Genomic DNA, 56,290 nt, shown 5'->3' with positions numbered 1-56,290 from the left:
TCCGTGGCAGGTGCCGATGGGATCGACCACGCAGGGCGTGTTCGAGCTCTCCGGCGTCAAGGTGCTGCGCGCCTCCAGTGCGGCCGAGGTGCCGGCGGTGATGGAGGCAGCCGCAGCGCAGGCCTATAACGCGCTCACGCCCACCGCCGTCCTGTTGTCGCAGCGCCTGATCGGCGCCAAGGTCTTCACCAAATGAGCAAGGCCAATCTCCTCGACCGCCGCCAGGTGGTCTCGACGCTGCTTGCGGACCGCAAGGACGTGGTTGCGATCGGCGGCCTCGGGGCCTCCACCAACGACATGTGCGCGGCCGGCGACCACGCCCGCAACTTCTATCTCTGGGGCGGGATGGGCGGCGCCGCGATGATCGGCCTCGGGCTGGCTTTGGCGCAGCCAAAACTGCCGGTGCTGGTCATCACCGGCGACGGCGAGATGCTGATGGGCATGGGCAGCCTTGCCACCATCGGGCTCCAGAAGCCGTCCAACCTCTCGATCGTCGTGCTCGACAACGAGGCTTATGGCGAGACCGGCGGCCAGACCAGCCACACCTCGGCGGCCGCCGACCTCGTCGGCATCGCCCGGGCCTGCGGCATCGGGGACGCGCGCGCGATCTCGACGATGGCTGGCGTCGAGGCCTTTGCCGAAGCCGTCCACGACGTCTCGGCGGGCCCGCGATTTGCCAATGTGAAGATCGACAGCGCCAGCCTTGAGCGGATCTTGCCAAGCCGGGACGGGACCTACATCGTCAACCGGATCCGCGGCGATCTCGGCTTCCAGCCGATCTAGGTCCATTCCCCGCGGCGAACCTCGTCTGCACGTGGGCCGTGCAGGCGGGGCAATTTCCACTGAAACTACAACGCTTCCAGGTTGCGATGCAGCATAATGCTTGACTTTTGCGTGGGTGAGTGCTTACTCACTACCCATGAGCTCACTGCGAATGACGAGCGACCTGAGGCGTCAATTGATCCTCGGCGCCGCAAAGCGCTGCTTTGCCCGACACGGCTATACCGGCACCACGACCAAGAGCGTGGCGGCCGCCGCTGCCATTTCCGAAGCCTTGCTGTTCAAGCATTTCCCGTCCAAGGCGGCGCTCTACGCCGAAATCCTCAGCGACGAATGCGAGGCGGACCCGGCATTGATGGAGCTGCTCGGGCGGGTACCATCGACCGCCACTCTGGTCGAAGTGATCCGCGGCATGATCGAGCATTTCCTCGAGATCGCCGACGGGCCCGACCAGGAAGAGGCGCAGCGCCTGCGACTGATGGCCACGAGCCATTTGGATGATGGCGAATTCGCGCGTTTGCTATATGCCAAGATCGAGACGCTGATCGGGGCGATTTTCGTCGCCTCGCTCGAGCGCGCGGTTGCTGCAGGGGACGCGCGGCCGTGCACCGGCGATCCGCTCAACCTGTTCTGGTTCGCACATCATTCGGTGATGACTGTTGCGCTGACCAGGCTGCCGGCTGCGCCCTGTCTCGCTTACGGCAAGGCGAACGATCTGGAGCGCCAGCTCTGTGAGTTTCTCCTGAGAGGTATTGGACTTAACGACGCCGCAATTGCTTCGCATTTGGGCCGCGATCAGGCCGCGGATGCGGGCAAGACGGCGATTGCAGAAAGCGCATGACATGAACATCGTAACCGAACACAAGATTTCGGGCGAACCGATCGACAAGGCTCCCAAGCGTCCGGTCCGGCCGGTGCTCTGGTTCGTCATTATCGGCACGCTGCTCGGCGCGCTCGTTGGCGGCCTCGTCTGGTTCAATTACTTCCGCGGCCAGATGATCAAGCAGTTCTTCGCCAACAACAAGCCGCCGCCGACCATGGTCAGTGCGGCCGAGGCGAAGTCCGAGGTGGTGCCTAACCTGCTGACTGCGGTCGGCGGGCTTGCCGCCGTGCATCAGGTCGACGTCAGCGCCGACGTCAACGGCCGCGTCACCGAGATCAAGTTCGAGCCGGGTTCGCATGTCGAAGCCGGCATGCCGCTGGTGCAGCTGTTCGACGCGCCCGATCAGGGCGACCTCGCCAACTATAAGGCGCAGGCGACCGTCGCGCAGCTCTCGCTCGATCGTGCCAAGCAGCTCGCCTCGCGCCAGTTCGGCCCGCAGGCGACCGTCGATACCGCGCAGGCCGCCTACGACCAGGCGATGGCCGGCATCGCCAAGACCGAGGCATTGATCTCGCAGAAGCTGGTGCGCGCGCCGTTCTCGGGCGATCTCGGCATGCGCAAGGTCGAGGTCGGCCAGTATCTGACGGCCGGCACGGCGATCGTGTCGCTGACCGATCTGTCGGAGCTGTGGGCCAACTTCACGGTGACGGAAAAGGACTCGGGCAACCTCAAGGTCGGCCAGCCGGTCCGGCTGAAGGTCGACGCCTATCCGGGCCGCACCTTCGACGCCAAGATCACCACGATTGAGCCGCAGATCGCGACCGACACCCGCAACATCCGCGTGCAGGCGACCGTCGCCAATCCGGACAAGATCCTGAAGCCTGGCATGTTCGTGACCACCACGGTTGTGCTGCCGGACAAGCCGGCGGTGATCACCGTGCCGGAAACGGCGGTCGATTACACGCTGTACGGCGATTCGGTGTTCGTGATCACCGAGAAGAAGGAAGAGGATGGCAAGACCAGCCTCTCCGCGGTGCGCACTTTCGTGCAGACCGGTAGCCGGGTCGAAGGCCGCGTCGAAATCATCAAGGGTGTGAAGCCGGGCGACAAGGTCGTCGCCGTTGGCCAGCTCAAGCTGCAATCGGGCGCGCCGGTGTCGATTTCGACCGATCCGGCTCCGCAGATCCCGGCGCAGCCGCCGCGCTACTGACCCCTTGCCGCCCTTAAGTGATCCGGCTCGGCCGGGTCACTTTTCTAAAGAAAAAGAAATCGAGATCGCCGCGATGGCCTTTACCGATATTTTCATCAAGCGTCCGGTTCTGTCGGTCGTCGTCAGCCTGCTGATCCTGCTGATCGGCCTGCGCGCGGCGATGGTGCTGCCGATCCGGCAATATCCGAAGCTGTCGAACACGGTCATCAACATCACGACCGTCTATCCCGGCGCGTCCGCGGACCTGATCCAGGGCTTCATCACCACGCCGATCGAGCAGGCGGTCGCCTCCGCCGAGGGCGTTGACTACATCACCTCGTCCTCCGTGCTCGGCACCTCGACGATCCAGGTCTACATCAAGCTGAACTTCGATCCGAACCAGGCGCTCACCGAGGTGCTGGCCAAGACGAACTCTGTCAAATACCTGATCCCGAAGGAGTCGAACGACCCGATCGTCACCAAGACCACGGGCCAGACCACGGCCGTGATGTATCTCGGCTTCTCCTCCGAGGAGCTGTCAGGCTCGGCGATCTCCGACTATCTGACGCGCGTGGTGCAGCCGGTGCTGTCGACCGTCGACGGCGTGGCCTCGGCCGACATTCTCGGCGGCCAGACCTTTGCGATGCGGCTGTGGCTCGATCCCGTGAAGATGGCCGGCCGCAACGTGTCGCCCGCGGATGTTGCCGCCGCGATCGCCGCCAACAACTTCCAGTCCGCGGCGGGTCAGACCAAGGGCTATCTGATCGTCTCGAACATTTCCACGAACACCGGCCTGACCGACGTCAATCAGTTCAGGAAGATGATCGTCAAGGCCAAGGACGGCGGCTTCGTGCGGATGGAGGACATCGCCACCGTCGAGCTTGCAGCCCAGAGCACGGACGCGAGCGTCGCCTTCAACGGCGAGCATGCGATCTTCATCGGTGTGCAGGCAACGCCGCAAGGCAATCCGCTGACGCTGGTGAAGGGCGTGCGCGCGCTGTTCCCCGAACTGGAACGCAATCTCCCGCCGTCGATGAAGATGAAGGTCGCCTACGACTCGACCAAGTTCATCCAGTCCTCGATCGACGAGGTGGAGAAGACGCTGGGCGAAGCCGTGATCATCGTGATCGTGGTGATCTTCCTGTTCCTGGCCTCGCTCCGCTCGGTCATCATTCCCGTCGTCACCATTCCGCTGTCGATGATCGGCGTCTGCACGCTGATGCTGGCGTTCGGCTTCAGCTTCAACCTCTTGACGCTGCTCGCGATGGTGCTTGCGATCGGCCTCGTGGTCGACGACGCCATCGTGGTGGTGGAGAACATCCATCGCCATCTGGAGGAAGGGAAGACGCCGGTCCAGGCATCGCTGCAAGGCGCGCGTGAAATCGTCGGTCCCGTTGTCTCGATGACGATCACGCTCGCGGCCGTGTACGCGCCGATCGGCTTCCTCGGCGGTCTCACCGGTTCGCTGTTCCGCGAATTCGCCTTCACGCTCGCAGGCTCGGTGATCGTGTCAGGCGTGATCGCGCTGACGCTGTCGCCGATGATGTGCTCGGTGTTGCTCAAGAACACCGAAGAGGGCCGCTTCGCCAAGGCCGTCAACAAGGTGTTCGGCGCCCTGACGCGCTGGTATGGCCGCAGGCTCGATCGCTCGCTCGACTACAAGGCCATCACCGGCCTGTTCGCGGTGACGATCCTCGGGCTGGTCGGCTTCCTCTACATGCACACGTCGAAGGAGCTGGCGCCGGAGGAAGACCAGGGCATCGTGTTCGCGGTGACCAAGGCGCCGAAATACGCCAATATCGACTATGTCGATTTCTACGGCGAAAAGCTCGACGAGAAATTCCAGAAGTTCCCGGAGACCGATCTGCGCTTCGTGCTGAACGGCATCAACGGTCCGCAGGGCGGCATCGCCGGCATGCTGCTGAAGCCGTGGGAGGAGCGCAAGCGTTCGTCGATCCAGTTGAAGTCCTTGGTGCAGGCCGAGCTCTCCAAGATCGAGGGCGTGCAGGCTTTCGCCTTCAACCTGCCGCCGCTGCCCGGCGGACCCGGCGGCCTGCCGGTGCAGATGGTGATCAACTCCACCGCCGGATTCCAGACGGTCTATGAGCAGATGGAGAAGCTGAAGGACGCCGCGCGCAAGAGCGGCATGTTCATCGTCTCCGACAGCGACCTCGCCTATAACCAGCCGAACGTGCAGGTCACGATCGACCGTACCAAGGCCCAGGACCTTGGCATCAACATGCAGAACCTCGGCAGCACGCTCGCGGTGCTGCTTGGCGGCAATTACGTCAACCGCTTCAATCTCGAGGGGCGCTCCTACCAGGTGATTCCGCAGGTGCCCCGGGGCAATCGGCTGTCGCCGGAATCGCTCGGCGGCTACTATGTGACGACCAATACCGGCCAGCAGCTTCCGCTGTCGACCGTGGTCTCGATCAGGACCAAGACCGACCCGAACTCGCTGACCCACTACAACCAGCTCAATTCGGCGACGTTCTCGGCCGTGCCGATGCCTGGCGTGACTGTTGGTGCTGCGGTCGACTTCCTCGAAGGCGAGGCCAAGAAGCTGCCGCAGGGTTTCAGCCACGACTATCTCGCGGACTCCAGGCAGTATGTGCAGGAAGGCAACCAGCTCGCGATCACCTTCGGCTTCGCGCTGATCATCATCTTCCTGGTGCTGGCGGCCCAGTTCGAGAGCTTGCGTGACCCGCTGGTGATCATGATCTCGGTGCCGATGGCGATCGTCGGCGCGCTGATCCCGCTGTTCTTTGGCGTGGCGACCATGAACATCTACACCCAGGTCGGTCTGCTCACCCTGGTCGGCCTGATCACCAAGCACGGCATCCTGATGGTGGAGTTTGCCAACGAGCTCCAGGTCAACGAGCGGCTCGATCGCCGCTCTGCCATCGAGATGTCGGCCCGCATCCGCCTGCGGCCGATCCTGATGACCACGGCCGCGATGGTGACGGGCCTGATCCCGCTCCTGACCGCGACCGGCGCGGGCGCCGCCAGCCGCTTCTCGATCGGTCTGGTCGTCGTTGCCGGCATGTCGATCGGCACGCTGTTCACGCTGTTCGTGTTGCCCGCCGTCTACGTGGTGCTGGCGACCGACCATCGCGCGGCGGCCGATTCCGAGCGGAACAAGCAGGTCAACGAGCTCGACCTCGGTGCCAAGGCGCTGCGGCCGACCTGAGGCCGGAAGCAACGAAGCAAAGGGCGGTAGCGGCCAATCCGCTGCCGCCTTTTTTGTTGTGCCCGGCGACGCTGATGCGGCGGCCACCGCGGCCGTCGGGCGGGCCCTTTGCCGCGCTCGCGAGAGACAACGTCGCGTCTTCTTGCTAGATTCCGCCGGATGAGCCTCTCCCTGCATCCCGACGCCCCGCAAGCCAGGACGTTGCCGAGCGCGGCCCCGGATGGGGCCGTGGCCGGCGAGGCGGTGGGGCGGGGGATCAGGACCCGGCTGTTCACCAAATACGTCGCGCTGTTCGTGGCCGTCGTCGCCGTTGCGCTGCTCGCCAACGGGCTGTTCGAAGTCTTCTTCTATTATCGTGAGCACAAGGCCTCGCTGATCCGGGTCCAGCATGAGCAGGCCGAGGCGGCGGCCGCCAAGATCGGCCAGTTCGTCAAGGAGATCGAGAGCCAGCTCGGCTGGACCACGCAGCTGCCGTGGTCGGCGGGCTCGATCGAGCAGCGCCGGTTCGACGCGCTGCGGCTGCTGCGTCAGGTGCCAGGGATCACCGAGCTCGCCCAGGTGGATTCGAGCGGCAAGGAGCGGTTGCGGGTCTCGCGGTTGGCGATGGACGCGATCGACAGTGGGATCGACCTGTCGGGGGATCCAAAGTTCACCGAGGCGGTCGCGCACAAGGTCTATTACGGGCCGGTCTATTTCCGCAGGGACTCCGAGCCCTACATGACGCTGGCGCTGGCCGGCGCGCGCAAGGATGCCGGCGTCAGCATCGCCGAGGTCAATCTGAAGCTGATCTGGGACGTCGTCTCCCAGATCAAGGTCGGCGAGCACGGAAACGCCTACGTGGTCGGGCCGGAGGGGCGCCTGATCGCGCATCCCGATATCAGCCTGGTCCTGCGCAACACCGATATGTCCGGGCTCGCGCAGGTGCGCGCCGCGCAGGCCGGAGGCGGCACCATGTCCGATCCGCTTCCTGAAGCGCGCAACATCCAGGGGCGGAAGGTGCTGACCGCATCGGCCCCGATCGAGCCGCTGCACTGGACCATGTTCGTGGAGCTGCCGGTCGAGGAGGCCTATGCCGCGCTCTATGCCTCGTTGCAGCGGCTTGCGATCGTGCTGCTCGCGGCGTCGATCTTCGCGGTGCTTGCGGGGATATTCCTCGCGCGCCGCATGGTGGGACCGATCCAGGCGCTGCGCAGCGGCGCCGAGCGGATCGGGGGTGGCGACTTCTCCCAGCGCATCGCGATCCGGACCGGCGACGAACTCGAAGGGCTCGCCGACCAGTTCAACGAGATGGGCGCGCGCTTGCAGGAATCCTATGCCGACCTTGAAAACAAGGTCGAGCAGCGGACCGCGGAATTGAGCGAGTCGTTGCAGCAGCAGACGGCGACCGCCGATGTGCTGAAAGTCATCAGCCGTTCGGCGTTCGACCTGCAAACCGTGTTGAACACCCTTGTGGGCTCGGCGGCGCGCTTGTGTGACGCGGACGAAGGCACGATCTTTCGGCCTAGCGACGGCGTCTTCTATTTGGCGGCAAGCTGCGGGCTTGACGCGGAGCAGGAAAACAAGCTTCGGACATTCGCTTCCGTACCCGAGCGGGGAAGTGTGGTCGGGCGTACGCTGCTCGACGCCAAAACGGTTCATGTCCCGGATGTGCAGGCCGACCCGGAATATGCGCCTTCGTCCGCTCGAAGGCGTTCAAACGTGCGTACGATGCTCGGTGTGCCTCTGCTGCGAGAGGGGACGCCAATCGGCGTGTTTGTCTTGACGCGGCATATGGTGCGGCCGTTCAGCGACAAGCAAATCGAACTCGCCACCACATTTGCAGATCAGGCCCTCATCGCGATCGAGAATGTCCGATTGTTCGAGGAGGTCCAGGAACGCACCAGAGAGCTGTCGCGATCGCTCGATGATCTGCGCGCCGCGCAGGACCGACTGATCCAGACCGAGAAGCTCGCCTCCCTCGGCCAGCTCACCGCCGGCATCGCCCACGAGATCAAGAACCCGCTCAACTTCGTCAACAATTTCTCGTCGGTTTCGACCGAGCTGATCGACGAGCTCAACGAGGTGCTCGAAGCGGCAAAGCTCGACGGCAAGACCAAGGCGGAAGTTGACGAGCTGACCGCCATGCTCAGGGGCAATCTCGAGAAGGTGGTGCAGCACGGCAAGCGCGCCGATTCCATCGTCAGGAACATGCTGGTGCACTCGCGCCAGGGTTCCGGCGAACATCGCCCCGTCGATATCAATGCGGTCATGGAGGAGAGCCTCAATCTCGCCTATCACGGCGCGCGCGCCGAAAGGCCCGCCTTCAACGTCACGCTCCAGCGCGCGTTCGACCCCGCCGCCGGCCTGGTCGACATCTATCCGCAGGAGATCACGCGCGTCTTCCTCAACCTGATCTCGAACGGCTTCTATGCCGCGGCCAAGCGCAAGGAGAGCGTAGCGGACAGTTTTGAGCCGATCCTGAGTGCCGCAACCAGGAGCCTCGGCGACACGGTCGAGATCCGGATCCGCGACAATGGCACCGGGATTCCGCCCGAGGTGAAGGAAAAATTGTTCAATCCGTTCTTCACGACCAAGCCGGCCGGTGAGGGCACCGGGCTCGGCCTGTCCATGAGCCATGACATCGTCGTGAAGCAGCACGGCGGCACGATCGACGTGAAGACCGAGCCCGGTATATTCACCGAATTCATCATCACGCTGCCGCGCACGATGGCAGCGGGCGACACTGCCGGAGGCAAGACTTGAACGTTTATATCCTGGTCGTCGATGACGAGCCCGACGTCGAGCCGCTGTTCAGGCAGCACTTCCGGCGCGACCTGCGCGCCGGCCGCTTCCAGATGGAATTTGCTCCCTCTGCGGCCGATGCGCTGAGGCGTGCCGCCGAAGTTCGCGATCCTTCGCTGATCCTGATTCTGTCGGACGTCAACATGCCCGGCATGAGCGGGCTCGACATGCTGCCGAAGGTGCGCGCCGACTATCCGCACGTTCCCGTCATCATGATCACCGCCTATGGCGACGCCGAGACGCGCAGAAAGGCGATCGAGCGAGGCGCCGACGCGCTCCTGACCAAGCCGATCGACTTTGCGCTGCTGCGCCAGGAGATCGACACGAGGCTCGAGCAAGCCGCATGACCGCGACCATCCTCTTCGTCGACGACGAGCCGGACCTCGAGGCGCTGATCCTGCAAAAGTTTCGCAGGCAGATTCGCGATGGACTGCTCACCCTCATGTTCGCCCGCGACGGCCTCGAGGCGCTGCAGGCACTTGAGCAGAATCCGCATGTCGACATGGTGGTCTCCGACATCAACATGCCGCGGATGGACGGGCTGTCGCTGCTGGCGAAGATTCAGGAGGCAGAGGACAAGAAGTCGACCATCATCGTCTCCGCCTATGGCGACATGAGCAACATCCGCATCGCCATGAACCGCGGCGCGTTTGACTTTCTGACCAAGCCGATCGACTTCGCCGATCTGGAGGCCACGATCCAGAAGACCATCGGCCACGTGGAGATGCTGCGCGAGGTGCGGCGGCGCCAGATGGAAGCCGAGCGCGCCCATGCCTCACTGTCGCGCTTCTTCTCGCCGGAGATCGCAAGGCGCCTGGCGGCGGATGTCGAAGGCAGCATGGAGGTGCAGTGGCGCGATGTCGCCACCCTCTTCACCGACATCACCGGATTCACATCGCTGGTCGAGAGCGCGGCCCCGCAGACGCTCGGCGAGCTCCTCAACGAGTATGTCGGCGGCATGACCGAGATCGTCTTCGCGCATGAGGGGACGGTCGCCAAAATCATCGGCGATGCGATTCAGGTGCTGTTCAACGCGCCTGGCGACCAGCCGGACTATGCGACGCGCGCGGTCGCCTGTGCGCATGATCTCGATGCCTGGGCGGAGGATTTCTCCGCGCGCTGGAAGGCGAGAGGCGTCAATTTCGGGGCGACCCGCATCGGTGCCCATGCGGGCCCGGCGCTGGTCGGCAATTTCGGCGGCAATCGTTTCTTCGATTACACCGCCTATGGCGACTCCATCAATATCGCGGCCCGGCTGGAGGCTGCGAACAAGCACCTGGGAACACGCATCTGCGTCAGTGCCAGCATCGCCGAGGGGGCCGTAAATTTCCATGGCCGTCCCGTGGGTGACCTGATGTTGCGCGGGCGCAGCGAACCCCTGCGCGCGTTCGAACCACTGGCGCCGGCGAAATTCGAGGCGGCGGCGACAACACGGTATTCCGAAGCCTTCGCCAAGATGGAGGCCGGCGACGCAGCCGCCATGCCGGCCTTTGCCGCGCTGGTCGGGATGCACGCCGACGATGCGTTGGCCGGTTTTCACCTGAGGCGCTTGCTCAACGGCGCCAAGGGCATTCGCATGCAACTGGAATAGGAGTTCGTCATGACGCGTGAGTTCTCTGCGGGCAATTATCGTTTCATTCCATCCGTGTTCCAGTATTCGGCCGGCGCGGCCGCGGATGACGGCTATGAGATCGAGCGCGTCCGGTTCGATCGCCTAGTGCCGCTTGCCGAGGGCTTTGCGCTCGCGGCGAAATTCATCCAGGAAGCCGGACGTCCGCTGACGGCGTTCTGCGCCTGCGAGTTGCGCTCACCGGCCGCCTTCAGCGAGGAGGGCTTTCGTGCGTTCAACCTGCACTATGTGAAGACGCTGTCCGAATGGGGCATCTTCGACGGCACCACCAATCCGGTGGCGCGCAGCAATGTCTGTCCCGAGATCGATCCGCCGACCGAGCCATCGTTCTACGCGTTCTCCTTCACGCGCCCGACGCGGTCGAAGGCGCCGAGCTTCGTGATCGCCGGCGGTGCCGAAGCACGCGAGGGCAGCGGAAGCTACGTCGAGCGCACGGTGCGCTACCGCGACCTCAGCCCGGAGGGGCTGCGCGAGAAGGTACGGTTCACCACCACCTCGCAGATGGAAAACCGGATGGCGGCCTTCGGCTTCGGCTGGAAGGACACCACCGGCGTGCAGGCCTATTCCGTGCATGACTTCCACCACGCGCTGGTCGACGAGCTGGTCCGCCGTGGCGCGCTGCGCTCCGGCCTGACCTGGCATTATGCCCGCCCGCCGGTGGTCGATCTCGAATACGAGATGGATTGCCGCCGCGTGATGCGCGAGGCAGTGATCTAGCGCTGGCGGTTGATCTTTACCTCTCCCCGTCGGGGAGAGGTGGAGGGCGGGCCTTGAGCTAGCTTTATCGCTGCCTTGGATCGAGCGCGTCGCGCAGGCCGTCGCCGAGCAGGTTCAGCGACAGCACCACGAGGAAGATCGCAAGCCCCGGCCAGATCGCCATCCAAGGCGCCTGGGTCAGGAAGCGCTGCGCCGCATTGAGCATGCTGCCCCAGGACGGTGCCGGCGGCTGCTGACCAAGGCCAAGGAACGAGAGCGCCGCCTCGGCGATGATGGCGGCGGCGATCGACAGCGTCGCCTGCACCAGCAGCGCCGGCAGGATGTTGGGCAGGATGTGCGAGAACGCGATCCGCCAGCCGGGGTTGCCGAGGGCGCGCGCGGCCTCGACATAATCCTCGGCCTTGACGCTCAGCACCTGGCCGCGGGTCAGGCGGATGAAGATCGGGGTCGCCGAGATGCCGATCGCGATCATCGCATTGCCGAGGCTCGGACCGAGAAACGCGGCCAGCGCGATCGCCAGGATCAGGAACGGGCAGGCCAGCATCGCGTCCGTGATCCGGCTGATCAGCGCATCGACAAATCCGCCGCGATAGCCGGCAAGCAGGCCGAGCGGCACGCCGACGCCGAGCGCGATCGCGACCGAGATCAGGCCCGCGAGCAGGGAGGCGCGCGCGCCGTAGACGACGCGGCTGAGGATGTCGCGGCCGAGCTCGTCGGTGCCGAACCAGTGCGCCGCGGTCGGCGGCTTGCGTACCAGGCTCCAGCTCGTCGCGATGGGATCGTAGGGGACGATGAGAGGAGCAAGCGCCGCAAGCAGGATGAACGCCGTGATCACGACGAGTCCGAATACGGCGGCCTTGCGCTTGAACAACCGCCGCCGTGCGCGGCGCGCCGGGCTGTCTAGTTCGGACGCGTGCGCGGCGGAGGGGGCGGCGGGCAATGCGGCATCGGTCATGGCGCTAGCCCCGCAGCCGCGGATTGACGAGAATATAGGCGACGTCGGCAACGAGGTTGAGGGTGATGTAGACCGTGGCCGTCACCAGCACCACGCCCTGCACGACCGCGTAGTCGCGGTTGAAGACGGCGTCCACGATCAGCTTGCCGAAGCCGGGAATGGAGAAGATCTGCTCCGTCAGCACGGCGCCCGACAACAGCGTGCCAAGCTCGAGCGCGCCGAGCGTGATGATCGGCGTCAGCGCATTGCGCATCGCGTGCTTGAGGATGACGGAGCGCTCCGACAATCCCTTCGCGCGCGCCGTGCGGACATAGTCGCTTTCCAGCACCTGGAGCATGGCGCTGCGGGTGTGCCGCATCAGGATCGCGGAAATCGCGTTGCCGAGCACGAAGGCGGGCATGATGGTGGCGGCCAGGCTCGCACGCCAGTCCTCGGTCAGCGGCACGTAGCCCGAGGCCGGCAGCCAGCCGAGCTTGATCGAGAACAGGAAGATCAGCAGGATCCCGAGCCAGAAATTCGGCGTCGAGATGCCCCACAGCGCAAACAAATTCGCGCCATAGTCCCAGGCCGTGCCCTTCTTCACTGCGGAGATGATGCCGGCGGGAATGCCGATCAAGAACGCGATCAGGATCGCCATCGAGCCGAGCTGGAGCGTCACCGGCAGCTTCTGCGCGATCAGCTCGCGCACCGGCATCTTGTTGCGCAAGGACTCGCCGAAATTGCCGGTGAGGACTCCCTTGAGCCAGTAGGCATATTGCACGGGGATCGGCTGATCGAGCTTGTACTGCTGCCGGATCTGCTCGATCGCGGCGGGATCGCGTTCCTCGCCGGCCATCACCAGCGCCGGATCGCCGGGCAGCAATTGCTGGAGCGAAAAGATCAGCACCGACACGAAGAACAGTGTCGGCACGATCTGCGCGATGCGGTGGGCGAGGAAGTTCAGCATGGCCCCACGCGTTTCCCGGTTAATGCCGCGATCACTTGAACTTCAACCCGACCACGCGCACGAGGCCATCGGGCATCTGCCGGTAGCCCTCGAGCTTCTTCGTATGCGCGATCAGGAGAGTACGGTGATAGATGTAGATGATCGGCAGGTCGTCGAGCAGGATCTTGGTCAGCTTGGCGTAGATCGCCTTGCGCTCCTCGACATTCGATGTGGCCCGTCCCTCTTCCATCAGCTTGTCGGCCTCGGGGTTCGAGTACACGCCGTCGTTCTGCGGCGCCTTGCTGCGCATGAAGATGTAGGAATTGCCGTCCGGGTCGATGCGTCCGCTCCAGTTGATCTGGAACACCTGGAACTCGCCGGCCTGCGCCTGCTTGAAGGTGGTCGCGAATTCGACGACGCGGACCTTGATGTCGAAGCCTGCCTCGGCGGCCATGGACTGCACGACCTGGGCGACGGCCTCGTACTCGGTGCCCTTTGGCACCATGTAGTCGACGGTGACGGGCAGGCTGACACCGGCTTCCTTCAACAGCGCCTTGGCCTTGGCGATGTCGCGACCCGGAATGGGGAAAGCCTTCTGATAGTATGGATGCGTCGGGCTGACCCATTGATTGCCCGGCGTGAACTCGCCGTTGAATACGACCTGGTTGATGGCCTCGCGATCGATCGACAGGCTGAGTGCCTGACGCACCTTCGCGGATTGGCTGAGTGGCCCCTTGGTCTTGTCGTTGCCGATGTTGATGGTCAGGCCCTGATAGCCGAGCTCGGGCGCCGTCGACAGCACCAGCTTGGGATCGGCGCGGACGTCTTTGATGTCGGTGGCGAGCACGCGCTCGATCAGATCGAGTCCGCCGGACTTGAGGTTGGCAAGGCGCACCGTGGCATCGACGATCGGCAGGAACACGACGCGGTCGATATGGATGTTGTCCTTGTTCCAGTAGTCGGCGAACTTCTCGAACACCATGCGATCCTGCTGCACGCGCTCGACGAACTTGTAGGGACCTGCGCAGACCGGATGCAGGCCGAACTTGTCACCGGCCTCCTTCGCCGCCTTGGGCGAGACCATCATGCCGGAGCGGTCGGTGAGCTGGGCGATCAGGGGCGAGTACGGCGTCTTGAGCACCAGCTTGATGGTCAGGGGATCGACGACCTCGACATGGTCGACGCTGGCGAGCTCGGACTTCCGGAACGAGGCCGGCAGCGTCATGTGACGTTCGATCGAGAATTTTGCGGCTTCGGCGTCCAGCGGCTCGCCATCGTGGAATTTGACGCCTGGCCGGAGCTTGATCGTCATCTCCTTGCCGTCGGCCGACGTCTCGTGAGACAGCGCGAGCTGCGGCACGATGTTGAGCTTCTCGTCGATGTCGAACAGCTTGTCGCAGAACGCGGAGAATACGATGCGGCCGACATAGGTGCGGCCGATGCTGGGATCGAGGATGTCGGGGTCTTCGGCGATCCCGATGCGAAGCGTGGTCTGAGCCTGGGCCGTGCCCACGAGCGACGTCAGCAAGGCCGACGCCAGGATTGTCAAACGCATAAAGCTCATCGCTCTCGACCTCTGTTTCACGGCTATGCGGGGTCCGTCCCCAATGAACTAACCCCGCCGCCGCGTGCTGCTTCCGGACCGCCGCTGAAGGCGGCAACCAATTTTTCGAGAACCGGCGAGAAGCCGCCATCCATGGGGACGATGGCCGCGGAGGACGGCAGTTCCGACGTTCGGTGGCAAGCTGTTGCATGTCCGATGCCATCCGAGACAAGCTGAGGCATTTCGCTGCGGCAGCGGTCCACGACATAGGGACAGCGGGTGTGGAAGCGGCATCCCGGCGGCGGATTGAGCGCGCTGGGGATCTCCCCCTGGAGCACAATCCGGCTGCTTTTTGCCTGCGGTTTGGGCACGGGAATCGCGGACAGCAGGGCGCGGCTATAGGGGTGCCGGGGCGCGGCAAACAGCGCGTCCGCCTCCGCGGTTTCGACGATCTGTCCGAGATTCATCACCGCGACGTGGTCGGCGATGTGCTTGACCACGGCGAGGTCATGCGAGACGAAAATGTAGGCAAGGCCGAGCCGGTCCTGGAGCTCGCGCAGGAGGTTCAGGATCTGCGAGCGGATCGAGACGTCGAGCGCCGAGACCGGCTCGTCGCAGATGATCAATTTTGGCTCGACCGCGAGCGCACGGGCAATGGCGATGCGCTGGCGCTGGCCGCCGGAGAATTCGTGCGGATAGCGTCGCTCGAGCCGCGGCTCCAGCCCGACCAGCCGCAGGATTTCCGCGACCCGTTCGCGCCGCCGTGCGGGTGGGACGAGATCGTGCAGCGCCAGCGGCTCCGTCAGGATCTGGCCGACCGTCATGCGCGGATTGAGTGAGGCGTAGGGATCCTGGAAGATGATCTGCGCTTCGCGGCGGAAGGCGCGGAGCGCTCCGGCGTCGAGCGAGAGCAGGTCGCGGCCGTCGAAGCGCACAGTGCCCGCATCAGGCTCGATCAGCCGCAGCACCAGACGGCTGACGGTGGATTTGCCGCAACCGGATTCGCCGACCAGGGCCAGCGTCTTGCCGGCCTCGAGCGAGAAGCTGACGCCATCGACCGCCTTGACATGCGCGAGCGCCCGGCCGAACAGCGAGCGCTCGGCGACGAAATGCTTGACCAGACCTTCGACCTCGAGGAGCGCCATCACGACACCAGAAGTTCGAGCGGTGCGCGGATGCAGCGCGAGAGGTGACCCGGGCCGATTTCCACGAGCGGCGGCGGCGCCCTGGTGCAGGCGTCGAGAACGAAGGGGCACCGTGCGGCGAAGCGGCATCCGGCGGGCGGTTGCGCCATGTTCGGGACCATGCCTTCGATCGTCGCGAGCTGCTCGGCACGGTGGTCGAGCCGCGGGATCGAGCCGAGCAGGCCGACGGTGTAGGGATGCTGCGGGGCGGCGAACAATTCATCCACCGGCGCGCGCTCGACGATCTCGCCGGCATACATCACCGCGACCTCGTCGCAGACCTCGGCGACCACGCCGAGGTCGTGCGTGATCAGGATGATCGCCGCACCGCTCGCCGCCTTCAACTCGCGCATCAGTTCAAGTATCTGCGCCTGCAGGGTGACGTCGAGCGCGGTGGTCGGCTCGTCCGCGATCAGGAGGCGGGGGTCGCAGGCCAGGGCCATCGCGATCATCACGCGCTGGCGCATGCCGCCGGAAAGCTTGTGCGGATATTCGTCGACGCGCCGTTCGGGCGAGGGGATGTGGACGCGGCGCAACAGCTCGATCGCGCGCTCCCGAGCGCTGCGCCGCGAGCCGCCGCGATGGCGCAGGATGGTCTCGATGATCTGGTCGCCGATGGTGAAGCTCGGGTTGAGCGAGGTCATCGGCTCCTGGAAGATCATCGCGAGCCGGTTGCCGCGGAGGTCGCGCAAGGTCTGGTCCGGGGTCTTCAGCAAATCGAAGCCGTCGAAGCGGATCGCGCCCGATATCTCCGTGCTTTGCTTCGGCAGCAATCCCATGATCGCGAGCGACGTCACGCTCTTGCCGCAGCCGGATTCGCCGACGAGGCCGAGCGTCGCGCCATTGGCGACGCTGAGATCTACACTGTCCACCGCATGGGTGACGCGGCCATCGTCGCCGTGGAAGCGGATGCGCAGATCCTTGATCTCGATGAGAGGGCTTGTGCTCATGATTGTCTTGCACGGGCCGCGGCGATGCTCGCGTCGATGACGCTGCGATCGGTGTTGCCGGCCGGGTTCTGCCGCGTCGGCATGGAGTTGCGGAAATGCACCCAGAGCTCGTGGCTGACCCGTTCGAGCCGCTCGAGCTCGCCGAGCGGATCGGAATGGTCGTCGGCGCGAATGTCCAGCGCCGGCCATTCCTCCTCGCCGTGGATCAGGAGCGCAGCAGACTGCTTGCCGCGTTTGTCGCCGCCGGCGGCTTCGCCCGCGCGCATCGCCGCGAGCAGGCGGCGCGGGAAGGGCAGGCTGTCATTGGCGATGTAGGTCTTGGCGGTCTCGTCGAGCACGTCGGCACCCGCGAGCATGTTGCCGGCGATGGAGAAGCCGCTGCCCGCGATGTGGCCGCACCAGTCGACGCAGTCGCGCCCGGTGTGCGCAGCAATCTCGCCGCTCGCGTCCATGATGTGGATCTGGCGGCTTTCGCGCCCGTCGTCGGTCGCGAGCAGGCTGGCGAGTACGTCATGCGCGTTCAAGCCTTCACGCAAGAGCTTGACGCCGTCGATGCCGTAATAGGGATTCACGAAGGCCTGGGTTGCGATCGCGCCGAGGCCGGCGGCGATATAGGGCACGCGCGCGCCGACGGCGAAGAAGCGGGTCGCAACCGCGATGCCGAACTGGCCGGTGGCAGGATCGCGTGCGATGATCGACCAGGTCATATTCTGTCCATCAGCGTCCTGCTGCGTAGCCTTGCATGCCGCGCGGATTGGCGGCGGCGCGGCGGCGCACCCCGACGCGCGAGGCCGCGGTGAGGCGGCCTTCCGACCAGTCGGGCCCGATCTCGACGATATGTCCGCGCTCGCGCAGATTCTCGATCGCTGCCTTCGGTACGCGGTTCTCGACCACGAGCACGCCGGGGCGCGCGGTGCGCGGCCAGAACGAGATCGGGAAATGCTCGGAATGCCAGGCCGGTGCGTCGATCGATTCCTGAAGGTTGAGATTGCAATGGACGTGGCGCAGGAAGAATTGCGTGATCCATTGGTCCTGCTGGTCGCCGCCCGGCGAGCCCCAGGCGAGATACGGCTCGCCGTCGCGCAGCGCCATGGTCGGCGACAGCGTGGTGCGCGGCCGCTTGCCCGGCGCAAGCGCGGCGGGATGGTCTTCCTCCAGCCAGAACATCTGCGCGCGGCTGCCGAGGCAGAAGCCGAGCTCCGGAATGATCGGCGAAGATTGCAGCCAGCCGCCCGATGGCGTCGAGGAGACCATATTGCCGGCCTTGTCGATGATGTCGAAATGCACGGTGTCGCCGCGTACCTCGCCGAAGCGTCCGACCGTCGGCTCGCCGGCGCCGAGCGCGCCGACCGCTTCGCGCTGGCCTTCGGCGCGCCGCAGCTTGACGACACCGCCAAAGCCCTCGACCGAACCGGGGCGGAAGTCGAGCGAGGCCTTGTCGGTGACGAGCTTGCGGCGTTCGTCGTTATAGGCATCCGACAGCAGCGTCGCGATCGGGATCTCGCTGAACTTCGGATCGCCGTAGAACTTTTCGCGGTCGGCGAAGGCGAGCTTGGCGCATTCGATCTGGAGATGGATGAATTCCGGCCCAGTCGGGTCGAGTCCGTCGAGCGCAAAGCCCTTGAGCAGTGCGAGCTGTTGCAGCGTGACCGGGCCCTGGCTCCAGACGCCGGCCTTGCAGACGGTGTAGCGGCCATAGTCGTAGGTAAGCGGCGCCTCGATGGTCGGCTGCCAGCGCGCCATGTCGTCGGCCGAGAGAACGCCGCGATGCGGCGAACCGCTGACGTCCATCACCTCTTGCGTGCGGCAGAATTTGTCGATGGCTTCCGCGACGAAGCCGTGCGACCAGGCCCTTCGCGCACGCTCGATCTCGGCGTCGCGGCCACCGTCGCCGCTCTCGGCCTCGCTGAGAATGCGGGCATAGGTCGCGGCCAGCGTCTTGTTGGTGAAGAGCGTGCCGGGTTTCGGCACCTCGCCATTGGGAAGATACACCGCGGCCGAGGTCGGCCAGTGCTTGCGGAATAGCTGCTCGACGGTCTGGATCGTGGCGCAGGCGCGCTCGACCAGCGGATAGCCGTCGCGCGCGTAGGAGATCGCGGGCTCCAGCACGTCGCGTACGCGCATGGTGCCGTAGTCTCGCAAGAGCATCATCCAGGATTCGAAGGTCCCGGGCACGCAGGCGGCGAGCAGGCCGGTGCCCGGCACCATGTCGAGGCCTTCGCTCCTGTAATGCGCGATGGTGGCGCGCGCCGGCGCCGGGCCCTGGCCACAGATCACCTCGGTGCGGCCGCGCTTCACGTCGTGCACGATGACAGGCACGTCGCCGCCGGGGCCGTTCAGATGCGGCTCGACCACCTGGAGCGTGAAAGCGGTGGCGACGCCGGCATCGAAGGCGTTGCCGCCCTTTTCCAGAATGGCCATGCCGACGGCGGTCGCGATCCAGTGCGTGGTGGCGACGACCCCGAACGTGCCCTCGATCTCGGGGCGCGTCGTGAAGGGATCCGGATTGACGTTGCTGGCCATGGGATTTCGTTACCTTAGTTGTGGCGCGCGCAATTGATCACAGGCGATGCCGTGCCGCCAATGCGCAGGCCGCATGGCACGCGCGCGTCACGCCGGGACCGGCGCGGTGTTAACCGCATGGCAGGCGACGCCGCCGATCAGTTCCGGGGCTTCCTTGCGGCAGAGATCGAACGCCAGCGGACAGCGCGGATTGAAGGCGCAGCCGGGCGGCGGATTGATCGGGTTCGGAATCTCGCCCTTGACCGGAATGCGCTGGCGGCCGCTCATGGCAAGATCGGGCACGGCGCCCAGCAGCATCTTGGTGTAGGGCATGCGCGGCCGGGCAAACAGCTCGCGGCCTTCCGCGATCTCGACGATGCGGCCGAGATACATCACGCCGACGCGGCTCGCCATGTGACGGACCACGGCGAGGTTGTGGCTGATGAACATGTAGGTCAGGCCGAACTTGTCCTGGAGGTCGCGCATCAGGTTCAGGATCTGCGCCTGCACCGAGACGTCGAGCGCCGAGGTCGGCTCGTCGCAGACGATGAACTCGGCATCGGACGCGAGCGCCCGCGCGATCGCGATACGCTGGCGCTGGCCGCCGGAGAACTCGTGCGGAAACTTCAGCCGGTCGTCGGGATGCAGGCCGACGAGGCTGAGCAGCTCGCCGACGCGCGCCTGGATGTCGCGCTCGCCCTGGATCAGGTCGAAGGCGCGGATCGGCTCGGAGATGATGGCATCGACCCGGAAGCGCGGATTCAGGCTCGCATAGGGATCCTGGAAGATCATCTGGATGCGGCGGCGCAGCTTTCGCCGCGCCGGCGCCTGCCGCGGATCCCCCATCGAGACGCCGTCGATCTGGACGTCGCCGGAGCTCGGCGGCAACAGGCCGACCACCATCCGCGCCACCGTGGTCTTGCCGGAGCCGGACTCGCCGACCAGCGCAAAGGTCTCGCCCTTCCTGATGTCGAAGGTGACGTTATCGACAGCCTTGAGATATTCGAGATGCCCGCCTTCCAGCACGCGGTTGAGCCAGGGCTTCGAGACATCGAAGACGCGGCGCAGATTTGTGGCCTGGACGAAAGGGGCGCTCATGCCGCGCTCTCCGCCGGCACATTGTCATAGAGATGGCAGGCGACCGATTGGGCGCCTTGCGGCAGTGGCTCGGGCCGATCGACACGACAGCGGTCGAATGCGAACGCGCAGCGCGGATTGAACGAGCATCCGCGCGGAATCGCCGACAGGCGCGGCATGGAGCCGGGGATCTGCACCAGGCGCTTGTCCTCGCCCGCGAGCGTCGGGATCGCGCCCATCAATCCTTTTGCGTAAGGATGCAGCGGGTTCCTCACGACGTCCTGCACTGGACCGATCTCGGCGACGCGGCCGGCGTACATCACCGCGACGCGGTCCGAGGTCTCCGCGATCACGCCCATGTCGTGGGTCACCAGCATCACCGCGGTGCCGTGGTCGCGCCCGAGCCGCTTGATCAGTGAGATGATCTGCGCCTGGACGGAGACGTCGAGCGCTGTGGTCGGCTCGTCCGCGATGATCAGCTCAGGCTCGGCGCAGATCGCGAGCGCAATCACGACGCGCTGGCGCATGCCGCCGGAGAACTCGTGCGGATAGCCGTCGATGCGCTTTTCCGGCGCGGGGATGCCGACTTCGGCGAGCAGGTCGATGGCGCGGCGGCGGGCCGCCTGTTCGGACAGATTGAGGTGGGTCCGGATGGTTTCCACGATCTGGTCGCCGACCCGGTACAGCGGATTGAGCGAGGTGAGGGGATCCTGGAAGATCATGCCGATGCGTTTGCCGCGGATGCGGCGCATCTCTTCCGGCGGCAGATTGTCGATGCGCAGGCCGGCGAGATGAATCTCGCCGCCGGCGATGCGGCCGGGAGGATCGATCAGGCCGATTACCGCGAGGCCGGTGACGGATTTTCCGGCGCCGGATTCGCCGACTACCCCCAGCACCTCGCCCTTGGCGATGTCGAAGGAGACGTCGTCGATGGCGCGCAGCGTGCCGCGGCGGGAGGCGAACTCCACCTGGAGATTGCGCACGGAGAGAACAGGTTCGGTCATGGGCGACGCACACTCATCGAAGTTTCGGGTTGAGCGCGTCGCGCAGCCAATCGCCGAGCAGGTTGATGGAGAGGATCAGTGCGGCGAGCGCGAGCCCGGGGAAGGCGACGATCCACCATTCGCCCGCGAACAGATAGTTGTTGCCGATGCGGATCAGCGTGCCGAGCGAGGGCATGGTGTCGGGCAGGCCGACGCCGAGGAAGGACAGCGTCGCCTCGGTGATGATGGCGAGCGCGAGGTTGATGGTGGCGATGACCAGGATCGGGCCCATCGTGTTCGGCAGCACATGCCGCAGCATGATCACGGGCGCGGGCAGGCCGATCAGCTGCGCGGCGGCCACGTAGTCCTTGTTCTTCTCGACCATCACGGAACCGCGCACGGTCCGGGCATACCCGACCCAGAAACTCAGACCGATCGAGATCACCAGCACCACCAGCATGCTGGTGGCATCCAGCCGGTTGCCGAGGATCGATTTCGCGATGCCATTGACCAGCAGCGCGATCAGGATGGCGGGGAAGGTGAGCTGGACGTCGGCGATCCGCATGATCACGCCGTCGACCGCGCCGCCGAAATAGCCGGCCATCAGGCCGAGCGCGATGCCGAGCGCACCGGCGAAGATCACGCCGGCCACGCCGACGGCGAGCGAGATGCGCATGCCGTAGAGGATGGCGGAGAACACGTCGCGACCCTGCTCGTCGGTGCCGAGCAGGAACGGGCTCTGGCCGTCGGCGGTCCACAGCGGTGAGATCCGCGAGTTCATCAGCTGAAGTTGCGCCGGATCGAACGGGTTCTGGACCGCAAGCCAGGAGGCAAAGATCGCGAGCAGGAAGAACAAGACCGTGATGGCGGCCGCAACCATGGTGAGCTTGGAGCGGCGGAAGGAATAGAAGACGTCGCTATCGAGCGCGCGGCTGAGCCAGCCGCGGGCAGCGTGGGTCGGCTGCGTGCTCTGCTTGTCGGAATTGGAGACGACTGCGTCTGACATGCAGATTGCCCTATGTCGCGCGGCCGACGGTCGAGCGCAGGCGCGGATCGACCACGGTGTAGAGGATATCGACCACCAGATTGATGGTGACGAAAATCAGCGAGACCATCAGCAGGTAGGCGGCCATAATCGGGATATCGACGTTTTGCACGGCCTGAACGAACAGAAGTCCCATGCCCGGCCACTGGAACACGGTTTCGGTGATGATCGAAAATGCAATAACCGAGCCAAACTGGAGCCCGGCTACCGTGATCACGGGAATGAGCGTGTTCTTCAGCGCGTGGCCGAAATGGATGGCACGGGTGGTGAGCCCCCGGGCGCGGGCGAAGCGGATATAGTCGGTTCGCAGCACTTCCAGCATCTCCGCCCGCACCAGCCGCATGATCAGGGTCATCTGGAATAGGCCGAGCGTGATCGAGGGCATGATCAGCGCCTTCAGGCCCGACAGCGTGAGCAGGCCCGTCGTCCACCAGCCGAGCTTGACCACCTCGCCGCGGCCGAACGAGGGCAGCCAGCCCAGCGTCACCGCGAACAGATAGATCAGGAGGATGCCGATCAGGAACGTCGGCAGCGAGATGCCGATCAATGAGACCGCCTGGAATAATTTGGCGAGCGCGGTGTCGCGCTTGAGCGCCGAATAGACTCCCATCAGGATCCCGAACACCATTGCGAACACGGTCGCGCAGATCGCAAGTTCCAGCGTCGCGGGCATGCGCTCCATCAATAGCGCCGAGACCGGCTGGCGGAACTGGTAGGACACGCCGAACTTGAACTGCGCGGCATCGCCGAAATAGCGCACGAACTGCACCGGCACGGGATCATCGAGGCCGAGCGACTTGCGCACGGCTTCGCGTTCGGCCGCCGACGTGTCGATCGAGACGATCTGGTTGACGGGATCGCCGGCGAATCGGAACATCGAGAACGCGATGATGCCGACGGCAAACATGACGCCGATAGCCTGAACGGCGCGGCGTAGAGTGAAAGCGAGCATTTCTTCCACTGTCCTTGGGTGCGCTTACAGCCGACGACTTTGTCGGCCGGAAAAGGAAAGGTCCCGGAAGCCTGACGCTCCCGGGACCTCGTGTTCAACTGACGCTATTCCTTCTTGGTCGCCCAATGGAACATGACCAGATTGTCGGCGCGCTGCGGCAGGTTGACCTTCTTCGATACGCCCCAGGCCAGCGCCTGCTGGTGCAGCGGGATGTAGGACCAGTCCTTGTTGCCGATTTCGTAGGCCTGCTTGATCAGCTGGTTGCGCTTGGCGGTGTCGGTTTCGACCAGCACCTTGTCGGTGATGGCGTCGAACTCCTTGTTGCAGTAGCCGCCGAGATTGGCCTCGCCCCGTGAGGATTTCGCATCGTCGCGGCAGCCCATGATGTCAAAGAGCACGTTGTGAGAATCCATCGTGCTCGGCGTCCAGCCCAGCATGTAGAACGAGGTCTGGTAGCCGCCTTGCTTCAGCACCTTGGCGAAGTACTGTGCCTTCGGCTGCGCCAGCAGATTGATCTTGACGCCGATGCGGGCAAGCATGCCGACCACGGCCTGGCAGATCGCGGCGTCGTTGACATAACGATCGTTCGGGCAGTCCATGGTGACCTCGAAGCCGTCGGGATAGCCGGCCTCGGTCAGGAGCTTCTTGGCGCCGTCGGGATCGAATTTCGGCCGCGTGAACTCCTTGGACAGTATGAACAGCTCCGGCGCGATCATCAGCGCCGATGGCGTCGCCAGCCCGCGCATCACGCGCGTCTTGATCAGCTCGATGTCGATCGCCTTGTAGAACGCCTCGCGGACCTTGATGTCCTTGAACGGGTTCTTGCCCTTGATGTTGGAGTAGAGCAGCTCATCCCGCATCTGGTCGAAGCCGATGAAGATGGTGCGCAGCTCCGGCCCCTTCAGCACCTGGGCATTCGGGCTGGAATCGACGCGGGAGATGTCCTGGATCGGCACCGGCTCGATGACGTCGACTTCGCCGGAGAGCAGAGCGGCGACGCGGGTAGCGTCGGAGGAGATCGGGGTGAAGATGATCTCCTTCAAATTGCCTTCGACCTTGCCCCAGTAATTGGGATTGGCCTTGAACACCGTCTTCACGCCGGGCTGATGGCTCTCGATGATGAAGGGGCCGGTGCCGTTCTCGTGGAGCGAGGCGTAGCTCGGCGTGGTCGCTGCCACCGGCGTCGGGTCGACGACGTTGTTCTCCTCGGCCCATTTCTTGTCCATGATGTACCAGACATCCCACGCGTTATGCAGGATGGGGTTGGGCGAGGGCAGGACGAAATCGACGGTGTAGTCGTCGACCTTGACCACCTTGACGTCGGGCGCAAGGCGGGTCTGCATGTTGGACCCCTTCTTGCGCACGCGATCGGCCGAGAACACCACGTCGTCGGCGGTGAAGGGGTCGCCGTTGTGGAATTTCACGCCCTTGCGCAGATGGAAGCGCCAGCGGGTCGGTTCCGGGGTTTCCCAGCTTTCCGCCAGCGCCGGAATGATCTTGAGGTCCTTGTCGCGCGCGGTGAGGCCTTGATAGACGTGACCGAGATGAGCGTGGGTGGTGCTCTCGTTGAGCGTATAGGGATCGAGCGACTTCAGGTCACCCTGGTTGGCATAACGTAGCGTCTGGCTCGACGCCGGCGAGACCGCCAACGCAAGCGTACCGGCGAGCGTCGCCGCAAACAGAGTTCGTCCGACTGACATTCTTGACCCTCTCCACTCTGCCGCGCCGTGATTTTTGATTGTTCGGCGGGGCTGATCGATCCATGTTGCCCAGAGTTCACGACCCGTGCAAGCGCCATTCCAGCAAGGAACGCGCCAAGTTGCACCGCTGTGCAGCAATGCTGACCGGCAATCTAGGGGAGGCTGGCGCGCGAACGACATTCGACTTTCGACCTGTGAAGTCCCGGGGTAAAGGGAAATTGGCCCTGTCGGCCGTTGGCGTCTCAGCCGTCCGAGCTGCGGTCGCGGCCGAGCAATTTGATTGACCATACCCGCCGATTGCGGGAGCCGGCGCCCCGCGGCGCGTCTGAGGTCGCTTGCGTTGCACACCGTGTCGCGGCGATACTCCAACAGAGTGCTCGAATCTCATCCGGAGGGGACATGAAAGTTAACATCGAAATCGACTGCACCCCCCTCGAGGCCCGTCAGTTCTTCGGATTGCCGGACGTCTCGCCGATGCAGATTGCCGTCATGGACAAGCTGCAGCAGCAGGTCCTGAGCAATATCGACAAGGTCTCGCCGGAATCGCTGATCCAGAGCTGGTTCACTTTCGATCCGAAGCTTGCCGAGCGGTTTCAGGACATGTTCGTCACCATGGCCGGCCTCGGCGGAACGCGCAGCAGCGATAAGAAGAAATAATGTCGGCCGGGCGGGACGGGCCGCAAACGTCTGACCGGCTTCGTCCGCCGGGCCTTGGTTTGCTGCTCGCCGAAGCCCGCGGCCTGTTCGAGTTGAACGCCAGCCTGCTGTTGTCGCCGTTGCTGATGCGCGCGCCCAGGGGCGACGGCCATCCGGTGCTGACGCTGCCGGGCTTTCTCGCCAGCGATCTTTCGATGGCGCCGATGCGGCGCTATCTGAGCGAGCTCGGCTATGAGGCACATGCCTGGCGGATGGGCCGCAATCTCGGCGGGCTGGGGCGGATGCGGGAGGCCTTGCGCACCCGTCTCGCCGAGATCCACGCCGCGAGGGGGCGCAAGGTCAGCCTGGTCGGATGGAGCCTCGGCGGCGTCTATGCCCGCGATCTCGCGCTCCAGGCGCCCGACATGGTCCGTTACGTCATTACGCTCGGCAGTCCTTTTGCAAACGACGTGCGGGCGACCAACGCCACGCGGCTCTATGAGGCGCTGTCCGGCGAGCGGGTCGAGGATTTTGCCGAACTGCGCGAGGCGATCGCCGGCGATCTGCCGGTGCCGGCGACGTCGATCTATTCCCGCGCCGACGGCGTCGTGAACTGGCGGACCTGTCTGTTGCGCCCCTCGGACCATGCGGAGAACATCGAGGTGCACCTGGCGAGCCATATCGGGCTCGGCGTTAACCCCGCCGCGCTGTGGGCCGTGGCGGACCGGCTGGCGCAACCGGAAGGGGAGTTCTGGCCATTTGACCGGGCAGGGCCGTTTGCCATTGCATATGCCCCGCCGGAGCGGGCAATATCGGCCTGACGAGAAGCGCCGTCCAAGGCGCCCGTCAAATCTTGCGGGAGGGAACCATGGCTGACGGTAAGAAGCTGTCGTCGCTGGATGCGTCGTTTCTCTATCTGGAAACGCCGGAAATGCCGATGCATGTCGGCAGCATGGCGATCTTTCGCCTGCCCGACGATTACAAGGGCGACTTCTTCGAAGACTTCAAGGCGATGATCGTCTCGCGCCTGCACATCGCGCCGATCCTGAAGGCGCGGCTGGAGAAGGCGCCGCTCGACATCGACCATCCCTCCTGGGTCGAGGACGATCAGTTCGACATTGACCGTCACATCTTCCGCGCCAGCCTGCCGCAGCCGCGCGACCGCGCCACGCTGGAACGCATCGTCGGCTGGATGCACGCCAAGCTCTTGAACCGCGCCCGCCCGCTCTGGGAATTCTACGTGTTCGAGGGCATGAAGGACAATGAGGTCGGGCTCTATTCCAAGATGCACCATGCCGCCATCGACGGCGGTGCCGGCGCGGCGCTGACCAACATGATCTACGACATCTCGCCGATCCCGCGGAAGGTCGATCCGCCGGCGGCGGGAGCCAAGCCGGGGCAGGAGCCGCGTGACATCGCCGCCAACCTGCTCGATTCCTATCAGCAGCTCTTCAGCCAGCCGCTCGATGCTTCGGCCGCTGCGAAGAACCTGCAGCTGCCGCGCACCGGCAAGAGCGACATCGGCTCGATCCTGTTCGACAATGCGATGTACCAGATCGAGAGCGCGGTGCGCTTCGCCGGCAACATCCCGACCGTGCTCAAGAGCGTGTCCGACGTGCTCGGCAAGGTCGCCGATCCGAAGTCGCGCGAGAGCCTGGCCAGCATGGTGTCGCCGCCGACCATGCTCAACAAGACCATCTCCTCGGAGCGCAGCTTCGCCGGCGTGTCGATCCCGCTGTCGCGGGCGAAGGCGCTGGCCAAGCAGGCCGGCGGCAAGCTCAACGACGTCGTGCTGGCGCTCGCCTCCGGCGTGGTCCGCCGCTATCTCCAGCAATATGGCACGCTGCCGGCGAAATCCTTGACCGCCGCCGTGCCGATCTCGCTGCGCGAGGAAGGCAACACCGAGGCCAACAACCAGGTTTTCGGCATGATCTGCGCGATCGCGACCGACATCGACGATCCCAAGGCCCGACTGGAGGCGATCATCGCGCAATCGACCAAGTCCAAGGAGATGTCGCATCCGCTGCGCGCCCTGATGCCGCAAGTGTCCAACATCTCGATGCTGGGCGCGCCGATCATGGTGCAGATCCTGGCCTTGCTCTACAGCCGCTCGAACCTGTCGGACGTGCTGCCGCCGGCCGCCAACATCACGGTGTCCAACGTACCCGGGCCGCGGCAGACGCTCTACGCCGCCGGCGCGGAGCTGCTGCATATCTTCCCGGTGTCGATCTCGACGCACGGGCAGGCGCTCAACATCACGGTGCAGAGCTATCGCGACCAGCTCGATTTCGGTTTCATTGTCGGTGCCAACATCATTCCGCATGTGCAGGTGATGTGTGACATGCTGCCCGAGGAGTTTGCTGCGCTGGAGGCGGCCTATGCGCCGCCAGCGGCCGACATCAAGGGCGCTGCTGAGTAGGAATGTCCCGATGATCGAAATGCCGCCGCTCAAGTTCGTGCAGACGAACGGAATCCGCATGGGTTATTACGAGGCGGGTCCGGTCTCCGACACCCCGCCGATGGTGCTGTGCCATGGCTGGCCGGAGCTCGCCTTTTCCTGGCGCCATCAGATCAAGGCGCTGAGCGAGGCCGGAATCCGGGTGATCGCGCCGGACCAGCGCGGTTATGGCGCGACCGACCGGCCCGAGCCGGTCGAGGACTACGATATCGAGCACCTGACCGGCGACCTCGTCGGTCTGCTCGATCATCTCGGGATCGACAAGGCGATCTTCGTCGGCCACGACTGGGGCGGCTTCATCGTCTGGCAGATGCCGCTGCGGCATATCGGCCGCGTCGCCGGCGTGGTCGGCATCAATACCCCCCATACCAACCGGGCCTGGGCCGATCCGATCGAACTCCTGCGCGCACGGTTTGGCGACAAGATGTACATCGTGCAGTTCCAGGACCCGTCGCGTGAGGCCGACAGGATTTTCGGCAGCCGCGTCGAGCAAACCTTCGATGCGTTCATGCGCAAGCCGGCGCCGCGCCCGCCCGATGCACCGGCAGAGGAAGTGATTGCCGGGGTGGGCGCTTCGCCGCGGGTCAATCTGGCGTTTCCGCAGATGATTGCGGCCTATGACGCCAAGCACGATCCGCGCACGCCGATCCTGTTGCCGGAAGAGAAGAAGGTGTTCGTCGACAATTTCACCAGGACCGGCTTTACCGGCGGCATCAACTGGTACCGCAACATGTCGCGCAACTGGGTGCGCGCCGAAGGGCTCGATCATACGGTACGCGTGCCGTCGCTGATGATCATGGCCGAGAACGACGCGGTGCTGCCGCCGTCTTCCGCCGATGGCATGGACAAGCTGATTCCCGATCTCGAAAAATATCTGGTCCGCGACAGCGGCCATTGGACGCAGCAGGAGAAGCCGGACGAGGTCAGCGCCAAGCTGATCGAATGGCGTAGAAGGCGGTTTGGGTGACGATGCCGTCGTCAGTGTAAATGGAACGTCATTCCGGGGCGCCCGAAGGGCGAACCCGGAATCTCGAGATTCCGGGTTCGATGCTGCGCATCGCCCCGGAATGACGCGATCAGGGGGAAGCGCACGTCAATGTCATCCAAGAACCGTCTGGACCCGATCCCGCAGCCGCCGACCAAGCCGGTGGTCGGCAATATGCTGTCGCTGGACTCGGCGGCTCCCGTGCAGCACCTGACGCGGCTCGCCAAGGAGCTCGGCCCGATCTTCTGGCTCGACATGATGGGCTCGCCGATCGTCGTCGTCTCGGGCCACGATCTCGTCGACGAGCTCTCCGACGAGAAGCGCTTCGACAAGACGGTGCGCGGCGCGCTGCGGCGCGTGCGTGCGGTCGGCGGCGACGGCCTGTTCACGGCCGACACCAGGGAGCCGAACTGGAGCAAGGCGCACAACATCCTGCTCCAGCCGTTCGGCAACCGAGCGATGCAGTCCTACCACCCGAGCATGGTCGACATCGCCGAGCAGCTCGTCCAAAAATGGGAGCGGCTCAACGCCGACGACGAGATCGACGTCGTCCACGACATGACCGCCCTGACGCTGGACACGATCGGCCTGTGCGGCTTCGACTACCGATTCAATTCGTTCTACCGGCGCGACTACCATCCCTTCGTCGAGTCGCTGGTGCGCTCGCTCGAAACCATCATGATGACGCGGGGTCTGCCGTTCGAGCAGATCTGGATGCAGAAGCGGCGCAAGACCCTCGCCGAAGACGTCGCCTTCATGAACAAGATGGTCGACGAGATCATCGCAGAGCGCCGCAAGAGTGCAGAGGGGATCGACGACAAGAAGGACATGCTCGCGGCGATGATGACCGGCGTCGACCGCTCGACCGGCGAGCAGCTCGACGACGTGAACATCCGCTACCAGATCAACACGTTCTTGATCGCGGGCCACGAGACCACGAGCGGCCTCTTGTCCTACACGCTCTATGCGCTCCTGAAGCATCCCGACATCCTCAAGAAGGCCTATGACGAGGTCGATCGCGTCTTCGGTCCAGATGTCAACGCGAAGCCGACCTATCAGCAGGTGACGCAGCTCACCTACATCACGCAGATCCTGAAAGAGGCGCTGCGGCTGTGGCCGCCGGCGCCGGCCTACGGCATCTCGCCGCTCGCGGACGAAACCATCGGCGGCGGCAAGTACAAGCTCAGGAAGGGCACGTTCATCACCATTCTGGTGACGGCGCTGCATCGCGATCCCTCCGTCTGGGGGCCGAATCCCGATGCCTTCGATCCCGAAAATTTCAGCCGCGAGGCGGAGGCCAAGCGGCCGATCAATGCCTGGAAGCCGTTCGGCAACGGTCAGCGCGCCTGCATCGGCCGCGGCTTTGCCATGCACGAGGCGGCGCTCGCGCTCGGCATGATCCTCCAGCGTTTCAAGCTGATCGACCACCAGCGCTACCAGATGCACCTGAAGGAAACGCTGACGATGAAGCCGGAGGGCTTCAAGATCAAGGTTCGTCCGCGCGCCGATCGCGAGCGCGGTGCCTATGGCGGGCCTGTCGCGGCTGTGTCCTCGGCGCCGCGAGCACCGCGTCAGCCGACGGCGCGGCCCGGCCACAACACGCCGATGCTGGTGCTGTACGGCTCCAATCTCGGCACCGCCGAAGAACTCGCGACACGCATGGCCGACCTCGCCGAGATCAACGGCTTTGCCGTGCATCTCGGGGCGCTCGACGAATACGTCGGCAAGCTGCCGCAGGAGGGCGGCGTGCTGATCATCTGCGCCTCCTATAACGGAGCGCCGCCGGACAATGCGACGCAATTCGTCAAATGGCTCGGCAGCGACCTGCCCAAGGATGCCTTTGCCAATGTGCGCTACGCCGTGTTCGGCTGCGGCAACAGCGACTGGGCTGCGACCTATCAATCGGTGCCGCGCTTCATCGACGAGCAATTGTCGGGGCATGGCGCGCGCGCGGTCTATCCGCGCGGCGAAGGTGACGCGCGCAGCGATCTCGACGGCCAGTTCCAGAAATGGTTCCCGGCAGCTGCCCAGGTCGCGACCAAGGAGTTCGGCATCGACTGGAACTTCACCCGCACCGCGGAGGACGACCCGCTCTACGCGATCGAGCCTGTCGCGGTGACTGCCGTCAACACCATCGTGGCCCAGGGCGGCGCGGTGGCGATGAAGGTGCTGGTCAATGACGAGCTTCAGAACAAGAGCGGGTCCAATCCGTCGGAGCGCTCGACGCGCCATATCGAGGTGCAGCTGCCGTCCAACATCACCTACCGCGTCGGCGATCATCTGAGCGTCGTTCCGCGCAACGATCCGACGCTGGTGGATTCGGTCGCCCGCCGCTTCGGCTTCCTGCCGGCCGACCAGATCAGGCTTCAGGTGGCCGAAGGCCGCCGTGCCCAATTGCCGGTCGGCGAGGCCGTGTCGGTCGGCCGCCTGCTCAGCGAGTTCGTCGAGCTGCAGCAGGTGGCGACGCGGAAGCAGATCCAGATCATGGCCGAGCACACGCGCTGCCCGGTCACCAAGCCGAAGCTGCTGACCTTCGTCGGCGAGGAGGCCGAGCCGGCCGAGCGCTATCGCACCGAGATTCTGGCGAGGCGCAAATCGGTGTACGATCTACTGCTCGAATATCCGGCCTGCGAATTGCCGTTCCACGTCTATCTGGAGATGCTCTCGCTGTTGGCGCCGCGCTATTACTCGATCTCTTCCTCGCCTTCGGTCGATCCGGCGCGGTGCAGTATCACGGTCGGCGTCGTCGAGGGGCCGGCCGCTTCCGGGCGCGGCGTCTACAAAGGCATCTGCTCGAACTATCTCGCCAACCGGCGCGCGAGCGATGCGATCTACGCCACGGTGCGCGAGACCAAGGCCGGCTTCCGGCTCCCGGACGACTCATCCGTGCCGATCATCATGATCGGGCCGGGCACGGGACTGGCGCCGTTCCGCGGCTTCCTCCAGGAGCGCGCCGCGCGCAAGGCGAAAGGCGCTGCGCTTGGCCCGGCGATGCTGTTCTTCGGCTGCCGCCACCCCGATCAGGATTTTCTCTACGCCGACGAGCTGAAGGCGTTGGCGGCAAGCGGCGTCACCGAGCTCTTCACCGCGTTCTCGCGCGCGGCCGGACCGAAGACCTATGTGCAGCATGTGCTCGCGGCGCAGAAGGACAAGGTCTGGCCGCTGATCGAGCAGGGCGCCATCATCTACGTCTGCGGCGACGGCGGCAAAATGGAGCCCGACGTGAAGGCAGCGCTCGTTGCGATCCGTCGCGAGAAGAGCGGTAGCGATGCCGCCACGGCCGCGCGCTGGATCGAGGAGATGGGCGCGACGAATCGCTATGTGCTCGACGTCTGGGCGGGCGGTTAGGCCGGGCTACGAAGCAAATCGTGCTAAAGCTCTCCCATGATTCCCTGGGAAAAGATCGACACCGCCAAAATCCCCGGCTCCGACGAAGAGCTCCGCCTGATGCGGCGGGGCAAGGAGTTCTCCATCAAGCTCGGCACCAACGAGCTGATGAACAATCGTCTGTCGGGCTCCGAGGCGGCACTTGCGACGCTGGCGGCGAAGCAGATCGAGACGGTCGCAAAGCCCGTTGTCCTGATCGGCGGCCTCGGCATGGGCTTTACGCTGCGTGCGGCGCTGGCCGTGCTCGGAGCTAAGGCGAAGATCGTGGTGTCCGAGCTCGTGCCGGCGGTGGTTGCCTGGGCGCGAGGTCCGATGGCGGAGGTCTTCGGCGACAGTCTCGATGATGTCAGGGTGAGCATTCGGGAGATCGATGTCGCTGAAATCATCCGCGCGCAGCGATCGGCCTTCGACGCCATCCTCCTCGACGTCGACAACGGGCCGGAGGGGCTGACCCGGAAGGGCAATGATGCGCTCTACAACGCGGGCGGGTTGAAGGCGGCCAAGACGGCGCTGCGGCCGGGCGGCGTGCTCGCCGTGTGGTCGTCGGGGCCCAACCCGGCATTCACCAGGCGCCTAAAGAGCGCGGGTTTCGACGTCAACGAAGTCAACATCCGCGCCACCGGCAGGGGCGGCGGCGCGCGCCATGTGATCTGGATGGCGAGAAAGCGCTAGGCAGCCTGTGCTGCCGCTCGACGCGCGTGCTTGTCGATGGCGCCGATGATCTCGGGCCAGAAACGCATCGGCAGCGCGTGGCCCATGCCTTCGACCATCAACAGCTTTGCGCCGGGAATTGATGCCGCCGTGTCCTTGCCGCCTTCGGGATGGACCAGGGGATCAACCGTGCCGTGGATCACCAGCGTCGGCGTCTTCACGCCATGCAGCCGTTCCTTGCGGCTTCCGGAGGCGAGCACGGCGCGGAGCTGCCGCCCGACACCGGCCGGATTGAGCCCGCGCGCGAACACGCGCTCGGCACGATCAGGGTCGAGCGCTTCCTCTTCCGGAAAGGCCCCGGCGCGCAACACCCTCCAGGTCTGGCCGTAGCGGACTATGAACTCCTCCTTGCTGCGCGGAGGCGGCGCCATCAGCATCGCCGCGGCCTCGCGTGTTGGCGGCGGCACGCGCGGATTGCCCGTCGTCGACATGATCGAGGTCAACGAGCGCACGCGCCCGGGAAACGACAGCGTCACCTCCTGCGCGATCATGCCGCCCATGGAGGCGCCGACCAGATGCGCCGACTTGATGCCGAGCGCGTCCATCAGGCCCACGGTGTCCCTGGCCATGTCGATCAGCTTGTAGGTTGCGGCTACGGGAATCCTGAGGAAGCGGAGCTTCAACAGCTCGAGCGGCGTCAGCCGCTTGCCGCCCGCGAGATGGCTCGACTTGCCGATGTCGCGGTTGTCGAAGCGGATCACGCGAAAGCCGTGCACGGCGAGCTGCTCGCAGAACGCATCGTCCCAATGGATCATCTGCGCCCCGAGCCCCATGATCAGCAGCAGCGGCTCGGCGTTGTCGTTGCCAAAAATCTCGTAGCAAATGTCGATGCCGTTGGCGCGGACGGTCTGGGGCGGCTGATGGGCGTTCACGGGCGCGGTCCCTCCTGCTGATCGATGCTGTATCGCACGGTTTCCCGCCGCAAAGAAGCGGCGCGCGCATCAGCGCACCCGCTGCTTGCCGGTTGACCGGCACCGCGCAACGGTGTGGTATGGCGAAAAAAGAAGGGCATCGCAGCTCTCGATTTCAGGAGGACGCCGATGACCGACAAGACCAACGACCCCGTTGCCGTGTGGCAGAAGATGGTTGGCGAGATGGAGAAGGGGTTCAACTCTTTCGCCAATCAAGCCATGTCGTCGCCTGAGTTCTCGCAAGCGATGAATCGGGCCGGCGGCGTTGCTGCAGGTGCTCAGAAGCAGCTCGGCGAGCTCATGGAGAAATACCTCGTCAGCATGAATCTGCCGAGCCGGGAGCAGGTCACGGGTCTTGCGGAACGGCTGCAGTCCATCGAGGTCCAGATCGGCGAGATGAAGTCGATGCTGAGCCAGATGGCGGCAGGTTCCGGACTCTCGCAAGGCTTCGACGGTGCGCCGCGGCCGCCGCGGACGAAACGCCCGCCCTCGGAAGGCGGAGAGCCCAAATGAACGCGCCGACGGGACTTGATTTCGCCTCCATCCCGGAGCGCATCCAGTCCGAGGTGCAGCGCGCAATCCAGCGCAGCATCAAGGGCGTCGAATATTTCTCGACCTCCGGCCCGACGCTAGGCTCGACGCCGAAAGACGTGCTGCATTCACGCGGCACGATGAGCCTCTACCACTATCGGCCGATGTCGGACGAGATCTACCGGGTGCCGGTGCTGATCGTGATGGCGACCACCAATCGAGGCTACATCCTCGACCTCGTGCCCGGCCAGAGCTTCATCGAGTTCCTCCTGAGGCGCGGCTACGACGTCTACATGCTCGACTGGAGCGCGCCGCGTCCGGAAGAGAAGAGCCTGCGCATGGAGGACTACGTCCTCGACTTTATCCCGGATTGCGTCCGCCGCGTGCAGCAGGATTCCGGCGAGCAGGACGTCTCCGTCATCGGCTACTGCTTCGGTGGCGTGCTGTCGCTGCTCTACGGCTCGATCCACAAGGACGGGCCAATGAAGAACTTGATCTGCTTCACTACGCCGATCGACTTCCGCGAGATGAAGCTGTTCTCCAATTTCTCCGACCGCCGCTATTTCGACGTCGATCGCCTTGTCGACAGCATCGGCAACGTGCCGCCGGAGATGATCCTGTCCTCGTTCGAGATGCTGCGCCCGGCCTCGCGCACGGTGAGCCAGATCCAGCTCTGGGAAAACATCTGGAACGACGAGTTCGTCAAGTCCTACCGGATGTTCGATCGCTGGGCGACCGATACGCTGCCGCTGGCGGGCGAGTATTTCCGCACCATCACCAAGGACCTGATGTGGGACAACAAGCTGTTCAACGACACCATGTCGGTCGGTGGCCGTGCGGCGAAGCTCGAGGATATCAAGGTGCCGATCCTGCATGCGGTCGCCGAGCACGACCACATCGTGCCCTATGATGCCGCAAAACATTTGATCGCGAAGATTGGATCGGCGGACAAGGAAGAGGTGATGCTGAAGGGCGGGCACGTCTCGCTGGTCGCCGGCGCCAACGCGGTGAAACGGCTGTGGCCGAAACTGGACTCCTGGCTGGGGAAGAGATCGACATGAGTGAGCAGCGTTCCTATCCGCGTCAGGTCAAGACCGACGCCGGCGAGATCGAGATCCGCTTGATGTCACCTGCGGACGAAGCCGCGGTGCTCGCCTTTGGCAAGGGCCTGCCGACGCACGATCTGCTCTTCCTGCCCCGCAACATCAGCGAGCCAAAAGTGCTCTCGGCCTGGGTCAAGGAGATCGAGCGCGGTGCGATCACGAGCCTGCTCGCCGTGAAGGACGGCAAGGTCGTCGGCTGCGGCACGCTGGTGCGCGATCCGCATTCCTGGTCGCCCCATGTCGGCGAGATTCGCATGGTGGTCTCGCTCGACGTGCGCGGGAAGGGGGTGGGGCGGGCGCTGTCGCAGGAGACCTTTGCGCTCGCGCTCGGCGCCGGCCTGGAAAAGCTCTCGGTCCAGATGACGGTCGACCAGCAGGCGGCGATCGCGGTGTTCGAAAGCCTTGGCTTCAAGGCCGAGGCGCTGCTGCGCGACCACGTCCGCGATGTCGATGGCAAGACCCACGACATTGTCGTGCTCGGCCACAACATCGCGCAGGTCCAGGCCCAGATGGAGGCCTATGGGCTGCCAGGTGCCGTCCAGCTCTAAAGACCGCGATCAGGCACGCGTTCGCCGGGATTGGTGAGGGAGGCATCATATTGCCTCCTGTTAAGGCTGTTCACGATTTCGTGATACTGCAATGCAATATTAATGTTGCATCGCACAATTAACTATGCCATATAAGCCGTGCCCCGGGCCAATGCGGACGGGGTGAGCCCATAGCTCAGACCATTGAGGATGGAGAGAACCCCATGACCACTGAAACCAACACCGCTTTCGAGGGCTTCAAGGACGCTTTCAAGAACATCCAGAACCTGGAAGTTCCCGAGGCCGCCCGCGAATTCGTCAAGAAGACCGCCAACACCGCCAAGGACCGTGCTGCCGAGGTGTTCGCTGGCTCCGAGCGCGTGACCGCCGCCGTCGAGAACGCGGTGACCGAGTCCGTCACCGAGGCCGGCAAGATCAGCCGCAACATCCAGCAGGCGATCTACGAGGACGCTGAAGCGTTCTTCTCGGGCATCGACAAGCTCGCGTCCGCCAAGTCGTTCAGCGAAGCCGTCGAGATCCAGTCGAGCCTGCTCCGCTCCCGCGGCGAAGCGTTCGTCTCGCGCGCCAAGGCGACCACCGACTATCTCGGCAAGCTCGCCGCCAATGGTGCGAAGTCCGCTCAGGACAACTTTGCCAAGGTCTACAACAAGACCGCCTGATTGCGCGTCGCGTTGATAAACTGAATTTTGAGGCCCGCTTCGGCGGGCCTTGTTTTTTGCGCCGCCGTCATCATCGGTCGTCATTCCGGGTCCGGTCCTGCGGATCGTCCCGGAATGACGTAAGCTCGGTGAATCATGACTTCTCCCGCCACCTTCTCCTTCGACACTCCCGGCGACGCCGAGCGGGCGGCCGAGTTGCGCCGCGTGAAAGCAATGGCGACGCTGGTGCTGGCCTCGACGCTGGCCTTGTTCGTCGTCGCGAAATGGCTTCTGCCCGTGCATCCCGCGTTCGGCTTCATCGCGGCCTTCGCAGAAGCCGCGACCATCGGCGGCCTCGCCGACTGGTATGCCGTGGTCGCGCTGTTCAAGCGGCCGCTCGGCCTGCCGATCCCGCATACCGCGATCATCCAGAGCAACCAGGCCCGCATCGCCGACAAGCTCGGCGAGTTCATCCAGGTGCATTTTCTCGAGGCCGGACCCGTCGAGGCCAAGCTGAACGAGATCGATTTCGGCTCCTTCGTTGCCGACTGGCTGCGCGACCGCAAGCGCAGCGAGGATCTCGCGCGCTTCGCGCTGCGTTTGTTGCCGGAGGCCTTCTCCGCGACCGAGACCTCCGGCCTGATGACCTTCATCATCCGCCGCATGTCCTCGCAGCTCCAGGCGATCGACCTCGCGCCGCTCGCCGCCGGCACGCTGCGCGGCTTCGTTGCGGAAGGGCGGCACCAGATCCTGTTCGACGATCTCCTGCGCGTGATGCATGACACGCTGAACCAGAAAGAGACGATGGCGATGATCCGCGAGAAGGTGCGCGCGGAGTTGCCGACCCTGCTCAGGCTCTACCGCGCCGACAAGTTTCTGGTGAACAAGATCGTGGCGTCGGCCACGGCCTTCTTCAACGAGGTGCGCAGCGATCCCAAGCATCCGTTCCGCGGCGAGTTCGATCGCATGGTGCTGACCTTCGTCGACCGGCTCGGCACCGACCAGGCCTACATCGATCGCATCGACGGCCTGAAACGCGATCTGCTGGCGCGGCCCGAGCTTGCAGATCTCGCCCGCACCGTCTGGGCCAACACGCGCTCCTTCATCGAGCGCAGCGCCTCCGGCGAGACACAGGTGCTTCAGCATCATCTCGTCGGCATGTTCGTCGCCGCGGGCGAAGCGCTCGCCGGCGATGCCGAACTGCGCGGCGAGATCAACAAGGGTCTGGTGACGGTGCTGCGCAGCTTCGTCGCCGACCAGAAGAGCGGCGTCTCCACCTTCATCTCCGACCAGGTCAAGGCCTGGGATATGGCGCAGCTGATTTCGCTGATCGAAATCAACATCGGCCGTGACCTGCAATACATCCGCTTCAATGGTTCGCTGATCGGCGGGCTGGCCGGACTCGCGCTTTACTCCGTAGAATTCCTGCTTCGATTGCTGTGACTTTTGCGTCACTGACGTTAGCATTAACGCGCGGGCCTATTGTGGCCCCGCGTCTCTCCCGCTTGAATGTCGGGCACCGGCCGCCTAGCTGATTCATGTTGCGCTGCGGAACGTTCAAGAAGCCGGCGTATTGGAATTCATGCCCATTTGCCGGCATCGCGGCCGGCGCCGTCCCAAGGGAAACATTGATGACCGCTACTGCCCAGACGCTGCGTCCGCCATCCCGTACCCTGATGTTTCTGGAAGGGCGCGCGATCCACGAGTTCGGCGCATTCCTCGGCGCGCTGCCGCTGCTGAGCCTCGCGCCCCGCGGCGATGGGCATCCGGTGCTCGTGCTGCCGGGCCTTGTGGCCTCCGACGCGTCCACGCGCGCGCTGCGCACCTTTCTGTCAGGCAAGGACTACGCGGTGAGTGGCTGGCGCCAGGGCCGCAACTACGGCCTGCGTCCCGGCGTGCAGCACGCGATGGTCGATCTGGTCCAGGAGCTCAGCGACACGCATGGCCGCAAGATCAGCCTGGTCGGCTGGAGCCTCGGTGGCCTCTATGCGCGCCAGCTCGCCAAGATGATGCCCGAGCGCGTGCGTCAGGTGATCACCCTCGGAAGCCCCTTTGCCGGCGATCCGCGCTCCACCAATGCCTGGCGCGTCTATGAATGGGCGAGCGGACAGAAGGCCGATCAGGTCGATCCGCGCTTCGGCGGCGAGCTCGCCGTTCCGCCGCCGGTGCCGACCACCGCCATCTTCAGCCGCACCGACGGCGTCTGCGCCTGGCAGGGCTGCATGGAGAAGTCCGGCGCGCAGACCGAGAGCATCGAGATCGAGAGCAGCCATTGCGGCATGGGGCATCACCCGGCTGCGGTTTACGCTGTCGCCGACCGGCTTGCGCAGAAGGAAGGCCAGTGGAAGCCCTTCGACCGCAGCGGCTGGCGCAGCCTGGCGTATCCCGATCCGCATAGGTAGCTTCTTTGCCTCTCCCCGCGTGCGGGGAGAGGCCGGATTGCATCGAAGATGCAATCCGGGTGAGGGGGAGTCTCCGCGAGTCCGTCTCTTACCGTTTTTGCAGAAGCAGCCCTCTCCCCGTAAGAACGGGGAGAGGGAGAGTAACGGCGTCGCTCCCGTCCATTGTCGCGCCTGCACCAAACGCGCTATGCCTCGCACATGGCGCATCCGCTCTCCCGCATCATCGACCAGCTGAAGCGCGAACCGTCGCGCACCGGCTCCATCGTCATCACCGTGTTCGGCGACGCCATCGTGCCGCGCGGGGGCTCGGTGTGGCTCGGCACGCTGCTGGAATTCTTCGAACGCCTGGACATCGACAGCGGGGTGGTGCGCACCGCGATGTCGCGCCTGGCGGCTGACGGCTGGCTGACGCGTGAAAAGGTCGGCCGCAACAGTTTCTATCGTCTCGCCGACAAGGGCCACCAGACCTTCGAGGCCGCGACGCGCCACATCTACGATCCGCCGCCGTCGGACTGGACCGGGCGTTTCGAGCTGCTGCTGATCAATGGCGAGGACCGCGACGCCTCGCGCGAGGCGCTGCGCAATGCCGGCTTCGGCAGTCCGCTGCCCGGCGTGTGGGTTGCGCCGTCGGGCGTGCCGGTGCCGGATGAGGCTGCGGGCGCTATCCGTCTCGAGGTCTCCGCGGAGGACGACAGCGGGCGCCGGCTGCTCAGCGCAAGCTGGCCGCTCGATCGCACCGCGGATGCCTATCTGAAGTTCATGAAGACGTTCGAGCCGCTGCGCACCGCGATCGGCCGCGGAACGACTCTCTCCGACGCCGACGCCTTCACCGCGCGGATCCTGCTGATCCACCACTATCGCCGCGTCGTGCTGCGCGATCCGCTGCTGCCCGAGAGCCTGTTGCCTGCGGATTGGCCGGGCAGGGCCGCCCGCGAACTCTGCGGCGAGATCTATCGCGCGCTGCTTGCTCCGTCCGAACAATGGCTTGATGGCCATGGAACCAATGAAAAAGGGCCATTGCCGGCGGCGCGAAAGCTCCTGGAACGGAGGTTCGGCGCCTGATCTTTATGTTACAGAAATATCTTGCATGACGTAATTTCTGTTATATATTATCTCCCAATAAAACGGGAGGATGCGCATGTACACCCAGGCGCTGAACACGGCCGAGACCGACGATCGCGGTCTTGAGGACGCAGGCAGGGCTGCGCAGTTCCAGGCCCGCATCGATGCGGAGGAACGCATCGAGCCGAACGACTGGATGCCGGCGGCCTATCGCAAGACGCTCACCCGCCAGATCTCCCAGCACGCCCATTCCGAAATCGTCGGCATGCTGCCCGAAGGCAACTGGATCACGCGTGCGCCGACCTTGCGCCGCAAGGCCGCGCTGCTCGCCAAGGTGCAGGACGAGTGCGGCCACGGGCTCTATCTCTATGCCGCCGCAGAAACGCTTGGCGCCTCGCGCGAGGAGCTGGTCGATGCCATGCTCGCCGGCAAGGCCAAGTACTCGTCCATCTTCAACTATCCGACGCTGACCTGGGCCGACATCGGCACCATCGGCTGGCTGGTGGACGGCGCCGCGATCATGAACCAGATCCCGCTGTGCCGCTGCTCCTACGGTCCCTATGCGCGCGCGATGATCCGCGTCTGCAAGGAGGAATCGTTCCACCAGCGCCAGGGCTACGAGATCATGCTGACGCTGTGCCGCGGCTCGGACGAGCAGAAGGCGATGGCGCAGGATGCGCTGAACCGCTGGTGGTGGCCGGTGCTGATGATGTTCGGTCCGCCCGACGCCACGAGCCAGCACAGCGACACCTCGACGAAGTGGAAGATCAAGCGCTTCTCCAATGACGAGCTGCGCCAGAAATTCGTCGATGCCACCGTGCCGCAGGCGCAATATCTCGGCCTCACCATTCCCGATCCCGGCATGACGCAGGATGCCGAGGGGCACTGGCGCTACAGCGAGATCGACTGGACCGAATTCAAGCAGGTGCTCGCCGGCAACGGCCCCTGCAATCGGGATCGCATGGCGGCACGCCGCAAGGCGCACGAGGAGGGGGCCTGGGTGCGCGAAGCCGCCGCCGCCTATGCCGCCAAGCGCGCGCGTCGCCAGACCGCGCAAGCAGCCGAGTAAGGAGATCACGATGGCCACGCCGAACACGCCGCTGTGGGAAGTCTTCATCCGCAGCCGCAACGGGCTCGCGCACAAGCATGTGGGATCGCTGCATGCCAGCGATGCCACCATGGCCCTCCAGGCAGCCCGCGACATCTACACCCGCCGCGGCGAGGGCCTGTCGATCTGGGTCGTGCCGTCCACCGCGATCACCGCGAGCGATCCGGCCGAGAAGGGCATGATGTTCGAGCCGGCGGAGTCAAAGATCTACCGGCATCCGACGTTTTATGAGGTGCCCGAAGAAGTGGGGCATATGTGATGCCGGTCGCCAACACCCAGGTCTCCGAAACGCCGCTGGTGCTCTACGCCCTGCGCCGCGCCGACGATGCGCTGATCCTCGGTCACCGGTTGTCGGAATGGTGCGGGCATGCGCAGATGCTGGAAGAGGACATGGCGCTCTCCAACATCGCGCTCGACCTCATCGGCCAGGCACGCGAGCTCTACACCTATGCCGCCAAGGCCGAAGGCAAGGAGAATGATGAGGACAAGCTCGCCTACCTGCGCGACGTCCGGCAGTACCGCAACCTGCTGCTGGTCGAGCAGCCCAACGGCGATTTTGCCCAGACCTTGGTGCGGCAGTTCTTCTATTCCGCCTACGCCGACCTCTACTGGCGCGCCATGACGACCTCGCGCGACACGACGCTCGCCGCCATTGCCGCCAAGTCCGAGAAGGAGAGCGCCTATCATCTGCGTCATGCCTCGGAATGGATCATCCGGCTCGGCGACGGCACAGACGAGAGCCATCGACGAGCGCAAGCCGCGATTGATCACCTCTGGGCCTTCACCGGTGAGATGTTTGCCGTCGACGACGGCGAGCGCGCCCTGATCCATGCGGGTGTCGCCATCGATCCCGGTATCTTGCGCGGTCGTTGGCTGAAGATGCTTTCCGATGTCGTCAGCGAGGCTACGCTCGAGCTGCCGCAGAACGACTGGATGCAGCAGGGCGGCCGCGCGGGCCGGCACAGCGAGCATCTCGGCCATCTCCTGTCGGAGCTGCAATCGATGCAGCGTACCTTCCCGGGGCAGACATGGTGACGGTGCTAGAGAGCGGTGCCGATCTGCGTCAGCGCGCCTGGGATGCTGCGGCGAGCGTGGTCGACCCGGAAATCCCGGTGCTGACGATCGCCGATCTCGGTGTGCTCCGCGATGTCGTTCTCGACGGCGACCATGTCGAGGTCGCGATCACCCCGACCTATTCGGGCTGCCCGGCCATGAACATGATCGCGCTCGAAATCGAGGTCGCGCTGGAGCGCGCCGGCTTCCATCGTCCGAAGGTCCGCACGGTGTTGTCGCCGGCCTGGACCACCGACTGGATGAGCGAGGAGGGGCGGCGGAAGCTGCGCGCCTACGGCATCGCGCCGCCACAGGCTTCGAACTCGCGCCGCGCGCTGTTCGGCGAGCAGTCTGTCGCGTGTCCGCAATGCGGTTCTGACAGGACCGAGCTGTTGTCCGAATTCGGCTCGACCTCCTGCAAGGCGCTCTGGCGCTGCAAGGCCTGCCGCGAACCCTTCGATTACTTCAAGTGTCATTGACCATGTCAGCAGCCGCACCGCGCTTCCATCGCCTGGCCGTCAACGACCTCCGCCGCGAGGCCTCGGACGCCATTTCGGTGACCTTCGCCATCCCCAGCGAACTCGCCAGCGATTACGCTTTCACGCCCGGGCAGTACCTCACGCTCCGCACGATGCTGGACGGTGAAGAGGTGCGCCGATCCTACTCCATCTGCTCCGGCCCCGACGACGGCGAGATCCGCATCGCGGTGAAGAAGGTCGATGGCGGTGCGTTTTCGAGCTGGGCCGCCGATGAACTCAAATGTGGTGACGAACTCGACGTGATGACGCCGACGGGCCGCTTCGGCGTGGTCGCGCCGGCCGATACGGGACGGATCCATGTCGGCTTTGCCGCCGGCTCCGGCATCACGCCGATCCTGTCGATCGTGAAGGGCGTGCTCGCCCGCGAACCGGATAGCCGCTTCTTCTTGTTCTACGGCAATCGCTCGACCGACAACATCATGTTCCTCGAGGCGCTCGAGGAGCTCAAGGATCGCTTCATCGACCGCCTCTCGATCTTCCACGTCATCTCCGGCGAGGAGCAGGACATCCCGATCCTGCATGGCCGGCTCGACGGCGACAAGGTGAGGGTGCTGCTGCGCTCGCTGGTGCCGGCGGGAAGCGTCGATCACGTCTTCATCTGCGGTCCGTCTGGCATGAGCGAGGACATCGAGGCGACCTGCCGCGATCTCGGTATCGCCGAGGAGCGCATCCACGTCGAGCGCTTCGTCTCGGAATTCGGCGGCAAGCCGCGGCCGAAGAAGGCTGTTGCACCCGACGCGCCACCGAAGGCGATCGCGTCGCTGATCATCGACGGCAAGCGCCGCGACGTGCCGGTCGCCGAGGACGAAGCGATCCTCGATGCCGCGCTGCGCGCCGGCGTCGATCTGCCCTTCGCCTGCAAGGGCGGCATGTGCTCCACTTGCCGCGCCAAGCTGGTCGAGGGCGAGGCGCCGATGGACATCAACTATTCGCTGGAGCCGTGGGAGCTGAAGGCCGGCTTCGTCCTGACCTGCCAGGCGAAGCCGTCGTCGGAGCGGGTCGTGGTCGACTATGACCATGTCTGATCGGCCGTATCAGTGCCCCACGATGCAAATGCGTCGCATTATTTGACAGCTCGAACCAACCAGCAGAACATCATGTGCAGGAAATTGACCGGGAGAAGCGCGTGAACGTCAAAGCCGCCCTGTCGTCTGAGGATATTGCCCGCGCCTGCGCCGATGCGATGTGGGCGGAGGACGATGCCTCCAAAGGTCTCGGCATGGAGATCGTCGAAATCGGCCCGGGCTTCGCGACGCTGGCCATGGCGGTGCGGCCGGACATGGTCAATGGCCAGCGCATCGCCCATGGCGGCTTCATCTTCACGCTCGCAGATTCCGCCTTTGCGTTTGCATGCAACTCGCACAATGAGCGCGTGGTCGCGGCACAGGGCCAGATCACCTTCATCACGCCCGGCAGGCTCGGCGATCGTCTCGTCGCGAAGGCAAGAGAGGTCACCCGCAGCGGCCGCTCCGGCATCTACGACGTGCGCGTCACCGCCGGCGACACCGTTATTGCAGAATTCCGCGGGCATTCGCGCGTCATTCCCGGCACGTGGCTGCCGGCACACGACCAATAAAGAAAAGAACAGACCAATGTGGGGAAACGAGGATGGCTCTGACCAGGCTCAAGGAAGGTGGCACCACCTATCGCGCCGAAATGGATGCGTATGAGCGCGCCTCACGTGACGAGATCATGGCGCTGCAGAAGCAGCGGCTGGGCTGGTCGCTGAAGCACGCCTACGACAACGTCGCGCATTATCGCAAGGCCTTCGACAAGGCCGGCGTGCATCCGTCCGACTTTCGCGAGCTCTCCGATCTCGCGAAGTTTCCGTTCACGGTGAAAACGGATTTGCGCGACAATTATCCTTTCAACATGTTCGCTGTGCCGCGCGAAAAGCTGGTGCGCGTGCATGCCTCCTCCGGCACGACAGGTAAGCCGATCGTCGTGGGCTACACCCAGCGCGATATCGACACCTGGTCGGAAGTCATGGCGCGTTCGATCCGCGCTGCCGGCGGCCGCACCGGCATGATCATCCACAACGCCTACGGATACGGCCTCTTCACCGGCGGGCTTGGCGTGCACTACGGTGCCGAAAAGCTCGGCTGCACGGTGGTGCCGATCTCCGGCGGCATGACCGAGCGGCAGGTGCAGCTCATCAACGATTTCCGCCCCGACATCATCACGGTGACGCCGAGCTACATGCTGGCGATTCTCGACGAGTTCAAGCGCCAGAAGCTGGATCCACGCCAGTGTTCGCTCAAGGTCGGCATCTTCGGCGCCGAGCCCTGGACCAATGCGATGCGCGGCGAGATCGAGGACGCCTTCGACATGGATGCGACCGACATCTATGGCCTCTCCGAGGTGATCGGCCCCGGCGTCGCGCAGGAATGCATCGAGACCAAGGACGGCCTGCACATCTGGGAGGACCATTTCTATCCCGAAGTGATCGACCCCGAGACGGGCGCGGTGCTGCCAGATGGCGAGAAGGGCGAGCTGGTCTTCACCTCGCTCACCAAGGAAGGTTTTCCGGTGATCCGCTATCGCACCCGCGACCTGACGCGGCTGTTGCCGGGCACGGCGCGGCCGGGCATGCGGCGGATGGAGAAGGTAACGGGCCGCTCGGACGACATGATCATCCTGCGCGGCGTCAATCTGTTCCCGACCCAGATCGAGGAGGTGCTGCTGGCCACGGACTGGTGCGGCGGCCACTTCATCCTCGAATTGACCCGCGAAGGCCGCATGGACGAACTGACCATCATTGCCGAGGCGCGGCCCGAGAGCTGGGACGGCCGCGGCCTCGTCGACCATGCCGACCGGATCTCGACCCACATCAAGAACACGATCGGCATCAGCTCCAACGTGCGGGTGGTTGCGCCCGCCACGCTGGAGCGCTCGCTCGGCAAGGCCAGGCGGCTCTACGACAAGCGCCCGAAGGATTGACTTGACCACCCGTAAGGGCGACAAGGCCGGCGAGAAATCGCGGGTCTTTCCATGTCGCCAGCCGATCCCAAAGCCGTCCAAGCGCGCTGTGTGCGCCTCAATGCCAAGGCCGAGAACGCGGCCGCGCTTGCGCCGGTTGTCGAGCGTCAGACGATCACGCGGGGGCCAAACGATCTCCTGATCGAGGTGAAGGCGGCCGCCGTCAATCCGTCCGACGTCAAGGCCGCGACCGGGCTGATGCCCTATGCCGTGTTTCCGCGCACGCCGGGCCGCGACTACGCCGGCGTGGTGATCGATGGACCGGCCGGCACGGTCGGCCGCGAGGTGTTCGGTTCCTCCGGCGATCTCGGTATCCGCCGCGACGGCACCCACGCAACCCATCTCGTCGTCGAGGCCGATGCTGTCGTGGAGAAACCCAGGACGGTGTCCTGGGAGGAGGCTGCCGGCATCGGCGTTCCCTTTGTCACCGCGATGGAGGGCTTTCGCCGCGCCGGCGTGCCGAAGGCCGGCGAGACCGTTCTGGTGTTGGGCGTCAATGGCAAGGTCGGCCAGGCCGCGGTGCAGATCGCGACCTGGCAGGGCGCGCGCGTCATCGGGGTGGTGCGCAAGGCCGAGACCTATGAAGGCCATAGCAACGCGTCCATCGAGGTGATCGATGCCTCCGCGACCGATGTCGCCACGCGGGTGCGCGAAGTGACCGCCGGGAAGGGCGCCGACATCGTCTTCAACACGGTCGGCGATCCCTATTTCCAGGCCGCGCACAAGTCGCTCGCCTTGCGCGGCCGCCAGATCCTGATCGCCGCGATCGACCGCATCGTGCAGTTCAACATTCTCGAATTCTACAGAGGCCAGCACACTTACGTCGGAATCGACACGCTCGGCTTGTCCTCGACGGCGACTGGTGCGGTGCTGCGTGACCTCGGCCCCGGCTTTGCGGGCGGTCACCTGAAACCGTTTCCGATCAAGGCGAATGCCGTCTATCCGCTGGAGCGCGCCAAGGAAGCGTATGTCGCGGTCGCCGGCTCCTCGCGCGATCGCGTGATCCTGAAGCCGTGACGATGGAATCCACGCAACTTGTCGTTCTCGCCGGCCTCGTCATCGGCCTGATCTACGGCGCCGTGGGTCTGCTGAGCGGCTTCTGCCTGATGAGCAGCATGCGCGGACTTCTGGCGGGAGGAGACGGCCGGCTGGTGCGGTCCTATGCGCTGGCGATCGCTGTCGCGATCGCCGCAAGCCAGCTCCTGGCCGGCGGCGGTGCCGTCGATCTCGGCAAGTCGATCTACCTGCAACAATCCTTCTCGGCGCCGGTGCTGTTCCTCGGCGGCCTGCTGTTCGGCTACGGCATGGTGCTGTCGAACGGCTGTGGCTCGCGCGCTCTGGTGCTGCTCGGCCGCGGCAATCTCCGTTCCTTCGTGGTCGTGATCGTGCTCGCCATCGCCGCGCAGATGACGCTCAAGGGCCTGGTTGCGCCGGCGCGCATTGCACTGGTTCAGGCCTCGCAAACCTCCGTCGGCGCCAATTCGCTGCCGTCCGTGCTGGCGACGCTCGGCCTTGCTGAAGCTCTCTCGCGCGCGATTGCCGCTGCCGTGATCGTCGTGGCATTGATCCTGTTTGCGTTCGCCCACCCGACATTCCGCCGTTCGCCTGGCCAGATCGCGGCGGGCGTCATCGTCGGCGTCCTCGTTGCCGGCGGCTGGTTCGTCACCGGCTATCTCGGCGCCGACGACTTCAATCCCGTCCCCGTGACCTCGCTCACCTTCGTCGCGCCGATCGCAGATGCCCTGCAATATGCCATGCTATCGACCGGCCTGACGCTCAATTTCGGCGTCGCGACGGTTGCCGGCGTCTTCGCCGGCAGTCTGGTGACGGCACTCGCTACTGGCCGCTTCAAGCTCGAAGGCTATTCATCGCCGCGCCATATGCTGCGCTCGGCGGGCGGCGCCGCGCTGATGGGGATCGGCGGTGTGATGGCGTTCGGCTGCTCGATCGGACAGGGGCTTACCGGCGTGTCGACGCTGGCGCTGGGCTCGTTCGTTGCGCTCGCCGGCATCTTGCTCGGCACGACAGCGGGCCTGCGCGGCGTGCTGCGCGTTCAACCTCTCGCGATGGCCTGACTGCGCAGCAGGCGATCCCCGAGCGTTGCAAGGCCGATGCTGGCGACGATCAGTCCGGCCGCGACAGCAAGGCTCAAGTCGATCGGCTCGCCCAGCAGGATCGCCGCGCTGGCGATGCCGACGAGTGGCGTCGCCGTGGTGCCGAGCGACGTCGTCAGCGCCGAGATGCTCTTGTTGACCATCGACATCGCCCAATAGGCAAGCGCCGTCCCGATCAGGCCGGAATAGAGGAACAGGAGCACGAGCCTCCACGACCAATTTACGTGCGGTATGCCGTCCACGATTGCCGCGGTGATCGACAGCACCACCGTTGCCACCAACACCTGCCAGATCAGGAGCTGAAGCGGGGAGGCGAGCCAGCGATGCGCGCGTATATAGATGATGTTTGCGGCCCACGAGATCGCTGCGAGGATGACCATGCCGGCGCCGAGCATGACGTTGCCATTGGTCCAGTCGATCGATGTCGGGTTCAGGATCACGGCAAGGCCGATCAGTCCGAGCAGGGCGCCGGCGACCTTTGGCGCGGTCAGCGTGTCGTTCCCGATCAGGGGCGCGGCGATCGCGACCCAGAGCGGTGTGGTGTAGCCGAGCACGACGGCCTTGCCCGCGGGCAGGAAGCGCACACCGGCCGCAACCAGGACCGAGAACACCGTCATGTGCAGAAGTGCCACGCTGAGAACCACCGGAATGTCGCGTCGCTCCGGGATCACGAGATTGTTGCTCAGTCCAAGGATCACGAACAAGGCAGCCAGGGCGATCCAGCTGCGGATCGCCGAAGTCCACAGTGGCGAAAGGAACTGGACGAGCTGCTTCGTCACCGACCAGTTGACACCCCAGGCCAGCACGACGATCAGGAACAGGCCGACGGCCGCGCGGGGTGACAGGGAGTTCATCTCGGAGGTCCTTGAAGCAGTCTGGCCTCGCGGATAGCATCCGGGCTGGCACCTGGAAAAGTGCCAGATCGAGAAGGAATAAGGTGCCAGTTTCAGAAGAGATGATCGCCGGCTTGATCGAGTTGAAGCGGACCGGTGAGGAAGGGCTGATGGCTCAACTGACGAGCCAGCTCAGGGAGCTGATCGGAAGCGGCCGCATCGGCAAGGGCCGCGGGCTGCCGTCGAGCCGACAGCTTGCGCGCGATCTCGGTGTCTCCCGCAATACCGTGACCTATGCGTTCGAGCAGCTTGCCGCCGAAGGGTATTTGGCTGCGTCGCACGGGCGGCGCCCGGTCGTGACGGTCGACGGCGGTGAGCGTATCGAAGCAGCTGGCGCCGCGACATCAGGTGTCCGCTCGGGCACGCCGCGCCTCTCTCCCTGGGCCTCGAAGCTCAAGCAGGCGGACTGGCCGATGTCCTATCTGGCGCAGCTAAAACCGTTGCGCCCTGGGCAAGGTGATTTCAGGGAGTTTCCGAACGAGGTCTGGGCTCGCTGTCTGCGCCGCAGCGCCGTGCGTGCGGCCAGGCGCGATCTCGGCTCCGTCAACCGGCCGCGCTTACGCGAGGCGCTGGCGCATTATCTCGCGACCAGCAGGGGCGTTCGCGCCACGGCGGACCAGATCATGATCCTGCCGAGCGCACAGGCCGCGCTCACTTTGATCGCGGCTGTCGTCATCACGCAAGGTGACGAGGTCTGGGTCGAGGATCCCGGCTATCCCGGCGCCGCGGCCGCCTTTCGTGCCTCCGGCGCGCGCGTGACCGGCATCAGGCTGGACGAGCAGGGCATGCGGCGGATGCCTGGTGTCGCGGCTCCAACGCTGATCTTCATGACGCCATCGCACCAGCATCCGACCGGGCGGCTGATGTCGCTGGCCCGCCGCACTGAGTTTCTTGGCCTGAGCAGGCCCGGCAAGACCTGGATCGTGGAGGACGATTACGACGGCGAATTCCACTATGACAGCCGGCCGGTGCCGGCCTTGCAGGGGCTCGATACCCATGGCCGCGTGTTCTATGTCGGCACGTTCTCGAAGGCGATGACGTCGGATATCCGGCTCGGCTATCTCGTGGTGCCGCCGGCGCTGGTCAGCACCCTGGAGATCGCGCAGCGGCATATCGGGCTGATCGCCGCCAGCCATGTCCAGGAAGCGCTGGCCGAGTTCATTGCCGACGGGCATTTTCTCGCGCATCTGCGCCGGATGCGCCGGCTCTATCACGCGCGCCGCGATCATCTCGTCGAGGGACTGGAGCGCCATCTTGGCGAGGTGCTTACGGCCGAGGTGCCCTCGGGCGGCATCCAGCTCGTCGCGCGCCTCAAGCGTGGTCGCGCTGATCAGGCTGCTGTCAAGCGGCTGGTCGCAGCGGGGGTTGAAACGCGCGCCTTGTCCAGCCTTGCGCTCGGCCGGCCGCGCGATCACGGCCTGCTGCTCGGCTTTGCAGCCTGGCGCGAGAACGAGATCAGCGTCGCCGTGCGGACGATGGCATCGTGCTTCTAGCGCATGATCCGGAAAAGTGTTGAAGCGGTTTTCCGAAAAGATCATGCTCAACCAATAAGGCGTTAGTCCACGGCCTTGGTCACGATGCGGATCTCCGAGGTCAGCGTGCGGTGCACCGGGCACTTGTCGGCGATCTCCATCAGCTTCCTGCGCTGCTCGGCATCGAGCGCGCCGTCCATCGCGATGTCGCGCTCGATCTGGTCGAGCATGCCCTCGCGCGTCTCGCATTCCGCACAATCCTTGGCGTAGATCTTGGAATGTTTCAGCGTGACCGTGACGCGGTCGAGGGGCAGCGATTTACGGTCGGCATAGAGGCGCATGGTCATGGAGGTGCAGGCACCTAAGCCTGCGAGCAGGAAATCGTAAGGTCCAGGTCCGGCATCCTCGCCGCCGGCGGCGACCGGCTCGTCCGCCACGAGGCGATGCGGGCCGATGGAAATGATCTGGTTGAACTTGCTCTTGCGGGTCTCCTGAACCACGACCTTGCGCGGCGCCTCCGTGAGATCCATCGCTTTGGCAGGCTTTGCGGCGTCGATATACCGGCTTGCCCAAGCCGCGATCACGTCGGCCGCATAGAGCGCGTCGGCCGGCCTGGTGAGGAGATGGTCGGCGTGGTCGAGCGAGACGAAGCTCTTGGGATGCTTGGCCGCGACGAAGAGCTTGGTCGCATTGTCGATGCCCACGGTATCGTCGAGCGGCGAGTGCATCACCAGCAGCGCCTTGTGCAGGCCGGTGACGTCCTTCATCAGCTCATGCTCGGCGATGTCTTCGAGGAATTCGCGCTTGATACGGAATGGACGCCCGGCAAGCGACACTTCGACCTCGCCCTGTGCGCGGATCGCGTCAACATGTTCCCTGAACAGGCCGGTGACGTGGGTGGGGTCAGATGGCGCTGCAATGGTCACCACCGCTTTCGCCTCGGGAACTTTGCTGGCCGCGGCCAGAATCGCAGCGCCGCCGAGGCTATGGCCGATCAGGATCGAGGGCGCCTTGCGCGTCGAACGCAGATGATCGGCCGCGCGCACGAGGTCGGCGACGTTCGAGGAGAACGTCGAATTGGCGAAATCACCCTCGCTGGAGCCGAGCCCGGTGAAGTCGAAACGCAGCACCGCGATGCCCTTGGCAGCGAGCGCGACCGAGATGCGCTTGGCCGCCAGCGTGTCCTTGCCGCAGGTGAAGCAGTGCGCAAACAGCGCGAAAGCCGCGGGTTCGCCGTCCGGCAGCTCCAGCGCGGCCGCGAGCTGATGGCCGCCTTCGCCGGTGAATTGAAAGCGTTCCGTCGGCATGGCCTTCCCCCGTCTCTTGGTTGGAATCTAATCGCCTGAATAGCGCTGCTCGGCCCAGGGATCGCCGCGGTTATGATAGCCGCGGACTTCCCAGAAACCCGGCGCGTCCCCGGTCAGGAATTCGATCGCCTGGAGCCATTTGGCGCTCTTCCAGAAATAGAGATGCGGCACGACCAGCCGCACCGGGCCGCCGTGCTCCTCCGTCAGCGGCTGGCCGGACCAGCTATGGGCGAGCAGGGCGTCCTCGGCGGCGAAGTCTTCCAGCGCGAGGTTGGTGGTGTAGCCGTCATAGGAATGCAGCACGACGAAGCGTGCATCCTCGCGCGGCTGGCAGGCCGCAAGCAACTCGCGCGTGGCGAGGCCTTCCCAAAGGTTGTCGTAGCGCGACCAGGTCGTCACGCAGTGGATGTCGGAGGTGAACTGGGCCTGCTTCTGTGCGGTGAACTCGGCGAAGGTCCAGAACACGGGATGTTCGATCGCGCCGTAGACGTCGAGCCGCCAGCGATCACGCGAGACCGGTGGCACGACTCCGAGGTCGAGCACCGGCCAGTCTTTCGTGAGGTGCTGGCCCGGCGGTAGCCTTTGATCTTCCGGACGCGTGATCCTGCCCGTGAGGAAGCGGCCCTCGCGCGCCCATTTCTCCTTGGTGCGCGTCAGCTTGCTGTCGGGCGGCTCGTTGTCGTCGGCCATCAGCTTACTCGTGGCGATGCATTGCGGAGGCGTGCTTGGTGTCGCGCATGGTGGAATAGATGATCAGCGACAGGCAGATGACGCCGCTGAGGTAGAAGTAGAACCATTCCTCGTGCCCGATGCTCTTGAAGTAGAGCGCGATCGCGGGTGCCGTGCCGCCGAAAATCGAGACCGTGATCGCATAGGGCAGGCCGACGCCGAGCGCGCGGACATTGGTCGGGAACAGCTCGGCCTTCACCACGGCGTTGATCGAGGTGTAGCCGGCGACGAACAGCCAGGCACAGCAGATCAGGATGAAGGCCATGAAGGGCGACTTCGTCTCCTTCAACGTCATCAGCAGCGGCACGGTCGCCAGCGTGCCGGCGACGCCGAAGAAGATCAGCAGCGGCTTGCGGCCGATCTTGTCGGAGATCGCACCATAGATCGGCTGCAGGATGGTCGCAAAGATCAGCGTGCCGAAGATCACGAAGGTGGTCTGGTCTTCGGTCAGCCCGACCGAGAGCTTGACGAAGGTCTGCATGTAGGTGGTGAAGGTGTAGAACGCCGCAGTGCCGCCCGCAGTCAGGCCGACCACCAGCAACAGCTCGCGTGGGTAGCGCAGCAAGTTGGTGATCGAGCCGGTCGGCTTCACCACCTTCTTGGCTTCCTCGAAGGCCTCGGTCTCGTGCAGATTGCGCCGCATCACCGCGGCAAAAATCGCGAGCGCCGCGCCGATCGCAAACGGGATGCGCCAGCCCCAGGCCTTCAGCTCGTCGGGCGTCAGGAAGACCTTTTGCAGGAGCAGCAGCACGATGATTGCGGTGAGCTGACCGCCGATCAGGGTGACGTATTGGAAGCTGGAATAGAAGCCGCGGTGCTTGGGATCGGCGACCTCGCTGAGATAGGTGGCGCTGGCGCCATATTCGCCGCCGAGGCTGAGGCCCTCGATCACACGAGCGAGCGCCAGGATCGCCGGCGCGGCGAACCCGATCGTGGCATAGGTCGGCGTCACCGCGATGATCAGCGAGCCGAAGCACATGAAGACGACGGACAGCGTCAGCGAGATACGGCGGCCGAAATGGTCAGCAAGGTAGCCGAAGAACCAGCCGCCGAGGGGCCGCATCAGGAAGGTCGCCGCGAATACGACGGCGACGTTCAATTGCTGCACGACCGGGTCGTTGCCGGGGAAGAAGGCCGGGGCGAAATAGAGCGCGAACGCCGTATAGGCGTAGAAATCGTACCATTCGACGAGATTGCCGATCGAGCCGATGAAGATCGCCTTGATCCGCCGCTCGGCGTCGGCGACGTCAAAATGCTCGGAGGCCGGTTTGATTACTTGGTCTGTCACGTCCGGCCTCTCTCTATCCCTGTTTGGAGAGGCCTACATCGCCTTTCCGAGCAGAAATGGCAACTGCCGGGGGCCTCTCACCGTGCCCTGCGACCAGGTCACGGTGCCTGCCGGATCGAGGCGAAAATCCGGGATCCGCTTCAGCCATTCCTCCAGCGCAACCTGCATCTCCATCCGCGCAAGGTTGGAACCGACGCAGCGATGGATACCGAGACCGAACGCGGCGTGGCGGTTCTCCCGACGATCGATCACGACTTTGTCAGCGTCCGGAAACATTTTTGGATCGCGATTAGCGGCCGGGAAGGACAGCAGCACCATGTTGCCCGCCTTGACCGGGCAGCCCGAGATCGTGGTCTCCTTGACCACCTCGCGCGCCATGGTCACCGGCGAATAGGCCCGCAGCAGCTCCTCCACGGCGATCGGGATCAGACCAGGCTCGGCGATCAGCCGCTCGCGGTCGGCCGGCGTTCTGGCGAGATGCCAGAGCGAGGAGCCGATCGCGCTCCAGGTGGTGTCGATGCCGGCGATCAGGAGCAGGCGGAGTGAGCCCAGCACGTGGGACTCTTCCAGCGGCTGACCTTCCTTGTCCTTGGCGTTCATCAGATAGGAGATGAGATCGTCGGTCGGCCTCGATCTGCGCTCCTCGATATGCGTCCTGAAATAGGCGCTCATCTCCTGCACGGCCTGGAGCAGCATGGTCTCGTCCTTGATGCCGAGCTCCAGGATCATGTGGATCCAGTTCACGAAGAGGTCGCTGTCGCTCTCGGGAATGCCGAGCATATGGGCGATGGCCCGAACCGGGATGTATTTGCTGTAGCGCGCTGCGGCATCGACCTTGCCGTCGGAGATGAAGCCGTCGATCAGCTCGTTGCAGATGGCGCGGACCCGCGGCTCGAGCTTCTTCATCGCGTCCGGGGTGAAGGGCGGCAGCAGCAACTGCTTGGCCGGCTTGTGCACGGGAGGATCGGAGGTGATCGGCGGGGCGGCATTCCTGGCAATCTCCGGCCGCACGTCGCGGACGATGATGCGGCGCGAGGAGAAATGCTCGGTGTCGTTGGCGATCTCGCGCACCGCCTCGTAGGTCGTAGGCATGTAGCAGCCGAGGAATCGCTCGGTGTGCACGACCGGGCTTGCGGCGCGCAGCTCATCCCAGATCGGAAACGGATCGTCCGTCCATTGCGGATCGGTGTGGTCGAAATCGTTGACCCAGTCGGTGACGGGCGGATGGGCGACGGGCTCGCTGACGTCGGACATGTCGGGGGGAATCCTCGGCTGGTGGTCGCTGGAATCACGCGCACGCGGGCAGACAGGAAGCTCGCGCTACTCCTCGATCACATCGATCGCGATTTCCGGGCAGTTGGATTTGGCAAGCCACGCCTTGTCTTCGAGTCCCGGCGGGACCGTGCCATCGCCGGCTTCATGCGCGTTGCCGTATTCGTCGAGCTCGAACAGCTCCGGCGCCAGCGCCTTGCAGCGCGCGTGGCCCTGGCATTTGTCGGGATCGACGTGAACCTTCAGTCGCTCTGTCATGGCGGCTTCCCTGGTCGTATGCGCGCGGCGCCTGAAGGGCGGCCCGCGTTCCTCATGTCAATCTTATCGGCGGCTTTGCCGCTCGATCTAAGTTATATGCTATTACATTCGCGGCGGGCTTCCCCTGTCAAGCGCAAACTTATAGGCTTTACCGTAACATGCGTTCACAACTCGCTCGCAAGCCCGAGAATACCTACCACCATGGCGATCTCCGTGACGCCCTGATCAAGGCCGCGTTGCGCGAGGCAGAGCAGGGCGGCGCCGAGGCGATCAGCATCAAGGCGCTGGCAAAGCAACTCGGCGTCTCGCAGCCGGCGCCCTATCGGCACTTCGCCGACCGCGAGGCGCTGCTGGCGGCAGTGACGGCGGAGGCGTTCCGGCAGCTCAGTGCGATCCTGCGCGAGGCGATGGCAGAGCCGTCCAGGCAATCGAAATTGTCGAGGCTGGCGCAGGCGACGCTCGATTTCGGCCTGCGCCGCAACGGCATCTACCGCCTGATGTTCGCTTCGCGCACCGTCTCATGCGCGGCCAAGGGCAGCGAGCTGCACGAGGCGACGCGCGAGACGCTTGGGCTCGTGATCGAAGCCCTGGAATCGCCGGCGGTCGGTTATTTGCGCGAACGGCAAGCGCTGAAGATCTGGGCGGCGGTGCATGGCGTGGTGATGCTGGCCGAGCAGGGCCTGTTCACCGGCGAGCCGGCGCATGCCACGCGCGAGGAGCTGGTCGAGGATTTTGTGAGCGAAACCAAGGCCGCGCTCGCGGCGGCGATCAAGAGCGCACGGCGTCGGGGAAAGACCGGCGCTTAAGCCTTCGTCGCCAGCAACTTCATCAGTTTCTCAACAGCGCTGTCAGGCGTCGTCACGACCGGGCGGCCGGTGGCCTCCGCCACCAGAGGCGCCGTCGCCGCGATGCTGAACTGCGCGAGCGCAATGACGTCGCAATCGCGCAAATCGCGCGAAGCTTCCACGATCAGCCGGTCG

53 protein-coding genes (2 of these 53 cut by a window edge) are annotated in these 56,290 nt (G+C 64.8%); 33 read left to right on the top strand and 20 right to left on the bottom strand.

From position 1 onward, the window contains the following. From ACVWW6_RS37950 to cnbZ, 9 genes are all read left to right on the top strand, one after another. A protein-coding gene (locus ACVWW6_RS37950) for a phosphonopyruvate decarboxylase (protein ID WP_456682554.1) crosses the window boundary here: on the top strand, positions 1-196 show its 3' portion. It extends 347 nt beyond the left edge of the window; the window shows 196 of its 543 coding nt (coding positions 348-543); its start codon lies beyond the left edge, outside the window; it ends in the stop codon at positions 194-196. Continuing rightward, positions 193-783 (top strand): thiamine pyrophosphate-dependent enzyme, encoded by a 591-nt coding sequence (locus tag ACVWW6_RS37945; protein ID WP_456682553.1) that lies wholly within the window; start codon positions 193-195, stop codon positions 781-783. The genes ACVWW6_RS37950 and ACVWW6_RS37945 overlap by 4 nt, the downstream gene beginning before the upstream one ends. A 136-nt stretch (positions 784-919) precedes the next feature. After that, on the top strand, positions 920-1,621 hold the full coding sequence (locus tag ACVWW6_RS37940; protein WP_171901241.1) for a TetR/AcrR family transcriptional regulator: 702 nt from the start codon (positions 920-922) through the stop codon (positions 1,619-1,621). Between the two features lies 1 nt (position 1,622). Beyond that, positions 1,623-2,813 (top strand): efflux RND transporter periplasmic adaptor subunit, encoded by a 1,191-nt coding sequence (locus ACVWW6_RS37935; protein WP_028172437.1) that lies wholly within the window; start codon positions 1,623-1,625, stop codon positions 2,811-2,813. A 73-nt stretch (positions 2,814-2,886) separates the two neighbouring features. Beyond that, positions 2,887-5,982 (top strand): MexW/MexI family multidrug efflux RND transporter permease subunit, encoded by a 3,096-nt coding sequence (locus ACVWW6_RS37930; protein WP_404523332.1) that lies wholly within the window; start codon positions 2,887-2,889, stop codon positions 5,980-5,982. Between the two features lie 159 nt (positions 5,983-6,141). Next, entirely contained in the window at positions 6,142-8,724 is a 2,583-nt protein-coding gene (locus ACVWW6_RS37925; RefSeq protein WP_456682552.1) for an ATP-binding protein, read from the top strand. After that, a complete protein-coding gene (locus ACVWW6_RS37920; protein ID WP_456682551.1) occupies positions 8,721-9,110 on the top strand; it encodes a response regulator in 390 nt (129 codons plus the stop codon). Before ACVWW6_RS37925 ends, ACVWW6_RS37920 begins: the two co-directional genes overlap by 4 nt. After that, positions 9,107-10,354, top strand: a complete 1,248-nt coding sequence (locus ACVWW6_RS37915; protein WP_456682550.1) for an adenylate/guanylate cyclase domain-containing protein — start codon at positions 9,107-9,109, stop codon at positions 10,352-10,354. The genes ACVWW6_RS37920 and ACVWW6_RS37915 overlap by 4 nt, the downstream gene beginning before the upstream one ends. A 9-nt stretch (positions 10,355-10,363) precedes the next feature. Next, the gene (gene cnbZ / locus ACVWW6_RS37910; protein ID WP_456682549.1) at positions 10,364-11,110 is read left to right on the top strand and encodes a 2-amino-5-chloromuconate deaminase CnbZ; all 747 of its coding nucleotides are present in this window, start codon (positions 10,364-10,366) and stop codon (positions 11,108-11,110) included. A 64-nt stretch (positions 11,111-11,174) separates the two neighbouring features. Here the strand turns inward: cnbZ and ACVWW6_RS37905 are convergent, their stop codons facing one another. From ACVWW6_RS37905 to ACVWW6_RS37850, 12 genes are all read right to left on the bottom strand, one after another. Then, on the bottom strand, positions 11,175-12,065 hold the full coding sequence (locus ACVWW6_RS37905) for an ABC transporter permease (RefSeq protein WP_028172434.1): 891 nt from the start codon (positions 12,063-12,065) through the stop codon (positions 11,175-11,177). A 4-nt stretch (positions 12,066-12,069) separates the two neighbouring features. Beyond that, entirely contained in the window at positions 12,070-13,011 is a 942-nt protein-coding gene (locus tag ACVWW6_RS37900) for an ABC transporter permease (RefSeq protein WP_028172433.1), read from the bottom strand. Positions 13,012-13,042: 31 nt separating this feature from the next. Continuing rightward, positions 13,043-14,554 (bottom strand): ABC transporter substrate-binding protein, encoded by a 1,512-nt coding sequence (locus tag ACVWW6_RS37895; RefSeq protein ID WP_038965798.1) that lies wholly within the window; start codon positions 14,552-14,554, stop codon positions 13,043-13,045. Between the two features lie 23 nt (positions 14,555-14,577). Continuing rightward, positions 14,578-15,678, bottom strand: a complete 1,101-nt coding sequence (locus tag ACVWW6_RS37890; RefSeq protein WP_404523328.1) for an ABC transporter ATP-binding protein — start codon at positions 15,676-15,678, stop codon at positions 14,578-14,580. Next, positions 15,678-16,667, bottom strand: coding sequence for an ABC transporter ATP-binding protein (locus tag ACVWW6_RS37885; RefSeq protein ID WP_011085654.1), 990 nt, complete (start codon positions 16,665-16,667; stop codon positions 15,678-15,680). The genes ACVWW6_RS37890 and ACVWW6_RS37885 overlap by 1 nt, the downstream gene beginning before the upstream one ends. Continuing rightward, positions 16,664-17,374 (bottom strand): DUF1028 domain-containing protein, encoded by a 711-nt coding sequence (locus ACVWW6_RS37880; RefSeq protein ID WP_011085655.1) that lies wholly within the window; start codon positions 17,372-17,374, stop codon positions 16,664-16,666. Before ACVWW6_RS37880 ends, ACVWW6_RS37885 begins: the two co-directional genes overlap by 4 nt. A 10-nt stretch (positions 17,375-17,384) precedes the next feature. Beyond that, positions 17,385-19,190, bottom strand: a complete 1,806-nt coding sequence (locus tag ACVWW6_RS37875; protein WP_011085656.1) for a gamma-glutamyltransferase family protein — start codon at positions 19,188-19,190, stop codon at positions 17,385-17,387. 87 nt (positions 19,191-19,277) lie between these two features. Next, positions 19,278-20,267, bottom strand: a complete 990-nt coding sequence (locus ACVWW6_RS37870; protein WP_028172431.1) for an ABC transporter ATP-binding protein — start codon at positions 20,265-20,267, stop codon at positions 19,278-19,280. Continuing rightward, positions 20,264-21,250 (bottom strand): ABC transporter ATP-binding protein, encoded by a 987-nt coding sequence (locus ACVWW6_RS37865; protein WP_011085658.1) that lies wholly within the window; start codon positions 21,248-21,250, stop codon positions 20,264-20,266. The genes ACVWW6_RS37870 and ACVWW6_RS37865 overlap by 4 nt, the downstream gene beginning before the upstream one ends. A 13-nt stretch (positions 21,251-21,263) precedes the next feature. After that, on the bottom strand, positions 21,264-22,235 hold the full coding sequence (locus tag ACVWW6_RS37860; protein WP_028172430.1) for an ABC transporter permease: 972 nt from the start codon (positions 22,233-22,235) through the stop codon (positions 21,264-21,266). Positions 22,236-22,245: 10 nt separating this feature from the next. Continuing rightward, positions 22,246-23,226 carry an ABC transporter permease gene (locus ACVWW6_RS37855; protein WP_038965796.1) on the bottom strand — a complete coding sequence of 327 codons (981 nt, stop codon included), beginning with the start codon at positions 23,224-23,226 and terminating at the stop codon, positions 22,246-22,248. A 104-nt stretch (positions 23,227-23,330) separates the two neighbouring features. Continuing rightward, the gene (locus tag ACVWW6_RS37850) at positions 23,331-24,926 is read right to left on the bottom strand and encodes an ABC transporter substrate-binding protein (protein WP_011085661.1); all 1,596 of its coding nucleotides are present in this window, start codon (positions 24,924-24,926) and stop codon (positions 23,331-23,333) included. Positions 24,927-25,325: 399 nt separating this feature from the next. Between ACVWW6_RS37850 and ACVWW6_RS37845 the strand changes: the two genes are divergently transcribed. The 6 genes from ACVWW6_RS37845 (at position 25,326) to ACVWW6_RS37820 (ending at position 33,064) form a co-directional block, all read left to right on the top strand. After that, positions 25,326-25,583 carry a DUF6489 family protein gene (locus ACVWW6_RS37845; protein WP_011085662.1) on the top strand — a complete coding sequence of 86 codons (258 nt, stop codon included), beginning with the start codon at positions 25,326-25,328 and terminating at the stop codon, positions 25,581-25,583. Beyond that, entirely contained in the window at positions 25,583-26,383 is an 801-nt protein-coding gene (locus ACVWW6_RS37840) for an esterase/lipase family protein (protein WP_304551533.1), read from the top strand. Before ACVWW6_RS37845 ends, ACVWW6_RS37840 begins: the two co-directional genes overlap by 1 nt. A gap of 47 nt (positions 26,384-26,430) precedes the next feature. Further along, positions 26,431-27,981, top strand: coding sequence for a WS/DGAT/MGAT family O-acyltransferase (locus ACVWW6_RS37835; RefSeq protein WP_028172428.1), 1,551 nt, complete (start codon positions 26,431-26,433; stop codon positions 27,979-27,981). Between the two features lie 10 nt (positions 27,982-27,991). Further along, complete coding sequence (locus ACVWW6_RS37830; protein ID WP_304551536.1) at positions 27,992-28,987, top strand: alpha/beta fold hydrolase; 996 nt, start codon at positions 27,992-27,994, stop codon at positions 28,985-28,987. 129 nt (positions 28,988-29,116) lie between these two features. Continuing rightward, positions 29,117-32,353 carry a bifunctional cytochrome P450/NADPH--P450 reductase gene (locus ACVWW6_RS37825; protein WP_456682548.1) on the top strand — a complete coding sequence of 1,079 codons (3,237 nt, stop codon included), beginning with the start codon at positions 29,117-29,119 and terminating at the stop codon, positions 32,351-32,353. 36 nt (positions 32,354-32,389) lie between these two features. After that, entirely contained in the window at positions 32,390-33,064 is a 675-nt protein-coding gene (locus ACVWW6_RS37820; RefSeq protein WP_456682547.1) for a spermidine synthase, read from the top strand. Here ACVWW6_RS37820 and ACVWW6_RS37815 read toward each other — a convergent pair. Then, positions 33,061-33,975 (bottom strand): alpha/beta fold hydrolase, encoded by a 915-nt coding sequence (locus tag ACVWW6_RS37815; RefSeq protein WP_304551542.1) that lies wholly within the window; start codon positions 33,973-33,975, stop codon positions 33,061-33,063. The two genes, ACVWW6_RS37820 and ACVWW6_RS37815, sit on opposite strands and share 4 nt — an antisense overlap. Positions 33,976-34,143: 168 nt before the next feature. Between ACVWW6_RS37815 and ACVWW6_RS37810 the strand changes: the two genes are divergently transcribed. From ACVWW6_RS37810 to ACVWW6_RS37735, 16 genes are all read left to right on the top strand, one after another. After that, positions 34,144-34,527, top strand: a complete 384-nt coding sequence (locus ACVWW6_RS37810) for a hypothetical protein (protein WP_038965792.1) — start codon at positions 34,144-34,146, stop codon at positions 34,525-34,527. Continuing rightward, positions 34,524-35,606: a PHA/PHB synthase family protein gene (locus ACVWW6_RS37805; protein ID WP_011085669.1), complete on the top strand. Its 1,083-nt coding sequence runs from the start codon at positions 34,524-34,526 to the stop codon at positions 35,604-35,606. The genes ACVWW6_RS37810 and ACVWW6_RS37805 overlap by 4 nt, the downstream gene beginning before the upstream one ends. Beyond that, positions 35,603-36,196 carry a GNAT family N-acetyltransferase gene (locus tag ACVWW6_RS37800; RefSeq protein WP_028172421.1) on the top strand — a complete coding sequence of 198 codons (594 nt, stop codon included), beginning with the start codon at positions 35,603-35,605 and terminating at the stop codon, positions 36,194-36,196. The genes ACVWW6_RS37805 and ACVWW6_RS37800 overlap by 4 nt, the downstream gene beginning before the upstream one ends. Before the next feature lie 203 nt (positions 36,197-36,399). Next, positions 36,400-36,855 (top strand): phasin, encoded by a 456-nt coding sequence (locus ACVWW6_RS37795; protein WP_011085671.1) that lies wholly within the window; start codon positions 36,400-36,402, stop codon positions 36,853-36,855. A 135-nt stretch (positions 36,856-36,990) separates the two neighbouring features. Continuing rightward, positions 36,991-38,277, top strand: a complete 1,287-nt coding sequence (locus ACVWW6_RS37790; RefSeq protein ID WP_304551546.1) for a DUF445 domain-containing protein — start codon at positions 36,991-36,993, stop codon at positions 38,275-38,277. Positions 38,278-38,465: 188 nt separating this feature from the next. After that, entirely contained in the window at positions 38,466-39,236 is a 771-nt protein-coding gene (locus ACVWW6_RS37785) for an alpha/beta fold hydrolase (RefSeq protein WP_304565936.1), read from the top strand. Between the two features lie 198 nt (positions 39,237-39,434). Continuing rightward, entirely contained in the window at positions 39,435-40,298 is an 864-nt protein-coding gene (gene paaX, locus ACVWW6_RS37780; protein WP_304565935.1) for a phenylacetic acid degradation operon negative regulatory protein PaaX, read from the top strand. Between the two features lie 76 nt (positions 40,299-40,374). Further along, positions 40,375-41,367 carry a 1,2-phenylacetyl-CoA epoxidase subunit PaaA gene (paaA, locus tag ACVWW6_RS37775; RefSeq protein ID WP_028172418.1) on the top strand — a complete coding sequence of 331 codons (993 nt, stop codon included), beginning with the start codon at positions 40,375-40,377 and terminating at the stop codon, positions 41,365-41,367. A gap of 10 nt (positions 41,368-41,377) precedes the next feature. Further along, a complete protein-coding gene (gene paaB / locus ACVWW6_RS37770) occupies positions 41,378-41,665 on the top strand; it encodes a 1,2-phenylacetyl-CoA epoxidase subunit PaaB (RefSeq protein ID WP_008136594.1) in 288 nt (95 codons plus the stop codon). After that, positions 41,665-42,441 (top strand): 1,2-phenylacetyl-CoA epoxidase subunit PaaC, encoded by a 777-nt coding sequence (gene paaC, locus ACVWW6_RS37765; RefSeq protein WP_456682546.1) that lies wholly within the window; start codon positions 41,665-41,667, stop codon positions 42,439-42,441. Before paaB ends, paaC begins: the two co-directional genes overlap by 1 nt. After that, positions 42,435-42,938: a 1,2-phenylacetyl-CoA epoxidase subunit PaaD gene (gene paaD, locus ACVWW6_RS37760; RefSeq protein ID WP_161535870.1), complete on the top strand. Its 504-nt coding sequence runs from the start codon at positions 42,435-42,437 to the stop codon at positions 42,936-42,938. The genes paaC and paaD overlap by 7 nt, the downstream gene beginning before the upstream one ends. A 2-nt stretch (positions 42,939-42,940) precedes the next feature. Beyond that, positions 42,941-44,023 (top strand): 1,2-phenylacetyl-CoA epoxidase subunit PaaE, encoded by a 1,083-nt coding sequence (gene paaE / locus ACVWW6_RS37755; protein ID WP_456682545.1) that lies wholly within the window; start codon positions 42,941-42,943, stop codon positions 44,021-44,023. Between the two features lie 101 nt (positions 44,024-44,124). Next, positions 44,125-44,574, top strand: a complete 450-nt coding sequence (paaI, locus tag ACVWW6_RS37750; protein WP_456682544.1) for a hydroxyphenylacetyl-CoA thioesterase PaaI — start codon at positions 44,125-44,127, stop codon at positions 44,572-44,574. 32 nt (positions 44,575-44,606) lie between these two features. Further along, entirely contained in the window at positions 44,607-45,938 is a 1,332-nt protein-coding gene (gene paaK / locus ACVWW6_RS37745; RefSeq protein ID WP_161535867.1) for a phenylacetate--CoA ligase PaaK, read from the top strand. A 51-nt stretch (positions 45,939-45,989) separates the two neighbouring features. Next, positions 45,990-46,994 (top strand): quinone oxidoreductase family protein, encoded by a 1,005-nt coding sequence (locus ACVWW6_RS37740; RefSeq protein ID WP_456682543.1) that lies wholly within the window; start codon positions 45,990-45,992, stop codon positions 46,992-46,994. Positions 46,995-46,996: 2 nt separating this feature from the next. Further along, a complete protein-coding gene (locus ACVWW6_RS37735; protein ID WP_456682542.1) occupies positions 46,997-48,052 on the top strand; it encodes a YeeE/YedE family protein in 1,056 nt (351 codons plus the stop codon). On the opposite strand, the gene ACVWW6_RS37730 is transcribed toward ACVWW6_RS37735, so the two are convergent. Next, complete coding sequence (locus ACVWW6_RS37730) at positions 48,031-48,945, bottom strand: DMT family transporter (RefSeq protein ID WP_456682541.1); 915 nt, start codon at positions 48,943-48,945, stop codon at positions 48,031-48,033. The two genes, ACVWW6_RS37735 and ACVWW6_RS37730, sit on opposite strands and share 22 nt — an antisense overlap. Positions 48,946-49,046: 101 nt before the next feature. On the opposite strand from ACVWW6_RS37730, the gene pdxR reads away from it, so the two are divergent. Continuing rightward, on the top strand, positions 49,047-50,477 hold the full coding sequence (gene pdxR / locus ACVWW6_RS37725; RefSeq protein ID WP_456683226.1) for a MocR-like pyridoxine biosynthesis transcription factor PdxR: 1,431 nt from the start codon (positions 49,047-49,049) through the stop codon (positions 50,475-50,477). 62 nt (positions 50,478-50,539) lie between these two features. Here the strand turns inward: pdxR and ACVWW6_RS37720 are convergent, their stop codons facing one another. From ACVWW6_RS37720 to ACVWW6_RS37700, 5 genes are all read right to left on the bottom strand, one after another. Further along, positions 50,540-51,763 (bottom strand): bifunctional alpha/beta hydrolase/OsmC family protein, encoded by a 1,224-nt coding sequence (locus ACVWW6_RS37720; RefSeq protein WP_404523307.1) that lies wholly within the window; start codon positions 51,761-51,763, stop codon positions 50,540-50,542. Between the two features lie 27 nt (positions 51,764-51,790). Next, complete coding sequence (locus tag ACVWW6_RS37715; protein WP_456682540.1) at positions 51,791-52,453, bottom strand: sulfite oxidase-like oxidoreductase; 663 nt, start codon at positions 52,451-52,453, stop codon at positions 51,791-51,793. 4 nt (positions 52,454-52,457) lie between these two features. Beyond that, entirely contained in the window at positions 52,458-53,780 is a 1,323-nt protein-coding gene (locus ACVWW6_RS37710) for an MFS transporter (RefSeq protein WP_011085688.1), read from the bottom strand. 33 nt (positions 53,781-53,813) lie between these two features. Further along, positions 53,814-55,034, bottom strand: a complete 1,221-nt coding sequence (locus tag ACVWW6_RS37705) for a cytochrome P450 (RefSeq protein WP_456682539.1) — start codon at positions 55,032-55,034, stop codon at positions 53,814-53,816. Between the two features lie 66 nt (positions 55,035-55,100). Continuing rightward, positions 55,101-55,310 carry a ferredoxin gene (locus ACVWW6_RS37700; protein WP_060911080.1) on the bottom strand — a complete coding sequence of 70 codons (210 nt, stop codon included), beginning with the start codon at positions 55,308-55,310 and terminating at the stop codon, positions 55,101-55,103. A 158-nt stretch (positions 55,311-55,468) separates the two neighbouring features. On the opposite strand from ACVWW6_RS37700, the gene ACVWW6_RS37695 reads away from it, so the two are divergent. Continuing rightward, entirely contained in the window at positions 55,469-56,116 is a 648-nt protein-coding gene (locus ACVWW6_RS37695) for a TetR/AcrR family transcriptional regulator (protein ID WP_456682538.1), read from the top strand. Here ACVWW6_RS37695 and ACVWW6_RS37690 read toward each other — a convergent pair. Continuing rightward, positions 56,113-56,290: the final stretch of an aspartate/glutamate racemase family protein gene (locus ACVWW6_RS37690; protein ID WP_456682537.1), read on the bottom strand. It continues 461 nt past the right edge of the window; only the last 178 of its 639 coding nucleotides appear in the window; its start codon lies off the right edge, out of view; it ends in the stop codon at positions 56,113-56,115. The two genes, ACVWW6_RS37695 and ACVWW6_RS37690, sit on opposite strands and share 4 nt — an antisense overlap.

The organism is Bradyrhizobium sp. USDA 3311 (assembly GCF_054062495.1).
The sequence above is the reverse complement of the archived record's forward strand: the minus strand, read 5'-3'. Positions and strand labels throughout refer to the sequence as shown.

What these genes read in the sequence shown, in the direction of transcription:
- ACVWW6_RS37795 (WP_011085671.1), top strand. Translation starts at nt 36,400, where the DNA reads ATGACCACTGAAACCAACACCGCTTTCGAGGGCTTCAAGGACGCTTTC.
- ACVWW6_RS37730 (WP_456682541.1), bottom strand. Translation starts at nt 48,945, where the DNA reads ATGAACTCCCTGTCACCCCGCGCGGCCGTCGGCCTGTTCCTGATCGTC.
- ACVWW6_RS37830 (WP_304551536.1), top strand. Translation starts at nt 27,992, where the DNA reads ATGATCGAAATGCCGCCGCTCAAGTTCGTGCAGACGAACGGAATCCGC.
- ACVWW6_RS37945 (WP_456682553.1), top strand. Translation starts at nt 193, where the DNA reads ATGAGCAAGGCCAATCTCCTCGACCGCCGCCAGGTGGTCTCGACGCTG.
- pdxR (WP_456683226.1), top strand. Translation starts at nt 49,047, where the DNA reads ATGATCGCCGGCTTGATCGAGTTGAAGCGGACCGGTGAGGAAGGGCTG.
- ACVWW6_RS37900 (WP_028172433.1), bottom strand. Translation starts at nt 13,011, where the DNA reads ATGCTGAACTTCCTCGCCCACCGCATCGCGCAGATCGTGCCGACACTG.
- ACVWW6_RS37860 (WP_028172430.1), bottom strand. Translation starts at nt 22,235, where the DNA reads ATGTCAGACGCAGTCGTCTCCAATTCCGACAAGCAGAGCACGCAGCCG.
- ACVWW6_RS37715 (WP_456682540.1), bottom strand. Translation starts at nt 52,453, where the DNA reads ATGGCCGACGACAACGAGCCGCCCGACAGCAAGCTGACGCGCACCAAG.
- ACVWW6_RS37810 (WP_038965792.1), top strand. Translation starts at nt 34,144, where the DNA reads ATGACCGACAAGACCAACGACCCCGTTGCCGTGTGGCAGAAGATGGTT.
- ACVWW6_RS37805 (WP_011085669.1), top strand. Translation starts at nt 34,524, where the DNA reads ATGAACGCGCCGACGGGACTTGATTTCGCCTCCATCCCGGAGCGCATC.
- ACVWW6_RS37840 (WP_304551533.1), top strand. Translation starts at nt 25,583, where the DNA reads ATGTCGGCCGGGCGGGACGGGCCGCAAACGTCTGACCGGCTTCGTCCG.
- paaK (WP_161535867.1), top strand. Translation starts at nt 44,607, where the DNA reads ATGGCTCTGACCAGGCTCAAGGAAGGTGGCACCACCTATCGCGCCGAA.
- ACVWW6_RS37865 (WP_011085658.1), bottom strand. Translation starts at nt 21,250, where the DNA reads ATGACCGAACCTGTTCTCTCCGTGCGCAATCTCCAGGTGGAGTTCGCC.
- ACVWW6_RS37925 (WP_456682552.1), top strand. Translation starts at nt 6,142, where the DNA reads ATGAGCCTCTCCCTGCATCCCGACGCCCCGCAAGCCAGGACGTTGCCG.
- ACVWW6_RS37845 (WP_011085662.1), top strand. Translation starts at nt 25,326, where the DNA reads ATGAAAGTTAACATCGAAATCGACTGCACCCCCCTCGAGGCCCGTCAG.
- ACVWW6_RS37905 (WP_028172434.1), bottom strand. Translation starts at nt 12,065, where the DNA reads ATGACCGATGCCGCATTGCCCGCCGCCCCCTCCGCCGCGCACGCGTCC.
- ACVWW6_RS37705 (WP_456682539.1), bottom strand. Translation starts at nt 55,034, where the DNA reads ATGTCCGACGTCAGCGAGCCCGTCGCCCATCCGCCCGTCACCGACTGG.
- ACVWW6_RS37870 (WP_028172431.1), bottom strand. Translation starts at nt 20,267, where the DNA reads ATGAGCGCCCCTTTCGTCCAGGCCACAAATCTGCGCCGCGTCTTCGAT.
- paaX (WP_304565935.1), top strand. Translation starts at nt 39,435, where the DNA reads ATGGCGCATCCGCTCTCCCGCATCATCGACCAGCTGAAGCGCGAACCG.
- ACVWW6_RS37735 (WP_456682542.1), top strand. Translation starts at nt 46,997, where the DNA reads ATGGAATCCACGCAACTTGTCGTTCTCGCCGGCCTCGTCATCGGCCTG.
- ACVWW6_RS37850 (WP_011085661.1), bottom strand. Translation starts at nt 24,926, where the DNA reads ATGTCAGTCGGACGAACTCTGTTTGCGGCGACGCTCGCCGGTACGCTT.
- ACVWW6_RS37915 (WP_456682550.1), top strand. Translation starts at nt 9,107, where the DNA reads ATGACCGCGACCATCCTCTTCGTCGACGACGAGCCGGACCTCGAGGCG.
- ACVWW6_RS37820 (WP_456682547.1), top strand. Translation starts at nt 32,390, where the DNA reads ATGATTCCCTGGGAAAAGATCGACACCGCCAAAATCCCCGGCTCCGAC.
- ACVWW6_RS37740 (WP_456682543.1), top strand. Translation starts at nt 45,990, where the DNA reads ATGTCGCCAGCCGATCCCAAAGCCGTCCAAGCGCGCTGTGTGCGCCTC.
- paaB (WP_008136594.1), top strand. Translation starts at nt 41,378, where the DNA reads ATGGCCACGCCGAACACGCCGCTGTGGGAAGTCTTCATCCGCAGCCGC.
- ACVWW6_RS37855 (WP_038965796.1), bottom strand. Translation starts at nt 23,226, where the DNA reads ATGCTCGCTTTCACTCTACGCCGCGCCGTTCAGGCTATCGGCGTCATG.
- ACVWW6_RS37940 (WP_171901241.1), top strand. Translation starts at nt 920, where the DNA reads ATGAGCTCACTGCGAATGACGAGCGACCTGAGGCGTCAATTGATCCTC.
- paaE (WP_456682545.1), top strand. Translation starts at nt 42,941, where the DNA reads ATGTCAGCAGCCGCACCGCGCTTCCATCGCCTGGCCGTCAACGACCTC.
- ACVWW6_RS37825 (WP_456682548.1), top strand. Translation starts at nt 29,117, where the DNA reads ATGTCATCCAAGAACCGTCTGGACCCGATCCCGCAGCCGCCGACCAAG.
- paaC (WP_456682546.1), top strand. Translation starts at nt 41,665, where the DNA reads ATGCCGGTCGCCAACACCCAGGTCTCCGAAACGCCGCTGGTGCTCTAC.
- ACVWW6_RS37790 (WP_304551546.1), top strand. Translation starts at nt 36,991, where the DNA reads ATGACTTCTCCCGCCACCTTCTCCTTCGACACTCCCGGCGACGCCGAG.
- cnbZ (WP_456682549.1), top strand. Translation starts at nt 10,364, where the DNA reads ATGACGCGTGAGTTCTCTGCGGGCAATTATCGTTTCATTCCATCCGTG.
- ACVWW6_RS37800 (WP_028172421.1), top strand. Translation starts at nt 35,603, where the DNA reads ATGAGTGAGCAGCGTTCCTATCCGCGTCAGGTCAAGACCGACGCCGGC.
- ACVWW6_RS37935 (WP_028172437.1), top strand. Translation starts at nt 1,623, where the DNA reads ATGAACATCGTAACCGAACACAAGATTTCGGGCGAACCGATCGACAAG.
- ACVWW6_RS37720 (WP_404523307.1), bottom strand. Translation starts at nt 51,763, where the DNA reads ATGCCGACGGAACGCTTTCAATTCACCGGCGAAGGCGGCCATCAGCTC.
- ACVWW6_RS37875 (WP_011085656.1), bottom strand. Translation starts at nt 19,190, where the DNA reads ATGGCCAGCAACGTCAATCCGGATCCCTTCACGACGCGCCCCGAGATC.
- ACVWW6_RS37785 (WP_304565936.1), top strand. Translation starts at nt 38,466, where the DNA reads ATGACCGCTACTGCCCAGACGCTGCGTCCGCCATCCCGTACCCTGATG.
- ACVWW6_RS37895 (WP_038965798.1), bottom strand. Translation starts at nt 14,554, where the DNA reads ATGAGCTTTATGCGTTTGACAATCCTGGCGTCGGCCTTGCTGACGTCG.
- paaA (WP_028172418.1), top strand. Translation starts at nt 40,375, where the DNA reads ATGTACACCCAGGCGCTGAACACGGCCGAGACCGACGATCGCGGTCTT.
- ACVWW6_RS37930 (WP_404523332.1), top strand. Translation starts at nt 2,887, where the DNA reads ATGGCCTTTACCGATATTTTCATCAAGCGTCCGGTTCTGTCGGTCGTC.
- ACVWW6_RS37885 (WP_011085654.1), bottom strand. Translation starts at nt 16,667, where the DNA reads ATGAGCACAAGCCCTCTCATCGAGATCAAGGATCTGCGCATCCGCTTC.
- ACVWW6_RS37880 (WP_011085655.1), bottom strand. Translation starts at nt 17,374, where the DNA reads ATGACCTGGTCGATCATCGCACGCGATCCTGCCACCGGCCAGTTCGGC.
- ACVWW6_RS37835 (WP_028172428.1), top strand. Translation starts at nt 26,431, where the DNA reads ATGGCTGACGGTAAGAAGCTGTCGTCGCTGGATGCGTCGTTTCTCTAT.
- ACVWW6_RS37695 (WP_456682538.1), top strand. Translation starts at nt 55,469, where the DNA reads ATGCGTTCACAACTCGCTCGCAAGCCCGAGAATACCTACCACCATGGC.
- ACVWW6_RS37890 (WP_404523328.1), bottom strand. Translation starts at nt 15,678, where the DNA reads ATGGCGCTCCTCGAGGTCGAAGGTCTGGTCAAGCATTTCGTCGCCGAG.
- paaD (WP_161535870.1), top strand. Translation starts at nt 42,435, where the DNA reads ATGGTGACGGTGCTAGAGAGCGGTGCCGATCTGCGTCAGCGCGCCTGG.
- ACVWW6_RS37700 (WP_060911080.1), bottom strand. Translation starts at nt 55,310, where the DNA reads ATGACAGAGCGACTGAAGGTTCACGTCGATCCCGACAAATGCCAGGGC.